This window comes from Variovorax sp. P2_H12 (assembly GCF_056403395.1).
The window spans coordinates 1-43456 of the sequence record NZ_JBFUFO010000046.1 but is presented as its reverse complement, the minus strand read 5'-3'; the positions used below and the strand labels follow the sequence as shown (position 1 = coordinate 43456).

At 66.9% G+C, this 43456-nt stretch carries 38 protein-coding genes and 1 pseudogene; 24 read left to right on the top strand and 15 right to left on the bottom strand.

Translation table 11 applies throughout. The annotated features are described in order from the left end of the window. A partial coding sequence (locus tag AC1DYK_RS29445) for an acetyl-coenzyme A synthetase N-terminal domain-containing protein (protein WP_478169528.1) occupies positions 1-233 on the bottom strand: 233 nt, incomplete at its 3' end. Positions 234-495: 262 nt separating this feature from the next. On the opposite strand from AC1DYK_RS29445, the gene adh reads away from it, so the two are divergent. Both adh and AC1DYK_RS29435 read left to right on the top strand, forming a co-directional pair. Then, positions 496-2016, top strand: coding sequence for an aldehyde dehydrogenase (gene adh / locus AC1DYK_RS29440; protein WP_478169527.1), 1521 nt, complete (start codon positions 496-498; stop codon positions 2014-2016). Positions 2017-2027: 11 nt separating this feature from the next. Continuing rightward, a complete protein-coding gene (locus AC1DYK_RS29435) occupies positions 2028-2435 on the top strand; it encodes a DUF779 domain-containing protein (protein ID WP_478169526.1) in 408 nt (135 codons plus the stop codon). A 22-nt stretch (positions 2436-2457) separates the two neighbouring features. Here the strand turns inward: AC1DYK_RS29435 and AC1DYK_RS29430 are convergent, their stop codons facing one another. After that, positions 2458-3300 carry a substrate-binding periplasmic protein gene (locus AC1DYK_RS29430; RefSeq protein ID WP_478169525.1) on the bottom strand — a complete coding sequence of 281 codons (843 nt, stop codon included), beginning with the start codon at positions 3298-3300 and terminating at the stop codon, positions 2458-2460. 9 nt (positions 3301-3309) lie between these two features. Beyond that, the gene (pedF, locus tag AC1DYK_RS29425; RefSeq protein WP_478169529.1) at positions 3310-3735 is read right to left on the bottom strand and encodes a cytochrome c-550 PedF; all 426 of its coding nucleotides are present in this window, start codon (positions 3733-3735) and stop codon (positions 3310-3312) included. Between the two features lie 361 nt (positions 3736-4096). Here pedF and AC1DYK_RS29420 point away from each other — a divergent pair, with 361 nt between their 5' ends. The 13 genes from AC1DYK_RS29420 (at position 4097) to AC1DYK_RS29360 (ending at position 17944) form a co-directional block, all read left to right on the top strand. Beyond that, positions 4097-6226 carry a sigma-54-dependent Fis family transcriptional regulator gene (locus tag AC1DYK_RS29420; protein WP_478169524.1) on the top strand — a complete coding sequence of 710 codons (2130 nt, stop codon included), beginning with the start codon at positions 4097-4099 and terminating at the stop codon, positions 6224-6226. 168 nt (positions 6227-6394) lie between these two features. Beyond that, on the top strand, positions 6395-6565 hold the full coding sequence (gene pqqA, locus AC1DYK_RS29415) for a pyrroloquinoline quinone precursor peptide PqqA (RefSeq protein WP_478169523.1): 171 nt from the start codon (positions 6395-6397) through the stop codon (positions 6563-6565). 68 nt (positions 6566-6633) lie between these two features. Then, complete coding sequence (pqqB, locus tag AC1DYK_RS29410; RefSeq protein ID WP_478169522.1) at positions 6634-7566, top strand: pyrroloquinoline quinone biosynthesis protein PqqB; 933 nt, start codon at positions 6634-6636, stop codon at positions 7564-7566. After that, positions 7563-8342 carry a pyrroloquinoline-quinone synthase PqqC gene (gene pqqC, locus AC1DYK_RS29405; RefSeq protein WP_478169521.1) on the top strand — a complete coding sequence of 260 codons (780 nt, stop codon included), beginning with the start codon at positions 7563-7565 and terminating at the stop codon, positions 8340-8342. Before pqqB ends, pqqC begins: the two co-directional genes overlap by 4 nt. Next, the gene (gene pqqD, locus AC1DYK_RS29400; RefSeq protein ID WP_478169520.1) at positions 8339-8614 is read left to right on the top strand and encodes a pyrroloquinoline quinone biosynthesis peptide chaperone PqqD; all 276 of its coding nucleotides are present in this window, start codon (positions 8339-8341) and stop codon (positions 8612-8614) included. The genes pqqC and pqqD overlap by 4 nt, the downstream gene beginning before the upstream one ends. Beyond that, positions 8611-9792, top strand: coding sequence for a pyrroloquinoline quinone biosynthesis protein PqqE (gene pqqE / locus AC1DYK_RS29395; RefSeq protein WP_478169519.1), 1182 nt, complete (start codon positions 8611-8613; stop codon positions 9790-9792). Before pqqD ends, pqqE begins: the two co-directional genes overlap by 4 nt. Beyond that, positions 9786-10520 (top strand): ABC transporter ATP-binding protein, encoded by a 735-nt coding sequence (locus tag AC1DYK_RS29390; protein ID WP_478169518.1) that lies wholly within the window; start codon positions 9786-9788, stop codon positions 10518-10520. The genes pqqE and AC1DYK_RS29390 overlap by 7 nt, the downstream gene beginning before the upstream one ends. Positions 10521-10545: 25 nt before the next feature. Then, positions 10546-11544, top strand: a complete 999-nt coding sequence (locus tag AC1DYK_RS29385) for a PQQ-dependent catabolism-associated beta-propeller protein (protein ID WP_478169517.1) — start codon at positions 10546-10548, stop codon at positions 11542-11544. Positions 11545-11897: 353 nt separating this feature from the next. Further along, positions 11898-13040, top strand: coding sequence for a type 1 periplasmic-binding domain-containing protein (locus AC1DYK_RS29380; protein ID WP_478169516.1), 1143 nt, complete (start codon positions 11898-11900; stop codon positions 13038-13040). Continuing rightward, the gene (locus tag AC1DYK_RS29375; protein ID WP_478169515.1) at positions 13037-13876 is read left to right on the top strand and encodes an ABC transporter permease; all 840 of its coding nucleotides are present in this window, start codon (positions 13037-13039) and stop codon (positions 13874-13876) included. Before AC1DYK_RS29380 ends, AC1DYK_RS29375 begins: the two co-directional genes overlap by 4 nt. Further along, positions 13873-14850, top strand: coding sequence for a tripartite tricarboxylate transporter substrate binding protein (locus AC1DYK_RS29370; protein ID WP_478169514.1), 978 nt, complete (start codon positions 13873-13875; stop codon positions 14848-14850). The genes AC1DYK_RS29375 and AC1DYK_RS29370 overlap by 4 nt, the downstream gene beginning before the upstream one ends. A 5-nt stretch (positions 14851-14855) precedes the next feature. Continuing rightward, positions 14856-16958 (top strand): 4Fe-4S binding protein, encoded by a 2103-nt coding sequence (locus tag AC1DYK_RS29365; protein WP_478169513.1) that lies wholly within the window; start codon positions 14856-14858, stop codon positions 16956-16958. After that, the gene (locus tag AC1DYK_RS29360; RefSeq protein ID WP_478169512.1) at positions 16955-17944 is read left to right on the top strand and encodes an FAD:protein FMN transferase; all 990 of its coding nucleotides are present in this window, start codon (positions 16955-16957) and stop codon (positions 17942-17944) included. Before AC1DYK_RS29365 ends, AC1DYK_RS29360 begins: the two co-directional genes overlap by 4 nt. A gap of 11 nt (positions 17945-17955) precedes the next feature. On the opposite strand, the gene AC1DYK_RS29355 is transcribed toward AC1DYK_RS29360, so the two are convergent. From AC1DYK_RS29355 to AC1DYK_RS29345, 3 genes are read right to left on the bottom strand one after another with little or no spacing between them, the layout of a single operon-like run. After that, positions 17956-20490, bottom strand: a complete 2535-nt coding sequence (locus tag AC1DYK_RS29355) for a TonB-dependent receptor (RefSeq protein ID WP_478169511.1) — start codon at positions 20488-20490, stop codon at positions 17956-17958. A gap of 9 nt (positions 20491-20499) precedes the next feature. Then, positions 20500-20841, bottom strand: a complete 342-nt coding sequence (locus AC1DYK_RS29350) for a high-potential iron-sulfur protein (RefSeq protein ID WP_478169510.1) — start codon at positions 20839-20841, stop codon at positions 20500-20502. Positions 20842-20851: 10 nt separating this feature from the next. Further along, positions 20852-22648 (bottom strand): PQQ-dependent methanol/ethanol family dehydrogenase, encoded by a 1797-nt coding sequence (locus AC1DYK_RS29345; protein ID WP_478169509.1) that lies wholly within the window; start codon positions 22646-22648, stop codon positions 20852-20854. Positions 22649-22902: 254 nt separating this feature from the next. On the opposite strand from AC1DYK_RS29345, the gene AC1DYK_RS29340 reads away from it, so the two are divergent. Further along, entirely contained in the window at positions 22903-24855 is a 1953-nt protein-coding gene (locus tag AC1DYK_RS29340; RefSeq protein ID WP_478169508.1) for a S9 family peptidase, read from the top strand. Between the two features lie 111 nt (positions 24856-24966). Here the strand turns inward: AC1DYK_RS29340 and AC1DYK_RS29335 are convergent, their stop codons facing one another. The 6 genes from AC1DYK_RS29335 to AC1DYK_RS29310 all read right to left on the bottom strand — a co-directional run bounded on the left by AC1DYK_RS29335 (position 24967) and on the right by AC1DYK_RS29310 (position 30568). Then, on the bottom strand, positions 24967-25947 hold the full coding sequence (locus AC1DYK_RS29335; RefSeq protein WP_478169507.1) for a flavin reductase: 981 nt from the start codon (positions 25945-25947) through the stop codon (positions 24967-24969). Further along, entirely contained in the window at positions 25944-26309 is a 366-nt protein-coding gene (locus tag AC1DYK_RS29330) for a VOC family protein (protein WP_478169506.1), read from the bottom strand. Before AC1DYK_RS29330 ends, AC1DYK_RS29335 begins: the two co-directional genes overlap by 4 nt. A gap of 8 nt (positions 26310-26317) precedes the next feature. Then, on the bottom strand, positions 26318-27103 hold the full coding sequence (locus tag AC1DYK_RS29325) for an SDR family NAD(P)-dependent oxidoreductase (protein ID WP_478169505.1): 786 nt from the start codon (positions 27101-27103) through the stop codon (positions 26318-26320). 33 nt (positions 27104-27136) lie between these two features. Continuing rightward, entirely contained in the window at positions 27137-28204 is a 1068-nt protein-coding gene (locus AC1DYK_RS29320; protein WP_478169504.1) for an LLM class flavin-dependent oxidoreductase, read from the bottom strand. A 197-nt stretch (positions 28205-28401) separates the two neighbouring features. Then, the gene (locus AC1DYK_RS29315) at positions 28402-29391 is read right to left on the bottom strand and encodes a Bug family tripartite tricarboxylate transporter substrate binding protein (RefSeq protein WP_478169503.1); all 990 of its coding nucleotides are present in this window, start codon (positions 29389-29391) and stop codon (positions 28402-28404) included. Positions 29392-29488: 97 nt separating this feature from the next. Further along, positions 29489-30568, bottom strand: coding sequence for an LLM class flavin-dependent oxidoreductase (locus tag AC1DYK_RS29310; protein ID WP_478169502.1), 1080 nt, complete (start codon positions 30566-30568; stop codon positions 29489-29491). 114 nt (positions 30569-30682) lie between these two features. Here AC1DYK_RS29310 and AC1DYK_RS29305 point away from each other — a divergent pair, with 114 nt between their 5' ends. Beyond that, positions 30683-31639, top strand: a complete 957-nt coding sequence (locus AC1DYK_RS29305) for a LysR family transcriptional regulator (RefSeq protein ID WP_478169501.1) — start codon at positions 30683-30685, stop codon at positions 31637-31639. A gap of 12 nt (positions 31640-31651) precedes the next feature. Here AC1DYK_RS29305 and AC1DYK_RS29300 read toward each other — a convergent pair whose 3' ends face one another. Further along, the gene (locus tag AC1DYK_RS29300; RefSeq protein WP_478169500.1) at positions 31652-32527 is read right to left on the bottom strand and encodes an SMP-30/gluconolactonase/LRE family protein; all 876 of its coding nucleotides are present in this window, start codon (positions 32525-32527) and stop codon (positions 31652-31654) included. A 368-nt stretch (positions 32528-32895) separates the two neighbouring features. Between AC1DYK_RS29300 and AC1DYK_RS29295 the strand changes: the two genes are divergently transcribed. Genes AC1DYK_RS29295 through AC1DYK_RS29265 form a run of 7 tightly spaced genes read left to right on the top strand, consistent with a single transcriptional unit; the run spans position 32896 to position 40761 of the window. Next, complete coding sequence (locus tag AC1DYK_RS29295; RefSeq protein ID WP_478169499.1) at positions 32896-33669, top strand: enoyl-CoA hydratase/isomerase family protein; 774 nt, start codon at positions 32896-32898, stop codon at positions 33667-33669. 5 nt (positions 33670-33674) lie between these two features. Further along, entirely contained in the window at positions 33675-35816 is a 2142-nt protein-coding gene (locus AC1DYK_RS29290; RefSeq protein ID WP_478169498.1) for an acetate--CoA ligase family protein, read from the top strand. A gap of 8 nt (positions 35817-35824) precedes the next feature. Continuing rightward, positions 35825-37027: an acyl-CoA dehydrogenase family protein gene (locus AC1DYK_RS29285; RefSeq protein WP_478169497.1), complete on the top strand. Its 1203-nt coding sequence runs from the start codon at positions 35825-35827 to the stop codon at positions 37025-37027. Positions 37028-37034: 7 nt separating this feature from the next. Then, positions 37035-37991: an acyl-CoA dehydrogenase family protein gene (locus tag AC1DYK_RS29280; protein WP_478169496.1), complete on the top strand. Its 957-nt coding sequence runs from the start codon at positions 37035-37037 to the stop codon at positions 37989-37991. Positions 37992-38005: 14 nt separating this feature from the next. Next, a complete protein-coding gene (locus AC1DYK_RS29275) occupies positions 38006-38764 on the top strand; it encodes an SDR family NAD(P)-dependent oxidoreductase (protein WP_478169495.1) in 759 nt (252 codons plus the stop codon). A gap of 18 nt (positions 38765-38782) precedes the next feature. Further along, a complete protein-coding gene (locus AC1DYK_RS29270; protein WP_478169494.1) occupies positions 38783-40006 on the top strand; it encodes an SDR family oxidoreductase in 1224 nt (407 codons plus the stop codon). After that, positions 40003-40761, top strand: coding sequence for a carboxymuconolactone decarboxylase family protein (locus AC1DYK_RS29265; protein ID WP_478169493.1), 759 nt, complete (start codon positions 40003-40005; stop codon positions 40759-40761). The genes AC1DYK_RS29270 and AC1DYK_RS29265 overlap by 4 nt, the downstream gene beginning before the upstream one ends. A gap of 346 nt (positions 40762-41107) precedes the next feature. Here the strand turns inward: AC1DYK_RS29265 and AC1DYK_RS29260 are convergent, their stop codons facing one another. Next, entirely contained in the window at positions 41108-42631 is a 1524-nt protein-coding gene (locus AC1DYK_RS29260; RefSeq protein ID WP_478169492.1) for a flavin-containing monooxygenase, read from the bottom strand. 225 nt (positions 42632-42856) lie between these two features. Then, positions 42857-43456, bottom strand: a pseudogene (gene garD, locus AC1DYK_RS29255) (galactarate dehydratase); the annotation flags it as partial.

Here is a 43456-nt window from a genome sequence, read left to right as displayed (position 1 = left end):
TAGAAAGGCGCATTCGATTCGTCGAGCGTGCGCGTGAAGGGTTGGGTCCACACCACGTTGGCTTGCGCCTGGCGGGCCCAGAAGCCGTCGAAGTCGTCCGCGGCCTCCTTGCAGAGGGCGTCGTACGCCGCCATGCTGGCGATGCGCGCGCCCTGGGTGGCGCGGGCATCGGGGGAAAACACGCGGGTTTCGATCAAGACCGATTCGATGGTCTTCGATGTGTTCGTCGTCACTGCTTCATCTCTCTTCCTTCGGGCATTGGAGTCGGACGAACGCGCAAGATCGATGCCCAGGCTCGCGAGCCCGGCACTGGCTCAATCTGCAACACCTGCTCCGCTTCGGCACAGGACCTGGCACAACGCGGTCACGCCGATGTGGAGCACTCCAATCCAAAAGCCATTTCCTGACAACGACTTGGATCGCCTGGCACGTGCTGGCCCGCCGATTGCGGGACAGTCCATGCGTTCCTTCCTCAACTTCAACGGAGATGATTTCATGGACATGGCAGAAATGCGCAACCTCGGCCTTGCGAACCCCTACAAGAAGCAGTACGGCAACTACATCGGCGGCCAGTGGGTCGCGCCGATCGACGGGCAGTACTTCGACAACCTGACGCCGGTGACCGGTCAGCCCTTCACAAGCATCCCGCGCTCGAACGCGAAGGACATCGAGGCGGCGCTCGATGCCGCGCACAAGGCCAAGGCCGCCTGGGGCCGCACGTCGCCGACCGACCGCGCCAACATCCTGCTGAAGATCGCCGACCGCATGGAGCAGAACCTGCGGACGCTGGCCGTGGCCGAGACGCTCGACAATGGCAAGCCGCTGCGCGAAACGATGGCCGCCGACATGCCATTGGCCATCGATCACTTCCGCTATTTCGCATCGTGCGTGCGGGCACAGGAGGGCGGCATCAGCGAAATCGACCACGAGACCTATGCGTACCACTTCCATGAGCCGCTCGGCGTGGTGGGCCAGATCATTCCGTGGAACTTTCCGATCCTGATGGCGGTGTGGAAACTGGCGCCGGCACTCGCTGCGGGCAACTGCATCGTGCTGAAGCCGGCCGAACAGACGCCCGCTTCGATCCTGGTGCTGATGGAGATCATTGGCGACCTGCTGCCTCCAGGCGTGCTCAACGTCGTCAACGGCTTCGGGCTGGAAGCCGGCAAGCCACTCGCGTCGAGCCCGCGCATCGCCAAGATCGCCTTCACCGGTGAGACGACCACCGGCCGGCTGATCTCGCAGTACGCCAGCCAGAACCTGATCCCGGTCACGCTGGAACTCGGCGGCAAGTCGCCCAACATCTTCTTCGAGGACGTGCTTGCGGCCGATGACGCCTTCTTCGACAAGGCCCTGGAAGGCTTCGCGATGTTCGCGCTGAACCAGGGCGAAGTGTGTACCTGCCCGAGCCGCGCGCTGATCCAGGAATCCATCTACGACCGATTCATGGAACGCGCGATCCAGCGCGTCGAGGCGATCACGCAGGGCCACCCGCTGGACACCGCCACCATGCTGGGTGCGCAGGCCTCGCAGGAGCAGATGGAAAAGATCCTCTCGTACATCGACCTCGGCAAGCAGGAGGGCGCCCAGTGCCTGACCGGGGGCGAGCGCAACCTGAAGAACGGCGAGCTGGCGTCGGGCTACTACATCAAGCCGACCGTGTTCAAGGGCCACAACAAGATGCGCATCTTCCAGGAAGAGATCTTCGGGCCGGTGGTGTCGGTGACGACGTTCAAGACCGAGGAGGAGGCCCTCGAGATCGCGAACGACACGTTGTACGGCCTGGGCGCCGGCGTGTGGAGCCGCGACGGCGCACGTGCCTTCCGCATGGGCCGCGGCATCCAGGCCGGCCGGGTGTGGACCAACTGCTATCACCAGTACCCGGCCCATGCGGCCTTCGGCGGCTACAAGCAGTCGGGCATCGGCCGCGAGAACCACAAGATGATGCTCGACCACTACCAGCAGACCAAGAATCTGCTGGTGAGCTACAGCCCGAACAAGCTGGGCTTCTTCTGAGCGAGCGACCCATGTCGCCCGGCACGCACCCTCACGCGCCGGCCATCGGGCCGGTGGGTCGCGTGTCCGCGACGCCGGCCGCGCAGGCGCTCATCGAGCGTCTGCGCGCGCAGCATGGCCCGTTGATGTTCCACCAGTCGGGGGGCTGCTGCGATGGCAGCGCGCCGATGTGCTTCGCCCTGGGCGAGTTCATCACGGGCGATGCCGACATCTGCCTCGGCGAGATTGCGGGCACGCCCTTCTACATGAGTCGATCCCAGTTCGAATACTGGGAGCACACGCACCTGATCATCGATGCGGTGCCAGGCAACGGCGGCATGTTCTCGCTGGAACGTCCGACCGGCCTGCGCTTTCTGACGCGCTCGCGGCTCTACGACGACGCCGAATGGCAGGCGCTGGAAGCACAGGGCCGGCCGTAGCCGGACCCGCGCATTGTTTCTTTCACGGCGCCAGCCAGGCGACGTTGGCGCGTTCAAACATGCTGCGCAGTCGCCCGCTGCCGGCGAGGTCGTTGATACCGGCTTGCAGTGCCTGCGCCAGGTCGGTCGCGTCCTTCTTCACCGCCATGCCCACCGCCCAGCCGTTGCGTGGGGCGCGCGGCGAAGGCAGGGGCGCGATCGCAAAGCGCGCGTCGCCGCGCAGCACCGACTCCATCTCCGACGCAAGACCCGCGGCAGCGGCCACCTCGCCGCGCTGGAGGGCATGCGCGGCCGCGGTCCCGTCCTTCCATTGCGTGGTGAGCTGGTTGCGATAGGCTCCGCCTTCGGCGCCGATCATCAACCAGCCGGCCAGCGTTTGGCCGGGCACAGCCACCTTCGCATCGCCCAGGTCCGAGAATCGATCGAGCCGCGGCAGGCGGTCGAGCTGCCGTGCCAGAACGACGCGCTCGCGACAGTACGGCGCGAAGATGGTGGCCTGTGGCGTCTCGTCGATGAGAGGCTTGTCGACCGGCACGTGCATCAGCACGTCGGCCGGGCCAAAACCCAGGTAGTGCCCGCGCCACACCATGTTGCGCAGGTCGTCGCCCATGTTTTCATCGGCGTGAAAGGGCAGCATCGACAGCTTGACGCCGAGCGTGTCCGCCAGCGCCTGCGCCAGATCGACGTCGATGCCCATGCCGTCGTCATGGAATGGCGGCATGTCCTTGTAGATCGCGACGACGAGCGTCCCGCGCGCGCGAATGCGGTCCAGCGGCAAGGCGCGCGCGACAAGCGGCGCACCCGCCAGGCCGGCTGCACCGAGCCAGCGCAGGCAGTCGCGGCGCGACGGTGGAGAGGCGTGCATGGTCGGCCCCTACATCGGCTTGTCGCGACGGGTCTCGAGGTAGGCCTTGATCGACCAGATGGCCTCCTGGCTCATCACTCCTTCGAATGGGGGCATGTAGACCGCACCGTTGCGCGTGCGGCCGTGGCGTACGGTGGTCAGGAAGAAGTCGTCCATCTCCTTGATGCACGCGGCCTTCTTGGCGGCGTCCTTCAGCGCCGCACAGTCGTTGTCGATCTTGCGCAGATCGGGCGCGATGCCGCCGGAGATCGCCTCGATGCCATGGCAGCGCGCGCAGTTCTGGTTGTAGGCGGAGGTGCCGATCTTGATGGCCGGCGCGTTGCCGCGATAGGGGTTCTCGGGGCGCCATTCCTTGCCCAGTCCGGGCAGTCCGCTGGTGTCCACGGCCTGTGGCGTCACGTCGCCATGCGACCACGCCACGGTGGCGCCGGCCATGCAGATGGCTGCACCGAGCAGCACGCCGGCCTTTCGGCCCGCCCAACCCCACGTTGCCTTCCTGCGAATCAGGCTGCCCAGCCGCCACCCGGCGCTCGGATCGAAACTCGTCATGTCAGTCTCCGTTCGTGCATAAGTAGAAACATGACCAGATCCGCAAACGCCGTGCCACTCGGAGTTGTTGCAAGCGGGTACACAAATTGCGTGGAAAGCTCCGTCATGTGGCATCCTTGTCGTCTGGCAGCCGACGTGTGACAGCGAGGGTCGGCTTCCGATGTATCAAAACGGAACACATTGGCCGATCCCACGATGTTTTTCGAACGAGAGAACCTGCTCGCCTAGAAGCAGAGGAGACAGACAAATGGTTGACAACCACCGTGCGCTGGCCGCGACCGCCAAGACCTGGACCACGCCTGCAGTGCTGCCCGTCCCACCGCAGCCGGCGCGAACGGAGCTGATCGAGCAGTGGCATCAACGCTGCGCAGCCCTGGGCCTGACCCGCATGGAAAGGCCCGACTTCGAGCCCCTGATGCGCAGCGATCTCACCGTGGCGCGCGAACGAAACCAGCGCCTGTTCACCCACGCCGCACCCGTGATGGAAATGCTCTTCGAGCAGATCGTGAACACCGAGAGCATGATCGTGCTGGCCGACATGACGGGCACCATCCTTCATTCCGTCGGCGACGACAAGTTCCTGCAGCGCGCCGACAAGGTCGCGCTGACGCCGGGCGTGAACTGGGCGGAGCACTCCAAGGGCACCAACGCGATCGGCACCGCGTTGTTCGAGGAGGCGCCCACCGTGGTCCACGGCGGCGAGCATTTCATCCACGCCAACCACTTCCTCACCTGCTCGGCGGCACCCATCTTCGACCCGCGTGGCAACATGCTCGGCGTCCTCGACGTCACCGGTGACCAGCGCTCCTACCATCAGCACACGATGGGCCTGGTCCGCATGTCAGCGCGCATGATCGAGAACCAGTGGTTGTCCGACGACTATGGCAACCGGTTGCGCCTGCACTTCCATAGCCGTGTGGAGTTCATCGGCACGCTGCTCGAGGGGATCATCGTGGTCGGCGCGGACGGCAAGATCCTCGGAGCCAATCGCAGCGCGCTCGACCAGCTCGACATGAGCAGCGCCGCGCTGCGCATGCACAGTCTCACCAGCCTGTTCGGCACGACCGCTTCAGCCGTGTTCGATCACTTCCGCACGCCCCTGCCCGTGCCGATGACGCTGAGCCTGGCCGGCGGGCGGCAGTTTCATGTCAACGCGCGGTTCAACGGGCCACAGCGGTCTGTGCTCCTGGAGCCGACGTTGTCGCCGTCAGCCACCGATGTGGCCGTCGAGCGCAGGGCGGCCGGGGCCGAGAGCGGCAAGCGCTCGGGCTCGCTGGCCGGCGACACGGCGCATTCCGCCGACGGCACGCTGTTCTCGGGCCTGCACTACCTGAACACGGGCGACCCGCAGATCGGTGCGCTGGTCCGGAAGGTGCAACGCGTCATCAACCGCGACATTCCGCTGCTGATCCTCGGTGAGACGGGCACGGGCAAGGAGTTGCTGGCGCGCGCGGTCCACCAGGATTCGAACCGCGCCAAGCAGCCCTTCGTGGCCGTCAACTGTGCATCGATTCCCGAGTCGCTGATCGAGGCCGAGCTGTTCGGCTATGAAGACGGCGCCTTCACGGGCGCTCGCCGCAGGGGATCGGTCGGACGCATCGTGCAGGCCAACGGCGGCACGTTGTTCCTCGACGAGATCGGTGACATGCCGCTGGCCCTGCAGGCCCGTCTGCTGCGGGTGCTGCAGGAGCGCAACGTGACGCCACTGGGCAGTCTCAAGTCGATTCCGGTCGACATCGCGGTGATCGGTGCGACGCACCGCAAGCTGCGCGAGATGATCGAGGCCGGCTCGTTCCGCGAAGACCTGTACTACCGCCTGAACGGCCTGGTGGTGAAGCTGCCCGCGCTGCGCGAGCGCAACGACCTGGATGTGGTGGCGCGCCGGATCCTGCTGGCCGAGTGCCCGCATGGCACACCGGACATCAGCGCGGCGGTGATGTCGCTGTTCCAGGCCTACCCCTGGCCGGGCAACGTGCGCCAGCTTGCGAACGTCCTGCGCACGGCATCCGTCATGGCCGCGGGCGAACGAGAGATCGCGGAGCACCATCTGTCGGATGACTTCCTCGAGGATGTGCGATGCGCAGTCCAGCGACCGGAGCCCGTGGCGTTCGTGGCGATGCCGGTCGCGCCGCCCGCGCTCGACGCTGCCCCTGTCCGTTTCGCGCCCGTGCCCGACGAGCGCGCGGCGCCGCCCACCGTCACGCCCGCACCGTCGCCGGCGATGACCGAGGCCGCTGCGCCCCGTACGCTCGGCGAGTCGGAAGTCGAGCTGATCCGCAACGCCGTTGCCGCCGCCAACGGGAACATCTCGGTTGCCTCGAAGCAGCTGGGCATCAGCCGCAACACGATCTATCGGAAGCTTCGCTGGGCCAAGTGAAGCGCGCCAGCGCACGACGGTCCTAAGGGACAACCCTGTACCGCCGTCGCACGGCGCTGTACCACCCTGGAACACTCCACCCCGGCATCGGCCTCCAGGGCCCTTCCGACGTCCCATTCCCGCCCTCCGACGTCTTCGAAATAGGGGCAATCCCGAGTCTTTTCGCCCATGCGGCACCCTGCCGCCGCAGGCATGCGATTTGCGAAACAGCACAGGCGCCAAAGGCAATTCCGCCTGGGCCTGTTCTGCTCTGAAGGAGACTCCATGAAATGGTCGCAACCCGCGTTTGAAGACATGCGCTTCGGCTTCGAGATCACGATGTACATCTCGCACCGCTGACCCCTCGCAAGCCGGTGGCGGGCGGCCTCCCGTCGCCCCGCCGCCGGCCCGAATCTTCCCTCCTCATCATGCAAATACTCGTGCTCGGATCCGGCGCCGGCGGCGGATTTCCGCAATGGAATTGCAACTGCCGGCAATGCGCCGGCCAGCGCCTGGGCGGACTCCCCTCACAGGCGCGCACGCAGAGCTCCATCGCCGTGTCGAGCGACGGCGAATCGTGGGTGCTGCTCAATGCCTCGCCCGACATCGGCCAGCAATTGCGCAGCCAGGCGAAACTGCATCCACGCCACGGCGTGCGCGACACGCCGATCAAGGCCGTCGTGTTGATGGATGCGCAGATCGACCACGTCACCGGCCTGCTCGGCATGCGCGAAGGCCCGTGCATCGACATCTATGCGACGCCCTGCGTGTTCGAGGACCTGACCACCGTCTTCCCGGTTCTCAGCGTGCTCGAACACTATTGCGGCACACGCTGGCACATGCTTGCGGTGGCCGGCACCAGGACCAGCGCTGCCTTCACCGTCGAACGATTTGCTTCGCTTCGCTTCACAGCGGTGGCCATTCCGGGCAAGGCGCCACCCTATTCGCCCCACCGCCGCGAGCAGACGGTCGGTGACAACATCGCGCTCCTGATCGAAGACCTCGCAGACGGCAAGTGCCTGTTCTACGCGCCGGGCCTGGCGGAGGTTGGCGCGCACGAACTGCAGTGGATGCACGGCGCCGACTGCCTGCTCGTCGACGGCACCTTCTGGGTCGAGGACGAAATGCTGCACGCCGGCCTCAGCCGCAAGACGGCAAGCGAGATGGGCCACCTCCCGCAGATGGGCAGCGACGCACGCCTGGGCATGGTCGACGTGATGCTGGCCACGGCCGCGCGGCGCAAGGTTCTGATCCACATCAACAACAGCAACCCGATCCTGGACGAGGCCAGCGAGCAGCGCCGCCTGCTCGACAGCCACGGCATCGAGGTGGCCTACGACGGCATGGAGATCACGCTATGACGGCAACACTGGGGACTTTTCTGAATCCGCGCGAAGCGGCGCGCGACGAACTGCAGCGCCTGTGGGCCTTCGACGAGTTCGAGGCCCGCCTGCGCGCCTGCGAGTCGCGCTACCACATCCACCATCGATTCAACCGGCGGCTCAATCGCGGCGAACTGCAGCCCTTCCAGGTACGCGCCTGGGTGGCCAACCGGTTCTACTACCAGGTCAACATCCCCCGCAAGGACGCGGCGGTGATGTCCAACTGCGACGACCGCGCCGAACGCCGACGCTGGATCCTGCGCATGCTCGATCACGACGGGCGTGGCGACTACGCGGGAGACGACGCGGGTGGCATCGAAGCCTGGGTCCGCCTCGCAGAGGCCGTGGGCCTGGATCCGGCCGACCTCTGGGCGCATCGCCACGTGCAGCCCGCCGTGCGCTTTGCCGTCGACGCCTATGTCAACTTCGCGCGGCAGCGCCCCTGGGAGGAAGCGGCCATCTCGTCACTGACCGAGATGTTCGCACCGAAGATCCATGCCGACCGGCTCGCCGGCTGGCCTGCGCTGTACCCGTGGATCGACGTCGGGGGCCTGGCCTACTTTCGCAGCCGCATACCGCTCGCCACGCGCGACGTCGAACACGGACTCGACGTTGCAAGGCGCTGGTGCACCACGCGCGCGCGTCAGGAACGCGCACTGGCCATCCTGCACTTCAAGCTCGACATCCTGTGGTCGATGCTCGATGCGATTGAACGCGGCTTTCCGGACGACCTGCCAGCGGCACAACGACCATGATCACGCCCGACGCCCAGCCCCGCCTGTCGAGCCTGTACCGGATGCAGTTCGAACCGGCTCAGGACAGCTGGATCCTGCTCTACCCCGAAGGCATGGTGCGCCTCAACCCCCCGGCCGCCGAAATTCTGCAACGCTGCGACGGTCGGCGCACGGTGGACGAGATCGTCACCGACCTGGAGATCGCCTTCGCGCAATCCCCTCTGCACGACGACGTGATGGTCTTCCTGAGCCAGGCACTGAAACGCGGCTGGCTGCAAGAGGCGCCATCATGACCGGCCACGGCGCGGCAGGGCCACCGCTCTGGCTGCTGGCGGAGCTGACCTATCGCTGCCCTCTGCACTGCGCGTTCTGCTCGAATCCGGTCGACTATGCGCGTCACCAGGACGAGCTCGACACCGCAAGCTGGCAGCGCGTGCTGACCGAAGCACGCGCGCTCGGCGCCGTGCAGCTCGGCTTCTCGGGCGGCGAGCCGCTGCTGCGGGACGACCTCGAGGAACTCGTCGCGCACGCGCACGGCCTGGGCTTCTACACCAACCTCATCACGTCCGGCGTCGGGCTCACCCGTGCGCGCGCCAGCGCGCTGAAGACGGCCGGCCTCGATCACATCCAGCTCTCGTTCCAGGACTCGACGCGCGAACTCAACGACTTTCTCAGCTCCACGAAGACCTTCGACCTGAAATCGAAGGTTGCCGGCATCATCAAGGCCGAGGGCTATCCGATGGTGCTGAACTGCGTGATGCACCGCTTCAACCTGCAGCACGTCGAGCGCATCATCGGGATGGCCGAGCGCATGGGCGCGGAATTTCTGGAGTTGGCCAACACGCAGTACTACGGCTGGGCCTGGCTCAACCGCGCCGCCTTGATGCCGACACCGGCTGAACTGCGCGATGCGGAGGCCATCGTTGACATGCACCGCGCGAGGCTGGCGGGCCGGATGAAGATCCTCTGGGTCTCCCCCGACTATGCGGATGCCAAGCCCAAGCCGTGCATGGCCGGCTGGGGTTCGGTGTTCATGGTTGTCGCGCCGGATGGCATCGCCATGCCCTGCCACAGCGCCCGCATGCTGCCGGATCTGGCGCTGCCGAATCTGCAAGAGATGTCCGTGCGCGAGGCCTGGCACGGGAGTGAGGCCTTCAACCGCTACCGCGGCCAGGGCTGGATGGACCCGACCTGCAGCGATTGCGACGAACGGCATCGTGACTTCGGTGGCTGCCGTTGCCAGGCATTTCTGGTCACGGGCGACGCGGCCGCGACCGACCCGGTATGCCCGAAGAGCGCGCATCGAGGACGCATCGACGACATGCTGGACGCGACCGCCATAGCGCGCGCCGACGGCGCGTCCACGCACACGTTGCGCTTCGTGCCAGGTGCCGGGCGCGGCGCCGGCCTGGTGTTTCGTAGCGACGAGAACTCGCTCGCCTGCAGCGCGGCCGGCGCCCTCCCATGCTGAAGATCCGCGGCCTCACGCAGCGTTACGGTGCATGCGTCGCGCTGGATGCGCTGAGCCTGTCGATCGCGCGCGGCGCCTTCGTCGTGCTGCTGGGGCCGAACGGGGCGGGCAAGTCCACACTGTTCCAGGTGCTGACCGGCCTGTTCGCGGCCGATGAGGGCGACGTCGAGGTGGCCGGCCTGTCGATGCGCAACGATGCGCGCCGTGCGCTCGCGCACATCGGCGTGGTGTTCCAGCAGCAGTCGCTGGACCTCGATCTGAGCATTGCGCGCAACCTGCAATTCCATGCCGACCTGCAGGGCCTGCCATGGCATGTGTCTCGCGAGCGGATTGCCTTCGAGGCTGCGCGCCTCGGACTCGTGGCGGACATGCAGCGCAGCGTGCGCGAGCTCTCCGGCGGCAACCGGCGCAAGGTCGAGTTGGTACGCGCGCTGCTGCACCGGCCCGATCTGCTGCTGATGGACGAGGCCACGGTCGGACTCGATCCCCAATCGCGCCACGACCTGGTCGATGGCCTGCAGAACGAGGTGCGCCAGCGCGGTGTGACCGTGCTGTGGGCCACGCACCTGGTGTCGGAAGCGGAGCATGCCGACCGTGTGCTGGTGCTGCACCGCGGGCGCCTGCTCGCCGACGGCACCCCCGCCGAAGTGAGGTCCACGCTGGGCGGCGCGACGCTGGAAGCAGCATTCCTGAGCGCCACGCGTTCTCCTGCAACGACTGCAATGTGAGCGACAACCCGCGAGGCAACACCGCATGACCTGGTACACCCCCCTCCAGTCGGCCCCCTTGGTCGCTTTGGTCGCTTTGACCGCTGCACTCGCGGCGCTGCCTGCGGCCGCCAGAGACAGCCAGCTCGCCTTCGTCTCCAGCGAGAAGGACCACGCGATCACCATGGTGGACCTGAAGACGCTCGCCGTCGTCGGCGTCATCCCGACCTGCAAGCGCCCGCGCCACATGCAAAGACTGAACGGCGACACCCAATTGATGGTGGCGTGCAGCGACTCGGGTCGGGCCGACATCATCGACCTGGCGACGCGCAAGTCGGTCGGGAGCGCGCCGCTCGGTGACGATCCGGAGGTGTTCGACCTCTCGGCGGACGGCCGGACCGCCTATGTGTCGGCCGAGGACGACGGCACGCTCAACGTGTTCGACCTGACGGCGAAGAAGCTGGTCAAGGGCGTGCCCGTCGGCAAGGAACCCGAAGGTGTCAAGGTGTCGCCTGACGGCAAGCGCGTGTACGTGACCTCGGAGATCGCGAACATGGTGCATGTGATCGACGCGGGCTCGCTCAAGGTGATCCGCAACATCCCGGTCGGCCCACGCCCGCGTCGGTTCGCGTTTTCGGCCGACGGCGGCGAGCTGTGGGTGACCAACGAACTGGGCAGCAGCGTCAGTGTCATCTCGACGGGCGAGCTGAAGGTGCTGGCCACCATTCCCTTCGCGGTCAAGGGCCTGCGGCCGGACGACATCACGCCGGTCGGCATCACCTTGTCGCGCGATGGCAGGACGATGTACGTCGGGCTGGGCCGTGCCAACCAGGTGGCCTTCGTCGACGTGGCGTCGCGCACGACGACGGCCCTGGCCCTGGTGGGCAAGCGGGCTTGGGGCGTGGCGGTCAATCGAGATGGTTCTCGTCTGTTCGTGGTCAATGGCTTGTCGGATGACATGACGGTGGTCGATGCGAGGACCGCAAGGCCGATCAAGACGATCGCTGTCGGACGCGTGCCGCACACGGTGGTCGTCGATGATTAGGATGAAACACCCCCCGAAGCGCCTGCGGCGCCCCGAGTCGCTGCCAGAGGCAGCGGCTCTTCGGGTCCGTCCAAGCCTGCGCAGGCAGGCTTGGAGCCGCGGACCTCAGCCCCCTCAAGGGGGGCGATACCGGCGGCCCGGCAAAGCCGGTTCCGCGGTATCCCTGGTATCGGACTGCGCCGGTTTCATGGGTCGTGGGCCGCGCACCGCGCGGTGGAGCAACTGAAATGAAACTCGCCCCCAGGCTCGCGCACTTCGTGTCACCCTCCACCCCCTGCCGGGGGCAACCCCGGCGGCCCGGCAAAGCCGGTTCCGCGGGGTTCCTGGCTTTGGCTGCGTCGGTTTCGTGTGTCGTGGGCGGTGCGTCTGCCCTCGCCGGCACGTTGACGCTCGGCATCGTCCAGCGCGCCGACGACGATCGCCTGGAGCCGGCGCGGGTCGCGCTTGCCTACCCGGGCCAGCCCGGCGGGCGCGCACGCGACGGCGTCGACATGGCCATCCAGGAGCGCCGGTTCGAGCTGGAGACAGCGGGCCTGCAGGTGGCCGTCATCGTGCGCGCGGCCAGGTCGGCGGAGGACGCAGTCATGCAATTGCGCCAGCTCGAAGCGACCGGCACGGCGGCTGCCCTGCTCGACCTCCCTGCCGATTGGATCGCCGGCGCGTCGGCCGCGGCCGCCCTGCCCCTGCTCAATGTCGGCGACAGCGCCGATGCCTCGCGCCAGCATGGCTGTCGAGCCAACCTGTTCCACACGCTGCCGAGCGACCGCATGCGCGCGGATGCCCTGGCGCAGGCCTTGCTCGCCCGCAGATGGCTGCGTGTGCTCCTGATCTCCGGTCCCCGACCGGAAGATGCAAGCCGGCTTGCCCTGGCGCAGGCTGCGCTGAAACGCTACGGCCTGAAGCAGGTGGCGAGCCGGAACTTCACGCTTTCCGCCGACCCGCGCGAGCGCGAATCGGCCAACCCCTTGCTGCTGACCGGCACCGCGGCGGTGGGCGGCGACTATGACGTCGCCTGGGTGGTCGACAGCGACGGCGAGTTCGCGCGCACCTTGCCCTACCGCATCGCACTGCCGCGCCCCGTCGTCGGCGATGCCGGCATGACCGCACTGGCCTGGGCACCGCATTTCGAGCGCTATGGCGCGCCGCAGCTCGCGCGCCGCTTCGCCCGCGCGACGCAACGCCCGATGACCAGCCACGACTGGGCGGCCTACATCGCCGCCAAGGCCTTGTTGAATGCCGCGCTGGAACAGCCCGCTGCACCCACGGCCGCGAGGCTGAACGCTGCGCTCAACCAGCCTGGTTTCACGCTCGACGGCTTCAAGGGCGTTCGCCTGAGCTTCCGCGCCTGGGACCATCAGCTGCGCCAGCCGATGCTGCTGACCGACGGCGTCGCCGTGATCGGCACCGCGCCGGTCGACGGCGTCATGCACGCGAAGAACGTGCTCGACACGCTCGGCACCGACGCAGCTGAATCGCCTTGCAAGGGCGCGCCGTGACGAGGGCCCAGCGCCACGGCGACATCGGCCATGCGCTGCAGGCGCTGCGCGCCATCGTCGTGCGCGAACTGCTCAAGTTCTGGCAGCAGAAGGCCCGCCTGGTCTCGGCGCTGGTGCGGCCGCTGCTGTGGCTCGCGGTGTTCGCGGCCGGCTTTCGCAATGTGTTCGGCGTGGCGATCGTCGAGCCCTACGACACCTACGTCCCCTACGACATCTACATCGCCCCGGGGCTGATCGGCATGGTGCTGCTGTTCAACGGCATGCAGTCGTCGCTGGCCATGGTGTACGACCGCGAGATGGGCCTGATGCGGCTGCTGCTCACGGCGCCGCTGCCGCGCTGGTGGCTGCTGTTGTCGAAGATGCTCGCCACCGCACTGCTCAGCCTGGTGCAGGTGCTGGCCTTCGCCGCAGTGGCCGCGCTGCTCGGCACCACGCTGCCGATGGCGCCGCTCGCGCTGCTGCACGCCCTGTTCGCCACGCTCGCCTCGGCGCTGATGCTGGCTTCACTCGGCCTGCTGCTCTCGGTCTACGTCAGGCAGCTGGAGAACTTCGCCGGCACGATGAACTTCGTGATCTTTCCGATGTACTTCCTCTCCACCGCGCTCTACCCGCTGTGGAAGCTCGAGGAGTCGGGCGCGACCTGGGTGTACCGGGTGGCGCAGTTCAACCCGTTCACCCATGCGGTCGAGTGGATCCGCTTTTCACTCTACGACAAGGACCCGGGCAGCGCGCCGCTGGTCGTGCTGGGCACGCTCGTCGCGTGCTTCATGCTGGCCTGCCGGGGCTACGACCCGCAGCGCGGCTTCGGCGGGCTGACGCAGCGGGGCGCCGCATGACGACGCGGCGCGGCCTGCTGCGCCTCGGCGCGTCGCTGGCGGCCGTCACCGCCTCGCCGTGGGTTCGTTCGCAGCCGGGTGACGCCGCGTTCCCGCGGCGCCCGGTGTTCCTGTGGGTGCCATGGTCCGCCGGCGGCGGCACGGACGTCACCCTGCGCCTGCTGGCCGAACTGGCGGCGCATCAGCTGGGCCAGCCCATCCTCATCGAGAACCGCGGCGGTGCCGGCGGCACGCTCGCGATGCCGATCCTGCAACAGTCCCTGCCCGACGGCTACACGCTCGCGCAGATGCCGCAGCCCGTATTCCGCGCGCCCTTGACGCAGAAGGTCGCGTGGGATCCGATCCGAGACACCACGCCGATCCTGCAGGTGAGCGGCGTGACCTTCGGCCTGCTGGTTCCCGCGGGCAGCCCGCTGCGCAGCGTGGCCGACCTGCTGGCCCACGCGGCGGCATCCCCGGGCCGGTTGACCATCGCGACCAACGGCATCGGCACCACGCCCCACGTTGCGCTCGACGCGCTGTTCGCCCGCCACGGACTGAGCTTCATCCACGTGCCGTACAAGGGCGCGGCCGAGCAGATGATCGCGCTGTCGGCGGGCCAGGTCATGGCCGGCGTCAATGCCAACGGCTTCGCACCCTTCGTCGACTCGGGCCGCCTGCGGCTGCTGGCGACCTTTGGCGCGGCCCGCTCCCGGCGCTGGCCCGAGGTGCCGACCATGAGCGAACTCGGGCACGGCATCGTCGCGATGTCGCCCTACGGCCTGGCCGGGCCGCGCGGCGTGCCCGACCCCATCGCGCGGCGACTGCACGATGCCTTCAAGGGTGCGCTGTTCGACCCGCGGCACATCGCCGAACTGGCCAAGTACGACCAGGAGGTCGCCTACCTCGACAGCACCGACTACGGCCTCAGCATGCGCGAGGCGTATGCCGCCGAGAAACGCACCGTGGAGCGCCTGGGTCTGGGCCCGGTGTAACGGCGATGTCGCGACTGTGGGTCGTCTGGCTGATCGCGCTCCTGCAAGGTCTCGCGAGCGACGCACAGGCCGGGGTGATGACGCGCGCCACTTTGCAGGAGCGCTTTCCTGCGCCGCTGGTGGTCGGCGAGAAGGACCCGCAGTTGCCCGTATGGCCCGTCTTCAAGCAGGATGCAACCGCGACGGCGCTGGTGGGCTACGTCTTCGAATCGATCGACTTCGCGCCGATCCCCGGCTTCTCCGGCACGCCGCTCAACCTGCTTGTCGCGCTCGACCCCAGGGGCGGCTTCCTCGACGTGCATGTGCTCGCTCACCACGAGCCGGTCTTTCTCGAAGGGCTGGGCGAGGCGCCGCTGTTGCGCTTTGCCGCCCAGTACCGAGGGCTCTCGCTGCAGCAGAACATCAAGATCGGCTCGAACGCCAATCGCGGCGAGGAGCGCGGCAGCGCCAACGTCTATATCGACGGCGTGGCGAAGGCGACCGCCTCGGTGCGGATCCTCAACCAGAGCCTGCTTTCCTCGGCGCTGCGCGTGGCGCGCGCCCGGCTGGGTTTCGCGGCAGGGCGCGACCCGCAGCGCGTGGCACGCGTGCGGCGCGACACCTATGCACCGATGCATTGGGACGCCATGCTGCGCGACGGCCTGGTCCGGCACGTCCGGATCACGCAAGGCATGGTCGAGAAGGCCTTCGAAGGCAGTGGTGTCGAACCGCCCGTCGCCGGCCAAGCGGGCGATAGCTTCTGCGACCTGTATGTCGCCTACCTCAACGCCCCGCCGGTGGGCCGCAACCTGCTGTCGGACGCAGGCTGGCAGCACTTGCTCGGGCGCATCGACGACGGCGACCATGCCTTGCTGGTGATCGCCGTCGGCCCCTACACCTTCGTCGGCGACAAGTTCGTGCGCGGCGCCGTGCCCGACCGGCTGACGCTGCGGCAGGGCGACCTGCCCCTGGAACTGCGGGATCTCGACCTGGACGACCCGCTCGCGCTGCCGGCGGGCTTGCGCGGCGCCGATGCGAAAGTCTTCCGCGTCATCGGCCCGGCCGGACTCGACCCGGCGCAGACACTGAACTTCGCGCTGCGGGTGACGCGCGACAAGGGGATGATCTACCCCGAGCGCGTCAGCCGCGACTTTGCCGTGCCCTACACGCTGCCCGCCAGCGAAGTGATCCTGCCCGAGATCGACAGCAAGGGCTGGCAGGGGATCTGGCGCTCACGGGCCTGGGAGCTGGTGGTGCTGGCCGCTGCGCTGGCCTTGCTGGCGGTGGTCCTGGCCCGGCCGACGTGGATCGTTGCCACACCGGCGCGGCTTGCGCGCTTTCGCACCGGCTACCTGCTCTTCACGCTCGCATTCATCGGCTGGTTCGCCCAGGGACAACTGTCGATCGTCAACGTCACGGCCCTGATCCAGGCGGCCGTGGCTGGGCGGGACCTCCGCTTCTTCCTCCACGACCCGATGACGGTGGCGCTGTGGGCGTTCGTCGCGGCGACGCTGGTGGTGTGGGGCCGCGGCACCTTCTGCGGCTGGCTCTGCCCGTTCGGCGCCCTGCAGGAACTCGTCGCCCAGGCCGCGCGACGCCTCGGCATCAAGCGCATCAAGCTGCACCGAGGCCTCGACGCCAGGCTCAAGCGGGTCAAGTACGCGGCGTTCGCGCTGCTCGTCGGGCTGGCCGTGGTGTCGCCGACCTGGACCGATCGGGCGGTGGAGATCGAACCCTTCAAGACCGCGATCACGCTGAACTTCATGCGTTCATGGCCGTTCGTGGCATGGGCGATCGGATTGCTTCTCGTGAACGCCGTCCTCTACAAGGGGTTCTGCCGTTACCTGTGTCCGCTGGGTGCAGGGCTGGGCCTGATCGGCCGACTGCGACTGCTGCGCTGGATTCCACGCCGCAGTGAATGCGGAACGCCGTGTCAGACCTGCCGCCATCGCTGCGAGTACCAGGCCATCCAGCCCGGTGGTGCGATCGTCTATGAAGAGTGCTTCCAATGCCTGGATTGCGTGGCGATCCACGACAGCCCCGAGCGCTGCGCACCGCTGATCGCCCATCGCCGCGACCGGGTCATCGCGATCCGTCCGTGGCCGGCGTCGGCCCGGAGCGACGCATGAAGCGGCGACAATGGCTGCGCGCGACACTGGGGCTGGGCGCGCTTGCCGGCGTCTCGGGCCTGGCACCTGCGGTGAGCTCGCTGCACTGGGGCCGACGTACGATGCTGGGCTTCGGCGCCACGCTCTCGCTGCAGGCCGCGCACGAGGATGCACAGACGCTGGAACGTGCGCTCGATGCAGGGACGCAGGCGCTGCGCCGCATCGAGAGCCTGATGAGCCTGTTCGACCCCGACAGCGCCCTGTCGATGCTCAATCGCAACGGCAGGCTGCAGTCACCGCCTCCCGAGCTGGTCGACATCCTCGACATCGCGCATGCCGTCTCCCGCGACAGCGACGGTGCGTTCGACGTCACGGTGCAACCGCTGTGGCTCGCCTTCGACGGGGCGCGGCGCGCGGGACGCCTGCCCGCACCGCGCGAAGTCGACGCCGCGCGCGCCAAGGTGGACTGGCGCGCACTCGAGGTCGGGCGACGTCTCATCCGCTTCGATACGCCCGGCATGGCCGCAACGCTCAACGGCATCGCGCAGGGCTATGCGGCCGACCGGGTGCGTGCCGTACTCGCTTCGCACGGCATTCGCCATGCGCTGGTCGATGCGGGCGAGTTTGCACCGCTCGGCCGCAACAGCGAGGCCAGACCCTGGACGCTCGGCATCGCCGACCCGCGCGAAGAGTCTGTGTTGATCACGCGCCTGATGGCGGACGGTCGATGCATCGCGACGTCGGCCGACAATCTCACAAGCTTCAGCGCCGACCACCGCCATCACCACATCTTCGACCCGCACACCGGCTATTCGCCGCCCGCGCTCTCGGCCGTGACTGTCGCGGCCGACACCGGCGCCATGGCCGATGCCTTGACCAAGGTGTTCTTCGTGGCCGGACCGTCACAGGCGCGCGCGCTCGCGCACCGGTGGAAGGTCGACGTCCTGTGGGTCGACAAGGCCGGCCGCTGGCAAGCCACGCCCGGGCTTCGACTCGACCCGGCCTGAGGTTCCCGATCTCAGGCGCCGAACGTGTGGCGCACGCCCAGCCAGGCCGCGCGCGATGCAGCGGGCGACATCAGGCTGGCCCGCCTCACCGGGTAGTCGCCGTTCGCATTGCGCGGCAACCCGCGCGCGAGGTGGGCCCCTTCCGCCGTGAAGCCATCGGTTGCGAGCTGCCCACCGGTCGTGTACTTGCGGTCGAACAGGTTGGCGACCTGCAGGAAGAACTTCAGGCCGGGCCGCGGCTTGTAGTCGACGCCAAGATTGAGCACCGCATAGCCCGCACTGTGCCCCGGCCCGGCGTAGTACACCCCGTCGGGCGCATGCAGACCGTTCTCGTTGCCGCGCAGGTTGGCGCCGCTCGACGCGACCATGTCCAGGCCGACGCGCCATTGGGCGCTCGGTTCGTGGTCGAGGAACAGCTTGAGCACCTGCCGCGGCAACATCGGGATGCGGTCGCCAGGCCGGATCTGGATATTGCCGGTGGTGCCGGGGAAGCCGGCCAGTGCCTGGTCGTTGCTGCTGTTGCCCGACCCACCGACCGTTTCCACGCTGCGGTAGGTCGCGTCGAGGAGCATGAAATTTCCGCCCAAACTCAGACCGCCGGTGGGCTGCGCATTCAAGCCCAGTTCGATGCCCTGCCGGCGCGTCTTGCCGAAGTTCTTGAAGTAGCCGAAGCCGCTCGAATCATCGGCCACGAACAGCAGGTCATCGCGGTTGTCGGAACGGAACACGCCGAAGTTCCATGTCGTATTCGGCTGCACCAGCCCGCGAAGACCCGCCTCGAAGGTCGTGGTCACCACCTGCTTGAGCGGGGGGTCGCCGGCAAAGGAGTTGGGCAGCTTGCACGGGCTCGCCGGATCGGCGCAACCCAGCTCGATCGCCGTCGGCGCGCGGCTGCCCTGGTTGGCGCCGGCATACAGCGTGACGGCTTCGCTCGGTGCGAAGGTCAGCCCGATCGCGGGGTTGAGGCGGCTGAAGGTGTAGCGGCCATCCAGAGAGCCCGGGCCGCCACCGGGCGTGAGGCCGTCGGTATTGTCGACCGCCGTGCGGTTGTAGCGGCCCGAGAGCGTGAGGTGCGTCTGCGCATTGAGCGCCATGGTGTCGGTGGCATACACGCTGTTGGTGCTCGACCGGCTCGACAGAGCGACACGCGCATCGAAGGCGTTCTCCGAAGCCTGCGTGCCATCGGCGAGGGCGCCGGGGCCGAACACCGGCGCCACGCTGCGGTCGGGGTCGATGTAGCCGAACTGCGTGCTCTGGCCGAAGCGCACGCGGCTCGCATCGTAGGCTGCGCCGAGCACGATCAGGTGTTCGACGCTCCCCGTCTTCGCTTCCGCCGACAGCTGTGCTGCGAGGCCGTGGTTCTGCTGCCTGGTCGCGGTGCGGTTGATCAGGCCGTTGCACTTCTCGTTGGGCTCGGTGTTGAGCAGCGCGTTGGCGATGCAGCGCCACTTCGGAAACGGCGTATTGGCGGCGCTGGCGCCGCTCGTCGGGACGCCCGTGAAGCCCGCGGCGGCGAGTGCCGCACGCTCGGCCGCACTCGGTTGGTAGACCGACTCGCTGAAGGCTTCGTCGTTGACGTCGCCATTGAAGGTGTTCGTCCGGATGTTGCGGTAGTAGGCGTTGCCCGTCAGCGTCCAGGTGTCGTCCAATGCCTGTGTCATCGCGAGATTGAGGAAGGTGGACTTGTTCTCGGTGATGTCGGGAATCGTGCGCACGCTGGCCCAGTCGCGCTGCAGAGCACCCAGTTCCTGCGTGCCGTTGCCGGTGAGGTCGTTGTCGGCGAAGGCCGCGGTGAGCGAGAAGCCGCCGTCGCGCGTCACCCGGCCGACCTTGGAGAAGAGCTGGCGCACGTCGGAGGGCGATTCGACGCGCCATCCCTGCTCGTGGAAGCGGTTGCCGGCGATGTACCAGTTCCAGCCGCTGTCCTTGTCGCTGCCGCCGGTCTCGAACTCGGCGGCGGCGCGTCCCCACGAGCCGCCCACCACCTGCATCGACGTGCCCGGATTGTGCAAACCGTCCTTGGTCTGGATGGCGAGCGCCCCACCGAGCGTGTTGAGGCCGAACAGCGGGTTGCTGCCGGGCATCAAGGCGATCGTCGAGATGACCGTGCGCGGAATCAGGTCCCAGCTCACGACGTCGCCAAAGGGTTGATTCAGGCGCACGCCATCCATGAACACCGACAGGCCTTGCGGCGTGCCCAGCAGCGGCGATGCCGTGAAGCCCCGGTAGTTGATGTCGGGCTGGAACGGATTGCCTTGCGTCTCGTTCACCGTCACGCCGCCGACCGCGCGCAACAGGTAGTTCGTCAGGTCGGGCGCATGAAGGCGCTCGAGGTCGGCACCGGTGGCCGTTTGCACGTTGGACGGCACCGCGTCACGCGGCACGTCCAGGCCGGGCAGCGGCGTCGGCGCGACCACCTCGATGGTCGGCAGTTCGTGCGACTCGGCCGCCTCTTGCGCCGCTGCGCCTGTCCAGTTGCACAGCAGCAGACTGACCGCGGCGAGCGACGTGGAGGAGAAGGCGGGAAGGCGACCGCGACGGTTCATGGGTGAGGCTCAGCCCGGCTTTTTCGCCCAGGCCGTGCACCACCCCTCGCCCGCGACCTGCTTGCGCCCGAACATCGCGCAGCCCGCCCACGGGTCCGAGGACGCGCCTTGCCACAACGCGCAGTTCACGCAGCGCTGGGTCGCCGCATGCTTCGGATACTTCTTCGCATCGACGGTCTTGGTGTCCTGCTTGTAGCCCAGCGCCACCGCGGTCTCGTCGGACTCCTCGACGCGTGCGGCCGCCCATGCCGCGACGGGCACCAGCGTCACGACGCAGGTGCCGCCCATCATCCGTCCGGCGAACACCCTTCTGGTGATCCCGGCGCCCTTGCTTTGGTTGGTTTCGTGCATGACGTGGGCCTCAGTGGGATGCGACCTTGGTCGCGCCGCTGGCTTGTACCGTGCGCGGCGCGCCTGCGGCACCGGGGATCTTGAAGACCCAGACCATGCCACCCTGCTCGAGCAGGTTGACCTTCTTGGCCACCTCTCCGCCCCAGAGTGGCACCGCTCCGCCCCAGCCCGAAACCACGCTGACGTACTGTTCGCCACCCTGCATCCAGGTGACGGGCGGCGCGACGACGCCGGAGCCGGTCTGGAACTGCCAGACCACCTTGCCGGTCTTGGCGTCGGCCGCCTTCAGGTAGCCCTCCGGCGTGCCCCAGAAGACGAGGTTGCCGCCGGTGGTCAGCACGCCGCCCCAGAGCGGCGCGCCATTCTTGACTTCCCAGGCCATCTTGCCGGTCTTCGGGTCGAAGGCGCGCAGCGATCCGATGTAGTCCTCGTTGAGCGGCTTGATCGTGAAGCCGGCGCCGAGGTAGGCCGCGCCCTTCTTGTAGGCGACCGGTTCGTTCCAGATGTCCATGCCCCATTCGTTGGCCGGCACGTAGAACATCTTCGTGTCGGGGCTGTAGGCCATCGGCATCTGGTTCTTGCCACCAAGGAAGCCGGGCGCGGCGAACACCGCGCTGCCCTTCTTGCCATCGGATGCTGCGGTCGGGTCGCCGGGGCGGTTGTCCGCGATGAAATTGGGCCGCCCGGTCTTCAGGTCGATGCCACTGGCCCAGGTGATCTTCTTGACGAACGGAAAGGCGTTGATGAGCTTGCCGGTGCTGGCGTCATTGACGTAGAAGAAGCCGTTGCGGTCGGCCTTGCCGCCGACGCGCTTGCCGTCCATGTCGAAGGTGACGAACTCATTGACGCCGTCGAAGTCCCAGCTGTCATTGGGCGTGCTCTGGTAGCTCCATTTGATCTGGCCGGTCTTGACGTCGATGGCCACGGTCGAACACGAATAGAGGTTGTCGCCCTCCCGCAGGTGGCTGTTCCAGGGCGCCGGGTTGCCGGTGCCGAAATAGGCCAGGCCGGTCTTGGCGTCATAGGTTCCGCCGAGCCAGGTGGCCGCGCCGCCGGTCTTCCACAGGTCGCCGGGCCAGCTCTTGTTCAGCGTGCCGGAGATGCCGTTTTCCTTCTTGTTTCCATCCTTGTCGTAGGTGTAGCCCATGTGGCCTTCGACGGTGGGGCGCATCCACAGCAGCTTGCCGGTCTTCGGGTCCCGCGCCTCGACGCGGCCGACCACCCCGAACTCGCCGCCCGACACCCCGGTCAGCATCACACCATCGGCAATGATCGGCGCCGCCGTGGCCGAGTAGCCGGCGGCGTAGTCGTCGATCTTCTCCTTCCAGACGACGTCGCCAGAGTTCTGGTCGAGCGCAACGAGTTGCGCATCGAGCGTCGCGAAGATGACCAGGTTGTCGTAGAGCGCGGCACCACGGTTGACCACGTCGCAGCACGGCATGATGCCCTCGGGCAGCCGATGCTCGTACTTCCACAGCTTCTTGCCGGTGGTCGCGTCGAGCGCAAAGATCCGCGAGTAGGACGCGGTGACGAACATCTTGCCGTTCATGATCACCGGCTGCGATTCCTGCCCGCGCTGCTTCTCGCCGCCAAAGGAAAAGGCCCAGACCGGGAGCAGCTTGGCGGCGTTGGTCGCGTTGACCTGCTTCAGCGGCGAGTAGCGCTGGCCCTGGGTGTTGATGCCCCAGGTCAGGACATTGCCTGTGGCCGTGGCCTCCGACTGGATCATCTTGTCCGTGACCTGCGCGTGGGCGACAGCGTTGGCCAGGCCAACCGCGATGAGTGAGGCTAAGAGCTTCGATTGCATGGTGTCTCCTGATGGTGGAACGTGGGGTCGATGAAGCGCGCGAAGCGCGCCCTCCACGGCTCAGAGGGGCAAGGGCCATGCCAAGCACCCAGACTCCGACCCTGTCGCAATACGGGTCCCTTTGCCTCCTGGTATGCGGGTTTTCCCGTTGGACTGCTACAAGGTTGAACAGTCGAGGCGCACAGGAGCGTGACATCGCGTCACAGTCCCACCGGATGCTGCGGCGGACCCACGGCTGGTGGAACAATCCGCGCATGCCCCACCCCATCACTGCACCCTTCGGCACCTGGGTGTCACCGATCAGCCCTGAACTCGTGGCTTCGGCACGGACCACGGTGGTCGACGTGCTGCTTGATCAGGGCGAGGTGTATTGGATCGAAGGAAGACCCTTGGAGGCCGGGCGGCAGGTACTGGTCCGGCTGGGACCGGACGGCGTGGGGGTCGACCTCACACCGATGCCCTTCTCGATGCGCACGCGGGTCCACGAGTATGGCGGCGGCGCGGTCCTCGCGGCCGCGGGCTCGGTCTACTTTTCGAACTTCTCCGACCAGCGGCTCTATCGCCTCGATGGCGACAGTGCCCCGGTCGCGCTGACCCCGACGTCCGATGGTGCCGCGCTGCGCTTTGCCGATGGGTTGCTCGACACCCGGCGCCAGCTCTGGATCGGCATCCGCGAAGACCACCGCGCACCGGGGACGGACGCGATCAACAGCATCGTCGCTGTCGATCTCGGCGGGGGCGACGCAGGAAGCGTGCTCGTTCAGGGCAACGACTTCTATGCTTCTCCGCGGCTCAGCCCCGATGGAACAAGGCTCGCGTGGCTGACATGGAACCATCCTGACATGCCGTGGACCGCCGCAGAGCTGTGGATCGGCGATTTCGATGGCACTGCCGTCGCCAACCCGGCGCATGTGGCGGGCGGCCCAGGCGAATCCGTGTTTCAGCCCGAGTGGTCCGCCGACGGCCTGCTGCACTACGTGTCCGATCGGTCGGGCTGGTGGAACATCTACCGGCGCGATGCGAGCGGCTCCAGCACCAACCTCTGCCCGATGGCCGCGGAGTTCGGCCGCGCCCAATGGACCTTCGGGATGTCGACGTATGCCTTCCTGTCGACGGATCAGTTGGTATGTGCCTACGTTGAAAACGGCAGAGGCAGACTCGCTCGCCTGGACTTGCGCGACCATTCGCTCCAACCGTTCGATCTGCCGTATACGGACTTTTCCGCGATTCGGGCGAACGACGGAAAGGTGGTTTTCAAGGCCGGCGGGCCGAGCGTCGGGAGCGCGGTCGTTGTCCTCGACGTGGCCTCCGGCGGCGCGACGGTCGTCAAGCGTGTTTCGGACATGCAGAGTGATCCCGCGATGCGGGACCACGTTTCGGTGGCCCAAGTCATCGAGTTTCCCACCCCTCGAGGTGACATCGCGTTCGCCTTGTTCTATCCGCCCGCCAATGCGAACTATCGAGGCCCGACCGGGGCGCTGCCGCCGCTGGTCGTCAAGTGCCACGGCGGACCCACCTCCTCGGCGTCGAGCAGCCTCGACCTGCGCACACAGTTCTGGACCAGTCGCGGCATCGCCGTCGTCGACGTGGACTACGGAGGCAGCACCGGCTACGGCCGCGCCTACCGCGATCGCCTGCATCGGATGTGGGGCCTCATCGACGCGGAAGATTGCGCAGCCGCCGCCTCCTACCTGGCCATGGGTCAGCGGGTCGATGCCAAGCGCATGGTCATCACCGGCAGCAGTGCCGGGGGATATACGGCGCTGCGCTGCCTCACGCATGCCGACCCGGAGGTGCGAAGGCTGTTCAGGGCCGGCGCAAGCCACTACGGCGTGAGCGACCCCATGGCGCTGGCGCGTGAAACGCACAAGTTCGAGTCGCGCTATCTCGACTGGCTGATCGGACCGCTTGCCGATCAGCAGACCTACTTCGACAGATCGCCCATGCGCCACGCGGATCTGTTGAGCGCGCCGATGGCATTCTTCCAGGGGATGGAAGACAAGATCGTCCCGCCCAGCCAGACCGAGGGGATGGTGGAGGCGCTGCGTGCACGAGGCATCCCGGCCGTCTACCTCCTTTTTGTCGGGGAGCAGCACGGCTTTCGACAGGCCTCGCATATCGAACAGGCGCTGCGGGCAGAGTCCGCTTTTTTTGACGCCGTGGCGTTCAGCGCCGCCGCCAACGCCATGCCGCCGAGCGGCCTGTGAGCGAGGCCGACAATCAAACGCGGAACGCCCACCTAAAGCGCGAAAAATCGCACCAGACCCCTCCGTTGATCCTGGCCTTGGTGAGGCCGATCGCATCTTGACCGCAGGGGATCAATTCTCGATCGTCGCCGACACGGCGCCCCCTTCGACCCGCGCCCCGCCGTCCTTGCGCAACATCGTGATCAGTTCGTCCAGCGCAGCCACGGCGCCTTCCGCATCCCGTATCCGCAGGCAGTGGACCACCTTGCGTCGAAGCGGGAACACATCGGGCCGGGGGCGCATCGGGATCACGTGCGTCATGCGCTCGCGCAATACCGCGGTCATCGTCTGAGCCATGAGTCGCAGCGCTTCGTTGTGGCCCGCCAAGGTGATCGACGAAAAGAAGCGTGCTGTCGCCTCGATGCGCAGCGGGAGTGCGTCCGCGCCCTGGTGCTGTTCGATCTCGTCCACGGCGGCCTCGATCGCGTCCACCTCCTCGTCGGAGGCCCGGTCGCAGGCCAGCCGAAGCAGCTTCCCGTAGAGAGCGCGGTACGCCTCGTCGATATCAACCGTCCCGAGTTGTCCTTCGAGCACCAGCTTGCGCAGCGACTCGGCCAGCATCATGTAGGCGCCCTTGTAGAACACCAGCGCGTGGTCGGCGGAACCGGTGGTCATGTGCTTCACCTCGCCGATGAAGATGTCGTGGTCGCCGGCCTCATGGCGGGCGTGGACACGGCACTCGAAGCTGGCCAGGCAGTCGTCGACGAGCGGCGTCCCGAGCGGGCCCGCACGCCACGCCACGCCCTCGAACTTGTCGACGATCCTGCTCGATGCAAAGCGCCCGGACAGTGCGTCCTGGCTCTGCGACAGGATATTGATGGCGAAGCTATCGGCCTCGACGAAGGCGCCCAGCAGGCTGCTCGCCTTGCGCAGGCTGAACAGCACCAGGGGCGGCTCCAGCGAGACGGAACTGAACGAGTTGCAGGTCAGACCCACGGGCTTGCCGTCGGCTGTGTGAGTCGTGATGATCGCGACCCCGGTCGGGAAGCAGCCCAGCAGTTGGCGAAACAGCTTGGGATCGATGGGCCCGGATTGCGGCATCGGATGGCTCATGGTGTGGTCCCCTGGCGCTTGAAGAGTTGAACGATGTTGCCTTCGGGGTCGCGCAGCGACAGCACCGCGCCATGCGAACCCATGTCTCGCGTGCCGAGCACCTCGCCGCCCGCGGCGGCGACACGCTGCGCGGTGGCCGCGAAGTCGTCCACCTCGAACACCATGACGATGCCCGAAGTCGCCGGCACGGCTTCTTCGCGGCAAGCCAGCGCGACGCTGGTGTTGCCCACCCCGTACTGGATCCAGCGGTCCCTGTCGCGGAACTTGAGCTGAAGCCCGAGCGCCGATTCATAGAAGGCATGGAGCTCGGCGGGCCGTTCGGCCACGACGAACACGTTCTGCAGGCGTTTAGGTGATTCCATGGTTGGGCTCACTGTTCGGTTCCATAGAGATTGGACAGCGATGCCTTCAGGAAGCCACCGTCGACCACGATGTCCTGCCCGTTGATGTACCTCGACGCATCGCTGGAAAGGAAGCACACGGCATCCGCGATGTCCCCGGGGAGGCCGAGGCGCCGCGCAGGAATCCTGGAGGTGCGGTTCTTCAACGTGTCCTCATCGCGGTAGTGCCGCTCGGACAAGGGCGTGCGGATCATGCCGGGGCTGACCGAATTCGCGCGAATGCCGCGCGGCCCCCATTCCACGGCCATCTGGCGGGTCAATGCCTGCATGGCTGCCTTCGTCGGGCCGTAGGCGCCGACCCGCGTCGGGGCCTGCGCGGCGATCGACGCCACGTTGACGATGCTGCCGGCCTGCCGGTCGATCATTATCGGCACCAGTGCCTGCGCGCACAAGAAGGCACCGCGCAGGTTCACCTGGAAGAGGCGGTCCCACACGTCGATCGGAAGGTCCTCGAGACGCACCGGCGACGCGCTGATGGCCGCGTTGTTCACCAGCACATCACAACGCCCGAAACGCGAACGCGTCAGGTCTGCCATTGCGACGATGGACGCGGGGTCTGCGATGTCGCAGTGGACGCTCAGCAGGCCATCGGCCTCGATGTGAGCGGCCGGATAGCTGATGTCGACCTGCACCACCTTGGCGCCGACCGACCGAAGTAGCTGGCAGATGGCGAGGCCCAGGCCTCCGGAGGCACCGGTGACCACGGCCACCTTGCCCTGCAAGGCGTTGTTGTCGAAAGTGGTGGAAGAGAGCATGGGTGGCATGGCAGTGCGAAGGACGCCCGGGCTTCAGGCAGACACCGCGCTCATCGACTCGACTTCCTTGCGGATCGCAGGGATGATCTTCTCGCCCCACAGCTCGATCTGGCGCAGCATGGTCTTCTGGTCGCAGTCGCCCAACTGCGTTTGCAGCGCGATGTGCTTGGGCCGCAGGATGCTGATCTCTTCCAGCATCTTGTCGATCACCTGGTTGACCGAACCCACTGGCAGGTTCTTGCGCAGTTGTTCGAAGGTCGGGTCCGTGGGCGACGGCACTTCCTTGACCATGTAGCCGTCGTCCGATTGGGCGCGGCGGAACTTGAGACTTTCCGAGATGCGGCGCTGGAAACGCGCGTTGTCCAGGTAGGCGTCGATCTCGGACTGCTTGTCGGAGGCGAATGCGCAGCGCAGGAATCCGAACTTCACGTCGTCATCGAGGTCCGCGCCGTTGTCTTGCGCCACCTTGTCCAGGCGCTCGCGCAGGGCCACGATCGCTTCCGTGCCGTTGAGAAGTGCCGTCACGAACAGGTTATGGCCTTCGCGCACGCCACGACCCAGGGTGACGGGGTTGCCCGAGGTGATCCACAGCGGAGGCATCGGGTCCTGGACGGGACGCACGGCGATCGAGCTCGGCGGCAGCTTGAGGAACTTGCCGTCGTATTCGACGATCTTCTGGGTCAGGCCCTTGGAGATGATGTCCAGGAACTCGTTGTAGATCGCGCCCGAGTCCTCGATCTTCACGCCGAAGCGCTCGAACTCGAACTCCTGATAGCCCGAGCCGATGCCGAGTTCCAGGCGGCCGTTGGACACCGTGTCCACGAAGCCCACCTCGGCCAGAAAACGTGCGGGGTGGTACAGCGGGAGAATGCACACGGCAGAGCCCAGGCGGATGCGCTGGGTCTTGGCCGCCATGTGCGCGATCATCATCAGCGGCGAGGGCGAGAGCGAGTAGTTGTTGAAGTGATGCTCTGCATACCAGGCCGTGTTGAAGCCGGCCTGTTCGGCCACCACGGTCTGCTCGATCGAGTTCTGGATGACCTGTTGCGAGGTCTGGTGATAGCCACGCTGCTGCGCCAGGATGAATACGCCGAATTCCATGTGTTGCTCCGCTTCAATAAAGTGATGTGCGATGCAGGGAATTCTGCGTTTGGACTCGGCGATCGGGAATATGGAAGGAGCGCGGATCAGTCCTGCAAAAAAGTGCGGGATGTGCGGTGCGCCGGCGCCGCGACGGCCCCCAAAAGAAAACCGGGGCCTGTGGCCCCGGTGTATCTCCCGCAATGGGAATCAAGCGCCTACTTGTCGCTCAGATCGGTCACCTTCGCCAGTCCCTGCCAGACGGCGGCGTCTTTCTTGACGGACGCTGCAAACTGCTTGGCGGTGCGGCTCGGAGGCACGACCATGTTCTGCCCTTCGATCTTCTGGCGCACCTCATCGGTCTTCTGCAGGCGGTTGATCTCTTCGTTGAGCCGGTCGATGATTTCCGTCGGCGTTCCCGCCGGGGCGAACACGCCGTACCAGCCATCGGCGTCGAACTTGAATCCCTGTTCCGACAGGGTGGCCACGTCCTGCGTGGCGGGCCAGCGCTGCGATCCGGTCTGGCCCAGCCCCACCAGCCGGCCATTTCGCATGTGCGGAATCGGGGAAGCGATATCGGTGAAGGCCACGCTGATGTTGTTGGCAATCAGGTCGGTCACTTCGGTGACGATGGTCTTGTACGGCACGTGGGGCATGTCCAGGCCGTAGTGCGCCTTGATGCCCTCCATGGCCAGATGGCCGGACGACCCGGTGCCCCACGAGCCGTAGGCGAGCTTGCCGGGATGGGCTTTGGCGTAGGCCACCATGTCCGCCAGATTCTTGAAGCCGGTGCTGGGATTCGCCATCAGCAAGATGCCGGCGGCGCCGACTTGCGTGACGGGGATCAGGTCCTTTTCCGCGTTGTAGGGGAGCTTGGGGTGAATCACCGGGTTGATGAGGATGGACGACGACGGCGCGAACAGCAGCGTGTAGCCGTCGCCCGGCGCCTTGGCCACCGTGTCGCACGCGATCAGTCCGTTGGCGCCCGGCTTGGGGTCCACCACCACGGGCTGCTTCAGCGTTCGAGACAGGGGCTCGGCGATCAGGCGGGCAAAGATGTCGCCTCCCGCGCCGGCCGAGCCGGCAACGACCAGGCGGATGGGGCGCGAAGGCCACTTGTCGGTGTTGGCGAAGGCCTTGACGCCAGCCCCGAGCAGCACGCTGCCGAGCAATACCGTGCGGCGATGGATGAGTGTGCTGTTGTGCATGCTTGTCTCCTGATTCGATTGCGCAATGAGTTGAGGGATGGGAAAAGAACGGATGCGGCTGAAACCATGCCGTCCGTGGGGCCTGGATTCAGGCTCTTCAAGCAGCCAGCGCGTCGGTGGCCGGCTGGTGACGTCCCAACTCCTTCTGGATCGCAGGGATGATTCTTTCACCCCAGAGTTCGATCTGCTTGAGCATCGTCTTCTGATCGAAATCGCCCAGTTGGGTCTGCAGTGCAATGTGCTTGGGCCGCAGGATGCTGATTTCTTCGAGCATCTTGTCGATGACCTGGTTGACCGAGCCCACGGGCAGGTTCTTGCGCAACTGCTCCATGGTGGGATCCGTCTCGGACGGCACTTCCTTGATCATGTAGCCGTCGTCGGACTGCGAGCGGCGGAATTTCAGGCTCTCGGAAATGCGGCGCTGAAAGCGTGCGCAATCCAGGTAGGCGTCGATCTCCGCGTTGTTGTCGGAGGCGTAGGCGCAGCGCAGGAAGCCGAACTTCACATCGCGGTCCAGGTCCTTGCCGTTGTCATCGGCCACCTTCACCAGGCGATCGCGCAGCCCCTGGACGCCCTCGCTGCCGTTGAGCAGCGCGGTCACGAACAGGTTGTGGTTCTCGCGCACGCCGCGCCCCAGCGCCACCGGGTTGCCCGAGGTGATCCACACCGGCGGCATGGGGCTTTGGACGCAGCGCACCGCGACGGAGCTCGGCGGCACCTGGAGGAACTGGCCTTCGTACGCGAATGTCTGCTGGGTCAGGCCCTTCGGGAGGATGTCCAGGAATTCGTTGTAGATCGCGCTCGCCTCGGCAATCTTCACGCCGAAACGCTCGAACTCGAACTCCTGATAGCCCGAGCCCACACCCAGGTCCAGACGGCCATTGGAGACCGTGTCCACAAATCCGACCTCGGCCAGGAAACGTGCGGGCTGGTAGAGTGGAAGAATGCAGACGGCAGTGCCCAGGCGGATGCGCTTTGTCTTGGCAGCCATGTAGGCCACCATCATCAGTGGCGACGGCGAGAGCGAGTAATTGTTGAAATGATGCTCGGCATACCAGGCGTTGTTGAAGCCCGCCTGCTCCGCCACGACAGTCTGCTCGATGGAATTGTTGATGACCTGCTGCGAAGTCTGGTGATAGCCCCGCTGCTGGGCGAGAATGAATACTCCGAATTCCATGTGTGCTGTCTCCGCTGAAAATAGTGCCCGCAAGGGGTACCAAATTCTGTGGCAGGCCAGCTGAATTGATAATGCATGAAACTGCAGATCTGAACTGCGAAGACTGGAGGACTCATGGATAGATTGCGCGCCATGGAGCTCTTTCTGTCCATCTCGCAGACCCGGAACTTTTCCGAAACGGCGCGTCGCTTCGGCATCTCGGCGACGGGCGTGTCGCGCATGATCACCGACATCGAGGAGGCGCTGAAGGTCAAGCTCCTGACGCGCTCGACGCGCCAGGTCTCGCTGACCGAGTCGGGGCAAGAGTACGCGCGCCAGCTGGAGGGCATCCTGTGGCGCATCAACGAACTCCAGACCAACATCACCGCGATCAGCAGCGCGCCGCAGGGCCTGCTGCGCGTGCACTCGCGGATGATGTTCGGCCTGGGCGTGCTGCCGCCCCTGATCGCGGGCTTCCGCAAGCTCTACCCGGAGATCCACATCGAACTCACGCTGGGCGAGGCACCTGCAGACCTGCGGCGCAGCCAGATCGATATCGACTTTCGGATCTCGCCGCCTGTGGAGGCGGGCGTGAAGCGCCGCATGCTGTTCCAGAGCGATCGCTATCTGGTGGGCGCTCCCGCCTACCTGGCCGGCAAGCCCGGCTTGCAGGCACCCGAAGACATCCTCGCGCACGAGTGCCTGGCCTACCAATTGCCCGGCGATGAATACACGTGGCAGTTCAAGCATCAGGGGCAGAGCAGCGAGATCGCCTTCAAGCCCCGCCATGTCAGCAACAACGGCATTGCCCTGCTGGAGCTCGCCCGCCTGGGCGAGGGCCTGGCGCTTCTCGATGACTACACCGTGCACAACGACCTGCGCCAGGGCCGGCTGGTCAGGGTGCTGAGCGAGCATCGCATCAGCAACAAGGGCTTCGACGAGGGCATGTACGCCACGATCCTGGACACGCCCATCATGCCCGCCAAGATCCGCCTGTTCCTTGATTTCGTGGCTGAACACGTGGCGGGACCCGAGCTGCGCTTTTCGGCGCACGGCAAGGCCGCAGGCCTCGCTTCCCCGCCCGCGGCATAGCCGCGCGCGGCCCTACAGCGGCATCCGGCACTCCGGGCGGGCCGCCCCGCGGAAGCCCACGCCGGTCAGCTTGAGCACGGCCCCATCCAGGGGCCCGGATGCGCTCAGGCGGCCACTGTCACTGATGGTCGTGACGAACAGATCGCGCATCTCCGGCCCGCCGAAGCACATGGCGCTCGGGTGGGCCACCGGCAGGTCGACCTTGTGGCTGAGCCGGCCCTGCATGTCGAAGCGGGCCAGCGCCCCCACCCGCACCAGCGCAGTCCACAGGCCACCTTCGCTGTCGAAGCAGCAGCCATCCGGCCCCGAGTCATGGGCGTCGGTGCGGATGAACACCTGCTTGTCCGCCAACAGGCCGTCGGCCGCGATCGCATACGAATAGATGACCCTCGCGCTGCTGTCGGCCACGTGCAGGCGCCCGCTGATCGGGTTCACGCACGGGCCGTTGGTGATGCCCAGCCCATCATCGAGCTTGTGCAGTTGCAGGCCGGTATCGAGCCGGTACAAGCCGCCCAGGGGCGGCTCGCCGGGCTCGCGCAACGCATGCATGGTGCCGACCACGAAGCTGCCGTCGGCCAGCGAGGTGCCGTCGTTCAGCCGGAGATGGGGGTGGCTGTCCTCGATACGTGCCAGCGAGCGCAACTGTCCGGTGCGCAGGTCCAGCGCCGCGATGTCCTCCTTCAGGGCCAGCACGATGCAGTCGTCGCCATTGAATGCGAACGAGCCCAGGGGTGCCGGCGCTTCGTGGCGCGCCGTCACCGCGCCGGTGTCGGGGTCCAGCGCAAGCACCAGGCCCGCGCGGCAGTCCAGCAGCCAGAGCTTGCGCCCATGCCACACGGGGCACTCGCCCAATTGCGTTTTCAAATCGCCGAGGCGCTGAATTTTCATTGTCTCGATCATTTATTCGACCCGGAAATGGAAGGCCAATCAATTGCATCCGCCAATTTGAATCAATTCAAATCCGCAAATCGAACGACACCCGGCCGCAGGGAGCGCGCATGGTAGCAAGCCTTCAACATCCCACTCACCGGCGAATGCTTCATTTTTTGCAGGACACTTTCCCGGATTATCGAGAGATGAATTTCATCATCATTTCTACAATCGACCAAGCATATTGACACCGAGACAAACAAGCGGAAGCCACCCAGGCTCCGGGAAAAACAGAAGCTCCCGCGGCAAAGCGGGTTGTTTGTCCAGCAAGTGCTTCTTTTTTCTGGTCCGTGCCGCAGCAAGCGGGCTTCTTACAGAGGTGGTGTATGAGCAGCAATGAATGGGTTCGTTTGGAAGTCGCAGGCGGCGTGGGTCTGGTCACCATGGACCGCCAGCCGGTCAATGCACTGAGCCGCGATATGCGGCGCGAGCTGGTCGCCACCTTCGACGCCATCTCCGAGCGTGAAGACATCCGCTGCGCCGTACTGACCGGCGCTGGCAGCGTGTTCTGTGCCGGCGCCGACCTGAAGGACCGCCCCAGCGCCGATGTCGCCGGAGATTTCCTCGAGCACAACCGCATCACCCGCGAGACCGGCAACGCGATCCGCGAGTGCGCCAAGCCCGTGATTGCCGCGATCAACGGCGCGGCATTGGGCGCCGGCTTCGGTCTCGCCGCCGCCTGCGACATCCTCTATGCCTCGGAGAACGCCACCGTGGGCATGCCCGAGATCAACGTGGGCCTGGCCGGCGGCGCCTCCATGCTCAAGACCCTGTTCGGCCGCTCGACCTTGCGCCGCATGTTCTTCACGGGCCAGCGCCTGAGCGCGCACGACCTGCTCAAGCGCAACGTGATCGAGGATGTGCTGTCCGAGAAGGACCTGCTGCCCTTCACGATGACACTGGCCCGCGAGATCGCCTCCAAGGCGCCGCTGGCCATCGCCTACGCCAAGCGCGCGGCCAACATGGTGGATGTCATGCCCCAGCGCGACGCCTACCGCTTCGAGCAGGAATTCACCATGGCCCTGTCGAAGACCGAAGACGCCCGCGAAGCCCGCATGGCCTTCCTCGAGAAGCGCGCTCCTGTTTTCAAGGGACGGTGAAACCCATGCTGACCCAGGTTCAAGCCGCCCCGGGCACCGGGCTGGACGCATTCTTCAAGGCCGATGGCGTGGCCGTGATCGGTGCCTCCGACGACATCACCAAGATCGGTGGCCGCCCGGTGCAGCTGCTGCGCAAGTACGGCTATGCCGGCCCCATCTATCCGATCAACCCCAAGGGCGGCACCATTCAGGGCCTGCAGGCCTACGCCTCGATCCTGGACACGCCCACGGCGCCGGAGATGGCCATCCTCGCGGTGCCGGTCGAAGCCACGCTGCAGGCGGTGCGCGACTGCGGCAGCCGCGGCGTGCGCGGCGTGATCGTTTTGTCCGCGGGCTTCGCCGAGGCCGGTCCCGAAGGCGCGGCCCTGCAAGCCGAACTGGTGCGCGTCGCGCGCAACCATGGCATGCGGCTGCTGGGCCCCAACTGCCTGGGCGCCGTCAATGTGGTGGACAGGCTGGTGGGCTCGTTCTCCATCGCGCTCGAGCAGAGCATGCCGCCTGCCGGCGAGGTGGGCATCGTCTCGCAGTCGGGCAACATCGGCAGCTTCACCATGCGCAACATGGCCGAGCGCGGCCTGGGCGTGAGCCGCTTCATCGCCACCGGCAACGAAGCCGACGTGGACGTGGCCGACGGCATTGCCGCCCTGGCCCACGATGCCGACACCCGCATCATCCTGTGCTGCATGGAGACCTGCCGCGATGCCGGCCGCCTGATCGCGGCGCTGGACATGGCGCGCCAGCAGCACAAGCCGGTGATCGTCCTGAAGATCGGTGCCACCGAGCAGGGCCAGGCGGCCGCTGCCTCGCACACCGGCGCGCTGATGGGTTCCGATGCCGTGTTCGACGCCGTCTTCCGCCGCTATGGCGTGCTGCGCGTGCGCTCATTCGAGGAACTGCTCGACGTGGGCCATGCCGCGGCCCTGCTGCGCCCGCAGCGCCTGCCCACCACCGACGCCGTGACGCTGGTGGCCGCTTCGGGCGGCTTCGGCATCATGATGGCGGACGCGATGGTGCAAGCCGGCATGACCTTGCCGCAGCTCGCCGACACGACCCGGGCCCTGATCCGCGAGGCCGTGCCCACCGCCGGCACCAACAACCCGGTGGACGCGTCGGCCCAGATGTCCGCGCGGCCCGACATCCTGCTGAAGATGCTGACGGCACTGCAGAACGATGCCAACGGCAGCACGCTGGTGCTGCTGCTGGCGCTGTCGCTGTACAACCCCCGCCTGCGCGGCGTCTATCTGGAGGCGCTGTCCAGGATCCGTGCCAGCCATCCCGACCGCCTGCTGGTCATCATCAGCCAGGGCCCGCCCGATGCGGTGGCCGAGATCAATGCGCTGAGCATCCCGGTGTTCCCGAGCATTCCGGCGGCAGCCAGCGGACTGGCCGGCCTGGTCAGGCTGGGCCAGCTCACCACCTTGCCCACCGCCGCTGCCTACGGCGGCCCGGTCGACAGCGTGGACGCCGCCGTGTTCCGCAACGAGTTCCATGCCAAGAAGGCGCTGGCGGCTGCGGGCATCAGCGTGCCGCGCGAGGAGGTGGTGGCTTCGGCCGACGCTGCCGTGCGCAGCGCCCGGGCCACGGGCTACCCGGTGGTCCTCAAGATCGCATCGGAAGACATCGCCCACAAGACCGAGATCGGCGGCGTCGCGCTGGGCCTGCAGGACGACGATGCGGTGCGGCAGGCCTACGACCGCCTCATGGCCAACGCCCGCGAGCACGCGCCCCGGGCACGCCTGGACGGCGTGCTGGTGGCCCCGATGGTCCGCGGCGGCGTGGAGCTGATCGCCGGTGTCTCGCGCGACCCCGTGTTCGGCCCGGTCGTCATGGTGGGGCTGGGCGGCATCTATGCCGAGATCCTGAAGGATGTCGCGGTCCAGGTGGCGCCCGTCTCTGAAGACGAAGCCCTGCGGATGATCCGCGGCCTGAAGATGTTCCCGCTGCTGGACGGCGCCCGCGGGCAGCCCAAGGCAGACGTGGCCGCAGCCGCCCGCACGGTGGCCAGGCTCTCGGAATTCGCGTGCCGCCATGCCGCCGACGTGGCTGAAATCGACATGAACCCCATCCTGGTCAAGCCGCAAGGCGAGGGGGTGCTCGTCCTCGACGCCCTGATGGTCCCGACCTCCCGCAACACCTCTGCCCATTGAAGGTTCTCATGCACATGGAAAAGAACCCGGCCATCCCGGACGCTGCGGCGGGCCCGGCCGTCTACCGACAGTACGCACGCCAGTGGCTTGGCGCCCACCTGCCCGGGCACATGCGTGCGGACAGCGTCGACTACCGCACGCCCACGCTGGACGAGTGCCGCGACTGGGAGGCCTCGATGTACGACGCCGGCCTCGCCGGCATGACCTGGCCCAAGGCCTATGGCGGCCTGGGCCTGACACTGCGCGAGCATCTGGTCGTCAACAAGGAAGTGGGCGCGCTGGCCATGCCCGAGAGCGTGAGCTCGATCGGCAAGGAACTGGCAGGCCCGATCATCCAGACCGTGGGCACGGAAGAACAGAAGCAGCTGTTCCTGCCGCGCATCCTCTCGATGCGCGACTACTGGTGCCAGGGCTTCTCGGAGCCCGACGCCGGCTCCGACCTGGCGCGCCTGCGAACCAAGGCCGTGCCAGAGGGCGACAGCTGGCGCATCAACGGCCAGAAGATCTGGACCAGCGGTGCCGCCAAGGCGCGCTATTGCCTGCTGCTGACCCGGACCGGTACGGTGGCCGACAAGCACCGCGGCCTGCTGATGTTCGCGGTGCCCATGGACACGCCCGGCATCCGGGTGGTGCCCATCAAGTCGATCGATGGCAAGGTGTCTTTCGCCGAGGTCTTCTTCGACAACGTCGTGGTGCCCGACAGCGCGCGCCTCGGCGCACCGGACGAGGGCTGGAATGCGGCCATCCGCGTGCTGTCCATCGAGCGCGCCACCAACCGCATGTACCGTGCATGGCGCTTCGATTGCGAGCTGCGCCAGCTCGTCGCCGCGTGCAAGTCCGACCCGCAGCTGTCCCGGCTGCTGGACGACGGCAGCTACCAGCGCCGCATCGGCGACGTGGTGGGCGAGATCGATGCGCTCAAGGGCCTGGTCGAGCAGACGGTGAACCGGATGATGGCCGGCGACAGGATCGGCGCCCGCGGTTCGCTCACCAAACTCTACTGGTCCGAGTGCCACCAGGCCTTCGCAGGGCTGGCGCTGTCGGTCGTGTCGCATGTGAACCCGCGCTCCAGCGCGCTGGCACAGCGCGCGCGCAAGCACTTCACCACCGCCTATTTCTACGCCCGCGCCGAGACCATCTACGCCGGCACCACCGAAGTGCAGCTGGACATCATTGCCCAGCGCATCATGAATCTTCCAAAAGACCTCTGAGATGACCATGTCAGACAACGATCTCAAGCCCGAAGAGTTCGCACAGGCTGCGGCCGAGGCGATCCAGGATGCGCAGACGCGCGACTTTCGTGGTGCCGCCCAGGTGCTGGCGAATGCGGGCCTCTGTGGCGTGTGCGCGCTCGAAGACGCCGGCGGGCTGGCGTTGGGCATCGAGTTCGCGCTGCCGATCGTGGCCGAGGCGGGCAAGCTGCGGCTGCACTGGCCGCTGCTCGAGACCCTTCTGGTCGCCAAGGCACTGGGCGACTCGCCTCTGGCTGCCGAACTGGCCAGCGGCGAACGCGTGGCGACATGGGCGCTGCAGGGCAGCCTGCAGGACAAGCTGGCCGGCCATGCCCGCTACGCCAGGGACTGCGACTGGGTGCTGGTGGCCGACGGCCGGAGCGGCGGCGTCCTGCTCGAGCTGGATTCCGTCGAAATCCAGGACGACGAAGCGCTGGACCCGGAAAACCCCCAGTCGTGGCTGACGCTGGACGGCGCCAGGGTGCTGGCCGAACTGGATGTCGCGACATTTGCAGCGCTGGAGCGCGACAGCCACATCCTGATCGCCGGCTTGGTCAACGGCGCCGCCGAGGCGGCCCTGGCCACGACGGCCGACTACATGTCGACCCGTGTGCAGTTCGGACGCCCCCTGTCGGCCAAGCAGGCCGTGCGCCATCTGCTGGCGCGCATGCGCTTGTTGCAGGAGGCCTCCAACGCAGGCATCCAGCGCGTGCTCGACACCGACGAATACGGCAACGTGCGCAGCACGCAACCCGTGCTGGCCAATGCCCTGGCGAATGCGTGCTTCGTTCTGGAGAAATCCATCCACCTGCATGGCGGCATGGGCTTCACCTGGGAAGTGCCGCTGCACTACGCCCTGCGCGAAGTGCGCAAGTTCGATGCCGCATTCGGCTCGGGCGCGCTCGCCAGCCAAGTCGGCCGGGACTTCATCCAGTCTGTGTGAACCGAGGAAAACGAATGAACCAGGATCTGCTCGGCCGCGTGGCCCTCATCACCGGCGCCGGCGCCGGCATCGGGCGCGAAACCGCCTTGCAGATGGCTGCCCGTGGCGCCATCGTCTGCGTGAACGACCTCAAGGAAGAACTGGTCGCCCCCGTGGTGGAGGAAATCGAGTCCCGCGGAGGACAGGCCTTTGCCATCGTTCAGAACATCGCCACCCGCGAAGGCATTCGCGATGCCATCCAGCGTTCGTTCGAGCGCGGCAAGCGCTTCGACATTCTGGTGAACAACGCAGCCTGGGTCCGCTACCAGGCCATCCCCGACATCATGTCCGAGACTGTGGAGCGCATGCTCGACGTGGGTTTCAAGTCCGTCATCTGGAGCCTGCAGGAGGCGGTGGCGGTGATGGACCCGGAGCGTGGCGGCGCCATCGTCAACGTGGCATCGGTGGCCGCCCTGCGCTCTGCCGCCAACTCGGTGGTCTATTCGGGCATCAAGTCCGGCATCCTGGGCATCACCCGCGCGGCTGCGGCCGAGCTGGGCGCGCGCAACATCCGCGTCAATGCCGTCTGCCCGTCGGCCGTTCCCACCGAAGGCACGCAGCGCAACCGCAATGCCGAGCGCGATGCCAACCGCATTGCGCGCACGCCGCTGGGCCGCCTGGGCACCGTGGAGGACATCGCCCGCAGCATCTGCTTCCTGGCCAGCGATGATGCGGGCTTCATCACGGCGCAGGCGCTGGCGGTGGATGGCGGCATCACGCTGACCAACATCTGAGTCCTGCCGGAGTCGCGGATGCAGACTGTTCTGATCACCGGTGCGGCTTCCGGCATCGGGCGAGACACCGCACGGCTGTTTGCCGGCGCGGGTTGGCAATGCGTGCTGGTCGACAACAACGAGCAGGCATTGCAGCAGCTGGGCCGAAGCCTGCCTGGGCCTGCCTCGGCCGCGCATCAGTTGCGCCCCATCGACCTGACCGACCCGAAGCAGATCGCATCCCTCGGCGATGGCACGCCTGCGCTGGACGCGATCCTCAACAACGCCGGCATGTCCGACGCCTCCAACACGCCCCTGGCTGAGCAAGGCCCGGCGCAGACCGGGCGCCTGCTCGCACTCAATCTGGCAGCGCCGGCGGCGGTGGTCGATGCCTGCGAGGCGCTGCTGAAGCCGGGCGCACGCATCGTGAACGTGGCATCGGGCGCCGGCCTGCATGCCATTCCATGGCGTGGCGCCTACAGTCCGAGCAAGGCCGGACTCATCGCCCAGACCCGAGCCCTGGCGCAAGCGCGGCCCGACCTGTGCGTGACGGTACTTGCGCCGGGATTCGTCCGCACCGAACTGGTGGACGGACTGATCCAGGCTGGCCGACTCAAGCCCGAAGGCGCGCTGGGCAAGATTCCGCTCGGCCGCATGGCTGCTCCCGAAGAGATGGCGCAGGCGCTGTACTTCCTGGCCAGCCCCGGCGCCGCACCGTTGAGCGGGCAGATCCTGGCCTTGAATGGCGGTTCTTCCGTCTATGGCGGCAGCCAGCCCTTGCCACCGGCCACGCTGCAACCGCAGCCCTTGGACATGCCGGTGCAACTGGAGGTCTGCGGCGGCGATGGCGCGCCATGGCAAGGCGCGGCGCAGCCGTGCGCCGCGCGGCCACACTATGCAGCCTGCCTCGACCTGTCGCCGCTGCACTGCGAATCGGCAGGCTTGCTCCAGGCAGTACACGCGGCCGCCGCGCGTTTTGCAGGCCGCTGCGCGCAGCAGGCCAGCCTGACTTTGCTGCTGCCCTCGGAGAACCCCCGCCGCTGGCAAGACGCCGGCGATGGCGCAGCGGCACGGATGCTGGTCTCCACCCTTGCCTGCGAGTGGGGCAGCCGCGCCTTACGCATCAATGCGCTGGAAGTGCCGACCGCTGTCGACCCGTTGTCGCTGCATCCGCTGCTGCGCTTCGTCTGTGGTTCCGCCGCCCAGTACCTGACCGGTCAAACCCTCGTCTGCAGCGCTGCCGCGCGAGGGACGCCGCGATGAACAAGCCGGACGGCGCAACCGATGCCGAGCGGGCGCAGATCAAGGCGTTCTTCATCGCCGAGCGTGGCTACTGGCGCCCGTGGACCGAGACCATGCTCGAGGCCTGCCCCGGCTTCGTGCAGCACTACGCGCGCTATGCCGGCCATCCCGCGCGCTCGGGTCCGCTGAGCGCGCGCATGGTGGAGTTGATCTATGTGGCGCTCGACTCGTCTTCTTCGCATCTTTTCGAGTCCGGCTTGCACACCCATATGAAGCGGGCGCTCGAGGTCGGGGCGACACAGGCCGATATCTTCGATGTGCTGCACCTCGTTGCCGTACAAGGCGTCGCCAGCGTATGCACGGCCACCGACATCCTGGGCGAGTTCACCGACTTGACCGGTTTGGCGGCCATCGATGAAAGGCTTCAGGCCCGCATCGACAGGCTCGGTGCCGCGCACGCCCTCTCCCTGACCTCCGTGGCGCTTCTTGACCCCGGCTATGCCGAGCTGCTTCTCGACTTTGTCGAGCAAGGCTGCCCCGGCGCGGGTCTGACCCCGGCGGAGCGCAGCCTGGTACAGCTGGCATTGCATGCGTGCTTCACGGCTTTCAACCCGGATGCGCTACGGCATATCGTGCCCAAGGCACTGTCGCAAGGCCTGGCACCGGCCGAATTGCTGCAGGTCATCCAACTGGGCGCCCATCTGGCGGTGCATGGCACCGCGCTGGGCACTGATGCATACCGGCAAATGTCGGGAGTGGATGAAAGATCGCGTTGAGGACCGCTCGCGCGACCGGCGCGGCTCGCCAGAGTCGCTGATACCCGGTGCCCACTGGCATTGGCCGGGCTGGCGGGCACTTGGTTCAGCCGAGGTGAAAGGGCTCCGCACGCGCCAGCATGGAACTGTTGCGGCATGCCCCGCCAGAACGGGGACCTGACCGCCCCTGCCGGCTTCGCCACGTACTCGACTCCGCGAGCTCGTCGGGTGCGCGGCCCGGTGCACAACCCGAAGTTCGACACCAACGACGACAACATTGCCGTCGGCGCGCGTACTGGAACGTGCCGGCCAAGCGATACCTGGTTGCAGACTGAAGGCTCGCCAAACGGCGTAAGCGATGTAGCGCCTACGCCGGCGCAGCCGCCCACGCCGCTACCTGCGCAGACTGCGCGACGCAGGCCAGTCGCCGCAGCTTCTGCAATTCGGAATCCTGAAACTGCGAGGACTGCATGCATCCGAAGGCCCTGGCTTCGTCGGCAAACCGGTCGGCCGCATCCGGCAGCGCATCGCGACCTTCGAGGCGAAACGAAACCGGCGCGAGCGGCCCGAACAACAGGGCGCGCCGAAGCTGAGGCCAGCGCTGCGGATCGGGCTCCACGCCCGCGGCGCGCGCAAACAGCAAGGCCATCAGGTTCATCTTGGTTTTCTGTGGGGCGCCACGCGCGCGGCACTCGGCAACGCCCACGTGCATCGCTTGGAGCGTCGGTGCTGCGATGGCGCCGCTCCACACATAGGCCATCCACCGGGCCTGCAACTCGATCGGCGGAAACATCGGGCCCGACTGATCCCAGATGCCCACGAATGCAAGCCCGGGCAACTGCGGATGGAAGGTGTGCTGATAAAGATCGAGCCGCTGCGCGTCGAGGTTGAGCGTGCGGCGGATCGGTTCTCCGAGGAAGGGCATTTTCAGTTCGAAGCCGGTGCCGAACAGAATGCCGTCGAAGGTCTCCGCACGCCCGTCGCTGAAGCTGACCCGCGCGCCTTCGACCCTGTCGAACCACGGCCGCACCTCGATGCGGCCCTCGGCCACCAGCGGAAGAAAATGCTGGCTCAATGTCAAGCCCGCATCGAGGATGCTGTCGGCGGGCTTCGGCGCACCGAACTGTTCCGGACTGCCGCCCCAGCCCACCACCAGCTCTTTCAGCATCTCACCGAATTCGCTGCGCGGCAGCGACTCCTCCGCCAGCGCCTGGAAGCGCGTGAACACGCGATGGTCCGAGGGCACCCCGGCCGCAAGCTTCGGCAACACATAGCGCTGCCGACGATGGCACACGACCACCCTTGCCGCGCCGAGCATGCAAAGATCGCTGGCAATCTCGAGGGCACTGATCGCGCAGCCCGCGACGAGGACGCGCTTGCCGCGGTACCGCTCGGGATGCTTGTAGGCGTTGGTATGCGCCACGCCATCGCTGCCCGAGAACGACGCCAGCCCCGGCACCTCGGGAATCCGCGAATGCTGGAAGCGGCCACAGGCGACCACGGCTTTCTCGAAGATCTCTTCGTCGTGCGCGCCATGGCGCACGGCCCATCCCCCGGGCACCGCCGCAAGCTCGCGCACCTTGGTGCGCAGACGGATCTGCGCGGTCAGGCCGAATCGGTCCGCATAGCGCTGCAGGTAGTCGCCGATCTCGCGATTGGATGGATAGACCGCGAGGCCCGGCGCATGCGGCAGGTCGCTGAATTGTGTGAGCACGCGGCTGGTGTTGGTGCGCATCGACGGCCATACGCCGCTGCAGATCGCGTCGCCGCTCCACTGGCCGCCGGGCAATGGCGCCTGCTCGAACAGCACGGGCTCGAAGCCTTCGGATTGCAGGTAGCGCGCAGCGATCAGGCCGCCCGGCCCGGATCCGATGATGGCGACTCTTGGCATCGTTGGAACCTCCATCCTCGTCGGGACCGGCACGCGTGCCGAGCGTTTGAGGGGGTTTGGCCTTCGCCGTCCTCACTCCTTACAAACTGCCGCGCAATCTCCCGAATTGCGGGGCCGTCGTGATGGTAAATCTCTTTACCCTCGTTCATCTCAGCGCCGTCGTCGAACTCGGATCTCCCTCGACAAGGACGGCGAAGGGTCACGTTTCGAAGGTAGACCCGCCGTTCAGGTCACCGGGGCCGGGTTGAACAGCACCAGCGCGTTGTGCAGCTTCCAGTGCTCGGCCCAGGTCTTCCTGCGGCCGCTGGCGACATCGAGCATCAGGCGGAACAGCTCCCAGCCCACATCCTCGATCGTGGCGTCGCCGTCCGCGATGCGCCCGGCGTTGACGTCCATCAGGTCGTGCCAGCGGCGCGCCAGGTCGCTGCGCGTCGCGACCTTGATCACCGGCACCTCGGCCAGCCCGTAGGGGGTGCCGCGACCCGTGGTGAACACATGCAGGTTGATGCCGGCGGCCAGCTGCAGCGTGCCGCAGATGAAGTCGCTGGCCGGCGTGGCGGCGTAGATCAGGCCCTTTTGACTGACCTTTTCACCCGGCGAGATCACGCCCGAGATCGGCGCGCTGCCTGACTTCACGATCGAGCCCATCGCCTTCTCGACGATGTTGGAGAGGCCGCCCTTCTTGTTGCCGGGCGTGGTGTTGGCGCTGCGGTCCACGCGCCCGCGGTCGAGGTAGGCGTCGTACCAGGCCATCTCGCGGATCATCGCCTCGGCGACCTCGGGCGTGGTGGCGCGCGCGGTGAGCTGGTCGATGCCGTCGCGCAC

What these genes read in the sequence shown, in the direction of transcription:
- adh (WP_478169527.1), top strand. Translation starts at nt 496, where the DNA reads ATGGACATGGCAGAAATGCGCAACCTCGGCCTTGCGAACCCCTACAAG.
- AC1DYK_RS29435 (WP_478169526.1), top strand. Translation starts at nt 2,028, where the DNA reads ATGTCGCCCGGCACGCACCCTCACGCGCCGGCCATCGGGCCGGTGGGT.
- AC1DYK_RS29430 (WP_478169525.1), bottom strand. Translation starts at nt 3,300, where the DNA reads ATGCACGCCTCTCCACCGTCGCGCCGCGACTGCCTGCGCTGGCTCGGT.
- pedF (WP_478169529.1), bottom strand. Translation starts at nt 3,735, where the DNA reads ATGGCCGGCGCCACCGTGGCGTGGTCGCATGGCGACGTGACGCCACAG.
- AC1DYK_RS29420 (WP_478169524.1), top strand. Translation starts at nt 4,097, where the DNA reads ATGGTTGACAACCACCGTGCGCTGGCCGCGACCGCCAAGACCTGGACC.
- pqqA (WP_478169523.1), top strand. Translation starts at nt 6,395, where the DNA reads ATGCGGCACCCTGCCGCCGCAGGCATGCGATTTGCGAAACAGCACAGG.
- pqqB (WP_478169522.1), top strand. Translation starts at nt 6,634, where the DNA reads ATGCAAATACTCGTGCTCGGATCCGGCGCCGGCGGCGGATTTCCGCAA.
- pqqC (WP_478169521.1), top strand. Translation starts at nt 7,563, where the DNA reads ATGACGGCAACACTGGGGACTTTTCTGAATCCGCGCGAAGCGGCGCGC.
- pqqD (WP_478169520.1), top strand. Translation starts at nt 8,339, where the DNA reads ATGATCACGCCCGACGCCCAGCCCCGCCTGTCGAGCCTGTACCGGATG.
- pqqE (WP_478169519.1), top strand. Translation starts at nt 8,611, where the DNA reads ATGACCGGCCACGGCGCGGCAGGGCCACCGCTCTGGCTGCTGGCGGAG.
- AC1DYK_RS29390 (WP_478169518.1), top strand. Translation starts at nt 9,786, where the DNA reads ATGCTGAAGATCCGCGGCCTCACGCAGCGTTACGGTGCATGCGTCGCG.
- AC1DYK_RS29385 (WP_478169517.1), top strand. Translation starts at nt 10,546, where the DNA reads ATGACCTGGTACACCCCCCTCCAGTCGGCCCCCTTGGTCGCTTTGGTC.
- AC1DYK_RS29370 (WP_478169514.1), top strand. Translation starts at nt 13,873, where the DNA reads ATGACGACGCGGCGCGGCCTGCTGCGCCTCGGCGCGTCGCTGGCGGCC.
- AC1DYK_RS29365 (WP_478169513.1), top strand. Translation starts at nt 14,856, where the DNA reads ATGTCGCGACTGTGGGTCGTCTGGCTGATCGCGCTCCTGCAAGGTCTC.
- AC1DYK_RS29360 (WP_478169512.1), top strand. Translation starts at nt 16,955, where the DNA reads ATGAAGCGGCGACAATGGCTGCGCGCGACACTGGGGCTGGGCGCGCTT.
- AC1DYK_RS29355 (WP_478169511.1), bottom strand. Translation starts at nt 20,490, where the DNA reads ATGAACCGTCGCGGTCGCCTTCCCGCCTTCTCCTCCACGTCGCTCGCC.
- AC1DYK_RS29350 (WP_478169510.1), bottom strand. Translation starts at nt 20,841, where the DNA reads ATGCACGAAACCAACCAAAGCAAGGGCGCCGGGATCACCAGAAGGGTG.
- AC1DYK_RS29345 (WP_478169509.1), bottom strand. Translation starts at nt 22,648, where the DNA reads ATGCAATCGAAGCTCTTAGCCTCACTCATCGCGGTTGGCCTGGCCAAC.
- AC1DYK_RS29340 (WP_478169508.1), top strand. Translation starts at nt 22,903, where the DNA reads ATGCCCCACCCCATCACTGCACCCTTCGGCACCTGGGTGTCACCGATC.
- AC1DYK_RS29335 (WP_478169507.1), bottom strand. Translation starts at nt 25,947, where the DNA reads ATGAGCCATCCGATGCCGCAATCCGGGCCCATCGATCCCAAGCTGTTT.
- AC1DYK_RS29330 (WP_478169506.1), bottom strand. Translation starts at nt 26,309, where the DNA reads ATGGAATCACCTAAACGCCTGCAGAACGTGTTCGTCGTGGCCGAACGG.
- AC1DYK_RS29325 (WP_478169505.1), bottom strand. Translation starts at nt 27,103, where the DNA reads ATGCTCTCTTCCACCACTTTCGACAACAACGCCTTGCAGGGCAAGGTG.
- AC1DYK_RS29320 (WP_478169504.1), bottom strand. Translation starts at nt 28,204, where the DNA reads ATGGAATTCGGCGTATTCATCCTGGCGCAGCAGCGTGGCTATCACCAG.
- AC1DYK_RS29315 (WP_478169503.1), bottom strand. Translation starts at nt 29,391, where the DNA reads ATGCACAACAGCACACTCATCCATCGCCGCACGGTATTGCTCGGCAGC.
- AC1DYK_RS29310 (WP_478169502.1), bottom strand. Translation starts at nt 30,568, where the DNA reads ATGGAATTCGGAGTATTCATTCTCGCCCAGCAGCGGGGCTATCACCAG.
- AC1DYK_RS29305 (WP_478169501.1), top strand. Translation starts at nt 30,683, where the DNA reads ATGGATAGATTGCGCGCCATGGAGCTCTTTCTGTCCATCTCGCAGACC.
- AC1DYK_RS29300 (WP_478169500.1), bottom strand. Translation starts at nt 32,527, where the DNA reads ATGAAAATTCAGCGCCTCGGCGATTTGAAAACGCAATTGGGCGAGTGC.
- AC1DYK_RS29295 (WP_478169499.1), top strand. Translation starts at nt 32,896, where the DNA reads ATGAGCAGCAATGAATGGGTTCGTTTGGAAGTCGCAGGCGGCGTGGGT.
- AC1DYK_RS29290 (WP_478169498.1), top strand. Translation starts at nt 33,675, where the DNA reads ATGCTGACCCAGGTTCAAGCCGCCCCGGGCACCGGGCTGGACGCATTC.
- AC1DYK_RS29285 (WP_478169497.1), top strand. Translation starts at nt 35,825, where the DNA reads ATGCACATGGAAAAGAACCCGGCCATCCCGGACGCTGCGGCGGGCCCG.
- AC1DYK_RS29280 (WP_478169496.1), top strand. Translation starts at nt 37,035, where the DNA reads ATGTCAGACAACGATCTCAAGCCCGAAGAGTTCGCACAGGCTGCGGCC.
- AC1DYK_RS29275 (WP_478169495.1), top strand. Translation starts at nt 38,006, where the DNA reads ATGAACCAGGATCTGCTCGGCCGCGTGGCCCTCATCACCGGCGCCGGC.
- AC1DYK_RS29270 (WP_478169494.1), top strand. Translation starts at nt 38,783, where the DNA reads ATGCAGACTGTTCTGATCACCGGTGCGGCTTCCGGCATCGGGCGAGAC.
- AC1DYK_RS29265 (WP_478169493.1), top strand. Translation starts at nt 40,003, where the DNA reads ATGAACAAGCCGGACGGCGCAACCGATGCCGAGCGGGCGCAGATCAAG.
- AC1DYK_RS29260 (WP_478169492.1), bottom strand. Translation starts at nt 42,631, where the DNA reads ATGCCAAGAGTCGCCATCATCGGATCCGGGCCGGGCGGCCTGATCGCT.